45 protein-coding genes (1 of these 45 only partly in view) are annotated in these 48,533 nt (G+C 67.4%); 29 read left to right on the forward strand and 16 right to left on the reverse strand.

The features are described 5' to 3' along the window. Positions 1-174: the 3' portion of a DUF924 family protein gene (locus tag LWW96_RS15225; protein WP_291488431.1), read on the forward strand. The gene continues 366 nt to the left of window position 1, outside the view; 174 of the gene's 540 nt are visible here — the last part of the coding sequence; its start codon lies beyond the left edge, outside the window; it ends in the stop codon at positions 172-174. A gap of 28 nt (positions 175-202) precedes the next feature. Here LWW96_RS15225 and LWW96_RS15230 read toward each other — a convergent pair whose 3' ends face one another. After that, positions 203-1,141: a succinylglutamate desuccinylase/aspartoacylase family protein gene (locus LWW96_RS15230; protein WP_291488433.1), complete on the reverse strand. Its 939-nt coding sequence runs from the start codon at positions 1,139-1,141 to the stop codon at positions 203-205. 104 nt (positions 1,142-1,245) lie between these two features. Here LWW96_RS15230 and LWW96_RS15235 point away from each other — a divergent pair, with 104 nt between their 5' ends. Continuing rightward, positions 1,246-2,892, forward strand: coding sequence for a hypothetical protein (locus LWW96_RS15235; protein WP_291488434.1), 1,647 nt, complete (start codon positions 1,246-1,248; stop codon positions 2,890-2,892). Positions 2,893-3,009: 117 nt separating this feature from the next. On the opposite strand, the gene LWW96_RS15240 is transcribed toward LWW96_RS15235, so the two are convergent. The 3 genes from LWW96_RS15240 to soxR form a co-directional block, all read right to left on the reverse strand. Continuing rightward, positions 3,010-4,107, reverse strand: a complete 1,098-nt coding sequence (locus LWW96_RS15240) for a helix-turn-helix transcriptional regulator (RefSeq protein WP_291488435.1) — start codon at positions 4,105-4,107, stop codon at positions 3,010-3,012. A gap of 144 nt (positions 4,108-4,251) precedes the next feature. Continuing rightward, complete coding sequence (locus tag LWW96_RS15245) at positions 4,252-6,876, reverse strand: FG-GAP-like repeat-containing protein (RefSeq protein WP_291488436.1); 2,625 nt, start codon at positions 6,874-6,876, stop codon at positions 4,252-4,254. 259 nt (positions 6,877-7,135) lie between these two features. After that, positions 7,136-7,645, reverse strand: a complete 510-nt coding sequence (soxR, locus tag LWW96_RS15250; RefSeq protein ID WP_291488437.1) for a redox-sensitive transcriptional activator SoxR — start codon at positions 7,643-7,645, stop codon at positions 7,136-7,138. Positions 7,646-7,781: 136 nt separating this feature from the next. On the opposite strand from soxR, the gene LWW96_RS15255 reads away from it, so the two are divergent. Further along, positions 7,782-8,240, forward strand: coding sequence for a RidA family protein (locus tag LWW96_RS15255; protein ID WP_291488438.1), 459 nt, complete (start codon positions 7,782-7,784; stop codon positions 8,238-8,240). 172 nt (positions 8,241-8,412) lie between these two features. Next, positions 8,413-9,594, forward strand: a complete 1,182-nt coding sequence (locus LWW96_RS15260; RefSeq protein WP_291488504.1) for an MFS transporter — start codon at positions 8,413-8,415, stop codon at positions 9,592-9,594. Between the two features lie 314 nt (positions 9,595-9,908). On the opposite strand, the gene LWW96_RS15265 is transcribed toward LWW96_RS15260, so the two are convergent. Together LWW96_RS15265 and ylqF are read right to left on the reverse strand one after the other, a co-directional pair. Next, entirely contained in the window at positions 9,909-12,206 is a 2,298-nt protein-coding gene (locus LWW96_RS15265; RefSeq protein ID WP_291488439.1) for an EAL domain-containing protein, read from the reverse strand. A gap of 102 nt (positions 12,207-12,308) precedes the next feature. Beyond that, a complete protein-coding gene (gene ylqF / locus LWW96_RS15270) occupies positions 12,309-13,274 on the reverse strand; it encodes a ribosome biogenesis GTPase YlqF (RefSeq protein WP_291488440.1) in 966 nt (321 codons plus the stop codon). Between the two features lie 71 nt (positions 13,275-13,345). Here ylqF and LWW96_RS15275 point away from each other — a divergent pair, with 71 nt between their 5' ends. Both LWW96_RS15275 and LWW96_RS15280 read left to right on the forward strand, forming a co-directional pair. After that, positions 13,346-13,600, forward strand: coding sequence for a hypothetical protein (locus LWW96_RS15275; RefSeq protein ID WP_291488441.1), 255 nt, complete (start codon positions 13,346-13,348; stop codon positions 13,598-13,600). Further along, positions 13,597-13,842, forward strand: coding sequence for an oxidoreductase-like domain-containing protein (locus tag LWW96_RS15280; protein ID WP_291488442.1), 246 nt, complete (start codon positions 13,597-13,599; stop codon positions 13,840-13,842). The genes LWW96_RS15275 and LWW96_RS15280 overlap by 4 nt, the downstream gene beginning before the upstream one ends. Positions 13,843-14,039: 197 nt before the next feature. Here LWW96_RS15280 and gshA read toward each other — a convergent pair whose 3' ends face one another. The 3 genes from gshA to LWW96_RS15295 all read right to left on the reverse strand — a co-directional run bounded on the left by gshA (position 14,040) and on the right by LWW96_RS15295 (position 17,652). Beyond that, complete coding sequence (gshA, locus tag LWW96_RS15285) at positions 14,040-15,566, reverse strand: glutamate--cysteine ligase (RefSeq protein ID WP_291488443.1); 1,527 nt, start codon at positions 15,564-15,566, stop codon at positions 14,040-14,042. 72 nt (positions 15,567-15,638) lie between these two features. Continuing rightward, on the reverse strand, positions 15,639-16,547 hold the full coding sequence (locus tag LWW96_RS15290) for an SDR family oxidoreductase (RefSeq protein WP_291488444.1): 909 nt from the start codon (positions 16,545-16,547) through the stop codon (positions 15,639-15,641). Between the two features lie 172 nt (positions 16,548-16,719). Then, positions 16,720-17,652 (reverse strand): aminotransferase class IV, encoded by a 933-nt coding sequence (locus tag LWW96_RS15295; protein ID WP_291488445.1) that lies wholly within the window; start codon positions 17,650-17,652, stop codon positions 16,720-16,722. A 162-nt stretch (positions 17,653-17,814) separates the two neighbouring features. Here LWW96_RS15295 and LWW96_RS15300 point away from each other — a divergent pair, with 162 nt between their 5' ends. The 11 genes from LWW96_RS15300 (at position 17,815) to tolA (ending at position 25,962) form a co-directional block, all read left to right on the forward strand. Next, on the forward strand, positions 17,815-18,096 hold the full coding sequence (locus tag LWW96_RS15300) for a DUF427 domain-containing protein (RefSeq protein WP_291488446.1): 282 nt from the start codon (positions 17,815-17,817) through the stop codon (positions 18,094-18,096). 531 nt (positions 18,097-18,627) lie between these two features. After that, positions 18,628-19,299, forward strand: a complete 672-nt coding sequence (locus LWW96_RS15305) for a DUF938 domain-containing protein (RefSeq protein WP_291488447.1) — start codon at positions 18,628-18,630, stop codon at positions 19,297-19,299. After that, the gene (locus LWW96_RS15310; protein ID WP_291488449.1) at positions 19,296-19,601 is read left to right on the forward strand and encodes a 2Fe-2S iron-sulfur cluster-binding protein; all 306 of its coding nucleotides are present in this window, start codon (positions 19,296-19,298) and stop codon (positions 19,599-19,601) included. The genes LWW96_RS15305 and LWW96_RS15310 overlap by 4 nt, the downstream gene beginning before the upstream one ends. A 302-nt stretch (positions 19,602-19,903) precedes the next feature. After that, entirely contained in the window at positions 19,904-21,025 is a 1,122-nt protein-coding gene (ribBA, locus tag LWW96_RS15315) for a bifunctional 3,4-dihydroxy-2-butanone-4-phosphate synthase/GTP cyclohydrolase II (protein WP_291488451.1), read from the forward strand. Between the two features lie 19 nt (positions 21,026-21,044). Next, positions 21,045-21,509, forward strand: a complete 465-nt coding sequence (gene ribH, locus LWW96_RS15320; RefSeq protein WP_291488453.1) for a 6,7-dimethyl-8-ribityllumazine synthase — start codon at positions 21,045-21,047, stop codon at positions 21,507-21,509. Continuing rightward, positions 21,506-22,075 (forward strand): transcription antitermination factor NusB, encoded by a 570-nt coding sequence (gene nusB / locus LWW96_RS15325; RefSeq protein WP_291488454.1) that lies wholly within the window; start codon positions 21,506-21,508, stop codon positions 22,073-22,075. Before ribH ends, nusB begins: the two co-directional genes overlap by 4 nt. Before the next feature lie 90 nt (positions 22,076-22,165). Continuing rightward, complete coding sequence (locus LWW96_RS15330) at positions 22,166-23,350, forward strand: pyridoxal phosphate-dependent aminotransferase (RefSeq protein WP_291488456.1); 1,185 nt, start codon at positions 22,166-22,168, stop codon at positions 23,348-23,350. A gap of 6 nt (positions 23,351-23,356) precedes the next feature. Further along, entirely contained in the window at positions 23,357-23,776 is a 420-nt protein-coding gene (gene ybgC / locus LWW96_RS15335; protein WP_291488458.1) for a tol-pal system-associated acyl-CoA thioesterase, read from the forward strand. Continuing rightward, the gene (gene tolQ / locus LWW96_RS15340) at positions 23,773-24,480 is read left to right on the forward strand and encodes a protein TolQ (protein WP_291488460.1); all 708 of its coding nucleotides are present in this window, start codon (positions 23,773-23,775) and stop codon (positions 24,478-24,480) included. The genes ybgC and tolQ overlap by 4 nt, the downstream gene beginning before the upstream one ends. Positions 24,481-24,494: 14 nt before the next feature. Next, entirely contained in the window at positions 24,495-24,923 is a 429-nt protein-coding gene (locus LWW96_RS15345; RefSeq protein ID WP_291488461.1) for an ExbD/TolR family protein, read from the forward strand. Between the two features lie 28 nt (positions 24,924-24,951). Next, positions 24,952-25,962 carry a cell envelope integrity protein TolA gene (gene tolA, locus LWW96_RS15350; RefSeq protein ID WP_291488462.1) on the forward strand — a complete coding sequence of 337 codons (1,011 nt, stop codon included), beginning with the start codon at positions 24,952-24,954 and terminating at the stop codon, positions 25,960-25,962. A gap of 148 nt (positions 25,963-26,110) precedes the next feature. Here the strand turns inward: tolA and LWW96_RS15355 are convergent, their stop codons facing one another. Beyond that, the gene (locus tag LWW96_RS15355; protein ID WP_291488463.1) at positions 26,111-27,451 is read right to left on the reverse strand and encodes an MFS transporter; all 1,341 of its coding nucleotides are present in this window, start codon (positions 27,449-27,451) and stop codon (positions 26,111-26,113) included. Between the two features lie 302 nt (positions 27,452-27,753). Here LWW96_RS15355 and cyoA point away from each other — a divergent pair, with 302 nt between their 5' ends. The 7 genes from cyoA to LWW96_RS15390 all read left to right on the forward strand — a co-directional run bounded on the left by cyoA (position 27,754) and on the right by LWW96_RS15390 (position 34,661). Beyond that, positions 27,754-28,815: a ubiquinol oxidase subunit II gene (gene cyoA / locus LWW96_RS15360; RefSeq protein WP_291488465.1), complete on the forward strand. Its 1,062-nt coding sequence runs from the start codon at positions 27,754-27,756 to the stop codon at positions 28,813-28,815. 64 nt (positions 28,816-28,879) lie between these two features. Continuing rightward, positions 28,880-30,883 carry a cytochrome o ubiquinol oxidase subunit I gene (cyoB, locus tag LWW96_RS15365; RefSeq protein ID WP_291488467.1) on the forward strand — a complete coding sequence of 668 codons (2,004 nt, stop codon included), beginning with the start codon at positions 28,880-28,882 and terminating at the stop codon, positions 30,881-30,883. Then, a complete protein-coding gene (cyoC, locus tag LWW96_RS15370) occupies positions 30,876-31,511 on the forward strand; it encodes a cytochrome o ubiquinol oxidase subunit III (protein ID WP_291488469.1) in 636 nt (211 codons plus the stop codon). Before cyoB ends, cyoC begins: the two co-directional genes overlap by 8 nt. Beyond that, entirely contained in the window at positions 31,512-31,943 is a 432-nt protein-coding gene (gene cyoD / locus LWW96_RS15375) for a cytochrome o ubiquinol oxidase subunit IV (protein ID WP_291488471.1), read from the forward strand. Between the two features lie 71 nt (positions 31,944-32,014). Beyond that, positions 32,015-32,755 carry an SURF1 family protein gene (locus tag LWW96_RS15380; RefSeq protein ID WP_291488472.1) on the forward strand — a complete coding sequence of 247 codons (741 nt, stop codon included), beginning with the start codon at positions 32,015-32,017 and terminating at the stop codon, positions 32,753-32,755. Beyond that, positions 32,752-34,083 (forward strand): ATP-binding protein, encoded by a 1,332-nt coding sequence (locus LWW96_RS15385; RefSeq protein ID WP_291488474.1) that lies wholly within the window; start codon positions 32,752-32,754, stop codon positions 34,081-34,083. The genes LWW96_RS15380 and LWW96_RS15385 overlap by 4 nt, the downstream gene beginning before the upstream one ends. A gap of 20 nt (positions 34,084-34,103) precedes the next feature. Then, positions 34,104-34,661 carry a response regulator transcription factor gene (locus tag LWW96_RS15390; RefSeq protein ID WP_291488476.1) on the forward strand — a complete coding sequence of 186 codons (558 nt, stop codon included), beginning with the start codon at positions 34,104-34,106 and terminating at the stop codon, positions 34,659-34,661. A 42-nt stretch (positions 34,662-34,703) separates the two neighbouring features. Here the strand turns inward: LWW96_RS15390 and sbmA are convergent, their stop codons facing one another. The 6 genes from sbmA to LWW96_RS15420 form a co-directional block, all read right to left on the reverse strand. Beyond that, positions 34,704-35,693, reverse strand: a complete 990-nt coding sequence (gene sbmA, locus LWW96_RS15395) for a peptide antibiotic transporter SbmA (protein WP_291488478.1) — start codon at positions 35,691-35,693, stop codon at positions 34,704-34,706. A 92-nt stretch (positions 35,694-35,785) separates the two neighbouring features. Continuing rightward, entirely contained in the window at positions 35,786-38,305 is a 2,520-nt protein-coding gene (locus LWW96_RS15400) for an ankyrin repeat domain-containing protein (protein ID WP_291488480.1), read from the reverse strand. A gap of 186 nt (positions 38,306-38,491) precedes the next feature. Next, positions 38,492-41,086: a bifunctional aconitate hydratase 2/2-methylisocitrate dehydratase gene (acnB, locus tag LWW96_RS15405; RefSeq protein WP_291488482.1), complete on the reverse strand. Its 2,595-nt coding sequence runs from the start codon at positions 41,084-41,086 to the stop codon at positions 38,492-38,494. A gap of 142 nt (positions 41,087-41,228) precedes the next feature. Further along, a complete protein-coding gene (locus LWW96_RS15410; protein WP_291488484.1) occupies positions 41,229-41,855 on the reverse strand; it encodes a hypothetical protein in 627 nt (208 codons plus the stop codon). A gap of 32 nt (positions 41,856-41,887) precedes the next feature. Beyond that, a complete protein-coding gene (locus tag LWW96_RS15415; protein ID WP_291488486.1) occupies positions 41,888-42,967 on the reverse strand; it encodes an aldolase/citrate lyase family protein in 1,080 nt (359 codons plus the stop codon). Positions 42,968-42,980: 13 nt separating this feature from the next. Further along, positions 42,981-43,967 (reverse strand): malate dehydrogenase, encoded by a 987-nt coding sequence (locus tag LWW96_RS15420; protein WP_291488488.1) that lies wholly within the window; start codon positions 43,965-43,967, stop codon positions 42,981-42,983. 209 nt (positions 43,968-44,176) lie between these two features. Between LWW96_RS15420 and LWW96_RS15425 the strand changes: the two genes are divergently transcribed. From LWW96_RS15425 to LWW96_RS15445, 5 genes are all read left to right on the forward strand, one after another. Next, positions 44,177-44,965 (forward strand): GntR family transcriptional regulator, encoded by a 789-nt coding sequence (locus tag LWW96_RS15425; protein ID WP_291488490.1) that lies wholly within the window; start codon positions 44,177-44,179, stop codon positions 44,963-44,965. A gap of 134 nt (positions 44,966-45,099) precedes the next feature. Then, positions 45,100-45,534 carry a succinate dehydrogenase, cytochrome b556 subunit gene (gene sdhC, locus LWW96_RS15430; RefSeq protein WP_291488492.1) on the forward strand — a complete coding sequence of 145 codons (435 nt, stop codon included), beginning with the start codon at positions 45,100-45,102 and terminating at the stop codon, positions 45,532-45,534. 66 nt (positions 45,535-45,600) lie between these two features. Further along, positions 45,601-45,966 (forward strand): succinate dehydrogenase, hydrophobic membrane anchor protein, encoded by a 366-nt coding sequence (sdhD, locus tag LWW96_RS15435; protein ID WP_291488494.1) that lies wholly within the window; start codon positions 45,601-45,603, stop codon positions 45,964-45,966. Between the two features lie 29 nt (positions 45,967-45,995). Continuing rightward, positions 45,996-47,804, forward strand: a complete 1,809-nt coding sequence (gene sdhA, locus LWW96_RS15440) for a succinate dehydrogenase flavoprotein subunit (RefSeq protein WP_291488496.1) — start codon at positions 45,996-45,998, stop codon at positions 47,802-47,804. Positions 47,805-47,829: 25 nt separating this feature from the next. Further along, a partial coding sequence (locus LWW96_RS15445) for a succinate dehydrogenase iron-sulfur subunit (protein WP_291488498.1) occupies positions 47,830-48,533 on the forward strand: 704 nt, incomplete at its 3' end.

Raw genomic sequence — 48,533 nt, forward strand, 5'->3', positions numbered from 1 at the left:
GTAGCCATGGCCCTGTTTAACCAACCGGGGCTGGAGAACAACCTGGCCTTCGAGGTGCGGCACCGCGACATCCTGGTGCGCTTCGGACGCTACCCGCACCGCAACGCGGTGCTCGGCCGCAACTCCACCGACGAGGAGCGGGCCTTTCTGGCGCAGCCTGGCTCGTCGTTCTGACGGCAGGCCCCGGAACGCGGCCGCGGCCTCAGTCCAGCGGCCGCGTCAGGTACACCGCTTCGCGGCCCACGATGGGCTCGCGCGTGGGCATGAGAATGGTGCAGCGGTCGCACAGGGCGCGGATCTCGTGCGGGCCATCGGTGGCAATGAGTTCGCCCTGCGCAAACACCTCGAAGCCCCGCACGGGCCGGGTGAAGCGGAAATCCGCCGTGCGTACCATGCACGTCTCCAGCAGTTCGTAGCGGCGCTGCGCGGCAGGCGCGGGGCGGTCTGCCGCCGGCTCCACCAGCCCGAAATGGGCCAGAAAATCCAGCGCCACCGCCGTGGCCATGTCCGCCGCCGACTGGCGGAAGTGCTGGCCGCACTCCACCACCAGGGCCACGCCCTGGCCGTCCGCCAAGCCATGGCGCCCGTGCTGGATGAGCGGCGTGCCCGAGCCCAGCCCGCTGGGCATCAGCAGGTGCACCGGCGGGCGGCCCAGGGCCATGGCCGCCTGCATGTTGCGCGGATAGGCGGGGTACACCCAGAACGGCTCCACGTCCTGGCTGGTGGAATGGATGTCGAGGATGTGGTCTGCCGCAGCCACCACCGGCCGCAGCGCGCGGGCCCGCGCCAGTTCGGGGCTGTGCGCGCTGCCGTCCAGCTCGGCAGCCGACCAGATACGGTTGAGGTTGTGCACCAGCTGCCGGCTTTCGAAAGGACGGGCGGGGTCAAACGACTCGTAGGCCGCCACGTTGGCGAAGCTGATGGTCAGCGTGCCCACCCGGGGCCGCACGCCGCTGTCCAGCAGGTGCGTGGCCGCCACCATGCCGCAGATTTCGTTGCCATGGGTCAGCGCATTGATGAGCACATGCGGGCCCGGCTTGCCGGACTCGAAACGGTGCACGTAGTCGATGCCGACATTGCCCTGCCGGTACGCCGACAGGTCGCGGGGAAGAACTTCAAAGGCGGGGGGATTCTGCGTCATGGCCAAGGCATTGATAAGCAAGCACAGCATTGTCCGCGCAAAGCGAAAACAGCGCAGGCCCGCGGTACCATGCCCGCCGGCCCTGCCCACCGCGCCCCTCCACCATGCCCACCGCCCGACTCTGCCCGCTGGCCGAAGTAGCCCACCGATGGCCTGCCGACAGCGGCGTCCCCCAGCACCTGGCGCCCAGCCCGGCTGCGCTGGCGCAGGCATGGGCGCTGTGCATCACCGGCGATATGCAACTGCCGGGCCTGGACCTGGACGCCCCCCTGGCAAGCGGCAGCCCGCTGCGGGCACTGCTGCAGGGCGGCGCCGCCGATGCGCCCGCGCCGGAGTCGCCGTTTCTGATCCTGGTAGATGGACATCTGCAGATCGACGGCGCACTCACCTGCGCCCGCACCGACGGCGCCACGCACCTCGTCGTGCGGGGCGGCGCGCGCCTGCACAACGCCGTGATCGGCGGCCAGCTGCTGTACGTGCAGGGCACCCTGGAGGTGACCGACCTGCTGTGGGCCGACGGCCACCGCGGCGCACTCTGCGCGCGCGGCGGGCTCACGGCCCGTGTGGCCCTGTTCACCGGCCACTGCGCCGTGGACATCGCCGGGCCGCAGCAGGTGGAGTTCCTCCTGGACGAAGTGCGCGGCGTGCCCCACCGGGCCGAGTTCAGCAGCGAAATCGCGGGCATCGTGTTCCCGCCCACGTTCCATGACGGCATCGGCGATGGCGAGCACGGCATCCGCCCCCTGCTCGACCGCGCCCGCGTCGTGGCCGCCGTGCGCGCAGGCCAGCCCGCCACGCGCACCAGCGCCGAGATCCACGCCGCCCAGCCGCTGGACGCCGATCTGTTTGCCGACGAAGCCATCAGCGTGCGCAACATCCTGGCGGCCGTGCGCGCGCCGGTGATCGGCCCCAAGGAACACACGGCCGCAGGCTGGTTTCAGCAGACCGACTTTTTGCTGTGCCAGCGGCATGTGGACGCCGATGGCGACGCCCGCGACGACAACGTGTTCATCACCGTCTGGAAGACCTGGGACTTCTACCTGTCGGTATCGCATGAGCCCGAGCGCCCCGGCCTGCTGGCCCGCCTGGCCGCCGCCGCCCGCGGCCGCAAGATGCCCACCACTGCGCAGCTGGCGCTGCTGTACCGCGCATACCACGGCGGCAAGCCCGGCGCCTGGCAACCCCTGGCGCCCGACACGGCGCCTGAAGCCTGGCGGGCCTGCACGCACGCCTGGCGCGGCGTGCTGGACTACCTGCGCAAGGCCGTGGGCCAGCACCGCGCCCGCTACCCGCTGTACCAGCGCCTGCTGGCCGAACTGACAGCCCAGCGCATCGAGGACTTCACCACCCTGCCCGTCTTCACCGAGCGCTACAACGACTGGTGGGACGGCGACAAGAGCGGCTGGTGGGAGGACGACGTGTGGGTGGGCGCGCGCCAGCCCTGCATGCACGCGGGCGAACCCTGGGGCCGCGCCTTCAAGCTCAGCTGGCACAACGGCACCGAAGCCCCCGGCGACGCGCAGGACAACGCCCACAGCGCCTACCAGATCACCCTGGAAGCCGCACTGCACGGCCCTGCCCTGGTGCAGTACACCTACGCGCAGCGCCAGAGCGATCCCCGCACGCCCCTGCCGCGCAGCGCCGCCGACCACATCGCACGGCTGCTGCGCTTTGCTGCGGCGGTGGAGGCGCGGGTGCGTGCCCGGCATGCGCATGAGCAGCCCCCCCAAGACACGACACCGCGCATCTAGGCATCCGCTGCTGGCGCAAGCCCGTGCCCACGCCGCACGGCCTGGGCTGCGCTCCCAACCGGCCCTGCTTTGCCCGCAGCCACGACCTGCACAACACCTGGCGTTGACAGCCCCCGTTCAACGCCCACCCAACAACAGCGCTTGCAGCTCGTGCCGGTTGTTGACCACGAGACGCGCGTAGATCTGCCGACGATGGTAGGTGGCCGTGTTGATACTGATACGCATGCGTGCCGCGATCTCGTCTTCCGGCAGGCCGCGCGCCAACCAATAAGCCATTTCGTGCTGGCGTTGCGGCAACCCCAACGTGCGCAATCTGTTCAGAAGATACGCCACACGCTGCACACGCCGGGTGATGGTCACGCCCACCGCCCGCCCTTCCCCCACAGCTGCTGCCAGCTGCGTGGCGCTGAGCGAGAACCAGCCGCTGGCGTTGTGCAACTCCAATTGCGGTGGCGCAGCGTCCGCTGTGGCCAGGCTTTTCTGTGCAAAGCGCAAACGGCCCAGCAGCTCCTGCAGCGCATGCGGCAGTTCGCTGCGGCGGTACCACCGCGGCCCAAAAGCCAGCGCCATGAGCGCATCAGCCTCCGGCGAAGTCCACAACAAGCGGCCTTGGGGGGTCGCCACCAGCATGGCACTCTCGTGCACGAGGCTGTCGCGCGCATCCAGCTCGCCCGGCTGCAGAGTGCGGGCCAGCCAGGGTTCCAAGAGGTTGAACATCGCCACATCCGATGCTCCAAACCGCGGCGCACGCGGCCCCCGGTACAACTTGAGAACGCCCACGCCCGCGCCTTGTGCGGTGCGCAGCATCAGGCTCATGCAGTCGAGCAGTTCGGCAGGCCGCAACGTGAAGTTGTAGAAATCGCTGCGCACCAGCTCACCCACAGACACCTTGAGAAGCTGCTCCATCACTTGCGCCCCATGGTCCTGAAGCACAGCACCTTCAAAGTCATGCACGCTGCGCCGGATCACCTGATGTTCGCTGGCGATCACATCCGGCTCAAAGTACAGGTACATCAAGTCACGTGCCAGCGATGGCTCCACGAACGCGTCCAACGCGCCGTCGCGCCCCGGATGGAAATAGCCGCCGGTATCAAACTCAATCAGCTGGTGCAGCTCGTGCAGCACGGGCTCGATCAGCTCTGGCCCGCGAAAATCGAGCAACGCCATTTTTTGCAGGCGCGCCAGAGCCTGCTGCTGGATGCGGGTGAGGGACATTGCTGGGTGCCGCAGGGGGGTGTCCCCGCAAACGGCGCTCTCCTCCAAGGTGGATGCATCGCCCCGCCAACGCAGACGGTGCCGCGCGGCAAGGACTGGGCATGGCTTCGTCCCGCGCAGACCGTGGGCGCAGGAGGCTGGCCGCTATCGCAGTGTACGGCGCCTGGCAAAGGCCAGCATCGCCAACGCCAAGCCCATCAGTGCGAGCGGGCTGTTCACGGGCACCGCAACCGAGGTGCCGGGGCCGGGCCCGCCGCCCGGAGGGATGCCCGCAGCGGTGTTGGTCAAGTCAAACTTCTGGAGGATCGCTTGTTCGAGCACGGTGTCATACACGATGGCGGTGACCTGGTACGACCCCACCGTCCCGTCGGCGGTGGCCGTGACTTCCGCAAAGCCATTGGCGTCGGCCAGCGCGCTCTCTGCAGACAATACCGCGCCACCTGACGCGATGAAATAGACACGCACCTGCGGCGTGGCACTGTTGTCCCAAGCCGTCACGCGCACGCGAAGCTTCTGCGCAAACGTCGTATTGACGGGCGTGCTTTGCGGGGTGCCGCTCACCGAGGCCATGAACTTCGGCAGGTCCGGCACATTTCTCAGCAAACGGCTCTGGGGGCTGACGACCGCGCTGCCTTGCACGCTGGCCTTGATCGAGTAGGCGCCCACAAACCCGTTGGCTGTGGCACTGACCTGTGCGTTGCCTGCGGCGTCGGTCACGGCGGTGAGCGTGGAGAGGCTCGCCGTAGCGCCCGATGCGGGATCGGAGGTCACCGCGAAAGCCACCGTGGCGCCTTGCACCGGATTGCCGGAGGAGTCTTGCACGTGCGCAATCACAGGCCCCGAAAACGGCCGGGTGACGTAAGCCCACTGGGGCGTAGACGCGTCAAACCCGATGGAGGCAGCAGCCCCTGCAGACGCGGCATTCGACAGTTTGATCGAGGCACCGGTGGCGCCGGGCGCCGTGACAGAAACGCTGTAGACGCCTGCCTGGCCCGCTGCCGTCGCGGTGACCGCGGCAAAACCATTGGCATCGGTCACGGCCGTGGAGGAAGACAGCACCACACGCGAGGGCACGCTCGGCCCGCCGAACGTGACCAGGACGCCAGCCTTGGGATTGTTGGACGCGTCGGTCAACCGCACTTGCAGCGGGGTACCAAACGCCGTGTTGACCAGCGTCGTTTGGTTGTTGCCGGCCGTCACCGCCAAGCTGTCCGTGGTGGTGTTGCACAAACTGAAGATAGGCACATTGCCCAAGCTGCCGACGACGCCCTTCATCTCATAGCAGCCCATCACCCCATTGGCAACCGGGGTGTAGCTGAAGACGCCTTGCCCATTGGTCGTGCCCGAGCCCGAGGACGCAACCGGCAGCCCAGGCCCGGGATCGACGGGCGTAATGCCCACGGCCAAGCCGGGCACGCCCACCCCGTTGCCGTCGACCACCTTGATCGACAGGGGTTGCGGAAAGCTCGTATTGAACACCGTACTCTGCGGTGTGCCGGTCGCACTCACCGACGCAGGAGAGAGCGCAAGGGTTTTGAAAACGGCGATGGTCCCCGCGCCGGGGCCTGACGTCACAAGATCGGCACGGCCGTCGCCATTCAGGTCCATGGCCGCCAGCATGCGGGTTACGGAATAGCCGATGTGTTCATTCAACACAAAGCTGTGATTGGCCTGCTGCAGCCCCACAAAACCGTCGGAGATCACGTCCAACCGGCCGTCACCGTTCACGTCGGTGATGATGACCCGCCCCATTTCGCGGCCCCCATTCATGGGAACCCCCGTGGCGAATAGCTTGGTGGCAGGAAAAAATGAACCGCTGCCAATACCCCTGGCCATCCATACCCCTTGGCCATAATAATTTTGCAAAAGCAGGTCAAGCTTTCCGTCTCCATCCACATCGGCGATTTCAATATCACTAATGCTGCCGACGCTGTTGCCCACACTCACCAGAGGCGCTTGCGGGGCAAATGCTCCATTGCTAACCCCTTTCAGCCAGGAAACCGTTCCGCCCACAGCGCCGTCCGCAAAAATCAGGTCTGCATTGCCGTCCCCATCGACATCTGCCAATTGCGCTTGGCGCGTACCTGAATTACCGGCCACACCACTATAGGACACCTCGTACTGCCCCACCAATATGAAGGTCCCAAACCCGATATTTTGCAAAACTTCAAAATAATGGGTACCCCCAAAATTCCCTGTATCGTAGACACCCACCACGATGTCCAGTTTTCCGTCATGGTTGAGGTCGGCCAGCATGGGGCCTGAAGCTCCATAATCTGTTGCATCCGCAAGCCCCGGCCGCTGCAGCGGGAAAGCACTGAAGTCGCCGTTGTTGTTGCCTGACCCCTTCAGGACCGACACGCCGAAGTCATCGGTGATGACCAAGTCCATCTTGCCGTCGCCATCCAAATCGCCGACGGAAATGCCGTTGGGCTTTTGCAAGCCGAACACCAGATTATTGAAGTCATGCTTCAGCACCAGGCCGCCAGCGGGAGTTCCCATGTAGATGAGCAGATGGTCGTTGTCGGTATTGAGAACCGCCAGATCGGGGTATCCATCATTATTGAAATCAGCACTTGCAGCCGCTGTCGAAACACTGCCAGGGCTTCCGACATTGTTGGCCTGCAAAGCCGGCGGCCCGAAAATGTTGGCAGCCTGCGCTGGCAGTGCCAGTGCGCAAAGCGCAATAACTGCAAACGCACCGGCAGCCATGCGTCTTGCGCTTTGAATTAATTTGCTTGGTAGCTGCTGCAGCTTGGAATTTCCCATGGCTCTTGAATCCTCCGTATGACCAAGAGCAGTCTAGGAAGTTAATTCCCGCCGCACACCACCCCCGGGGGTGGGGCGCACGTCCCATTGCTGTGATTGCCGGCCACCGGCCCCCAGAGCAGCCCGCGTGTCACGGATCACCCGGCAGGCCGAGCCGGGTTGCCCGGTCATCCCGGTAGCGCACCGGCTGTTGAAACACAGCACGGGGCCGGTCCTGCAGCACGGGGGGTGCCTTGCGCAGCGCCAACGGCGGCCCGCGTCAAAAATGCGGCCCCGGCCCCTCTTGGGCCAGCGTGTCCTGCGCGTTGCGTAGCGGGCAGACCTTGAGCGACAGGCAGCCGCAGCCGATGCAGCCGTCGAGCTGATCCCGCAGCGCCGTCAGCGTGCGGATGCGCTCGTCCAGGTCGTCGCGCCAGCGGGCGGACAGGCGGCGCCAGTCGGCCACCGTGGGGGTGCGGCCGGCGGGTAGCGCCTGCAGGGCGTCGGCAATGGCGGCCAGGGGCAGGCCCATGCGCTGGGCGATCTTGATTACGGCCACGCGGCGCAGTACCGAGCGGGGGTAGCGGCGCTGGTTGCCCGCGTTGCGCGCACTGGCGATGAGCCCGCGCGATTCATAGAAGTGCAGGGCTGAGACGGCCAGGCCGCTGCGGCTGGCGACCTCGCCCACCGACAGCTCCGACTGTTCGGGCTGCGTGCGCGCTACCACACGGGCCGCGGGATGGGCGAGCCCGGCGGGATTCCCTTTCACGGCTGCACGGGATTTCTTCATGGGGTTTGACCTCAATAGCACTTGAGGTTTGATACTAACCGCGAAATCTTCCCACCCGCCCTGGCCGTCGCGGCAACGACGGTGGCAGTGGCTTCAATTTCTTCCCCCGACTTCTGAACTTCTGAACTTCTGCACCATGCACCTTGATTCCGCACCCCCTCGCCAGCCAGCCTCTGCCGACGCCACGCTGCATTTCATCAACCCCCCTGGCCTGTACGACCCGCGGGCTAATGGCTACACCCATGTGGTCGTAGCCCCCGCCGCGGCGCGCACCATTTTTGTGGCGGGCCAGGGGGGCGAGAACGCGGCGGGCGAGCTGTCTGCCGACTTTGGCGAGCAGTTGGAGCAGGCGTTTTCCAACCTGCACACCGCGCTGGCAGCGGCGGGCGCCAGTGTGCGCGACGTGGCTAAGCTCACCGTGCTGGTGGTGGACCACACCGGGCAGCGGCTGGCGCAGCTGAGCCACGCGGTGCGCAGCCAGTGGGCGGATGGCCGGGCGCCGGCATGCACGCTGGTTCCGGTGCCCCGGCTCGCGCTCGATGGCATGCTGGTGGAGGTCGAGGCCACGGCGGTCACCACGGCAGCGCAGGCATGAGGTGTGCATGCAGCAAGAGCCCACCAGCACCCCCTTCATCCCACGAACCACTCCAGCATCCAGCGGCATGAGCACTCCAGGCACTCCTTCCTCCTCCCGAACCCTCCCGTCCACAGGGCCGGGCAGCGCCCCCGCAGAGGCCCCCGGCCTCGGCACGCCGGTGCTGCTGCTCATGGCCGCGGCCTGCGGGTTGTGTGCGGGCAGCAATTACTTCAACCAGCCGCTGCTGCATTCCATCGCCACGCAGTTGCAGGTGCGCGATGCGTCGGCCGCGCTCATCGTCACGCTGGCGCAGGTGGCCTACGCGGCGGGCCTGCTCTTGCTGGTGCCGCTGGGTGATTTGCTGGAGCGGCGGCGTCTCATCACCACGCTGATGCTGCTGGCGGCCCTGGGGCTGTTTACCAGCGGGTTTGCGGGCAGCTACGCCATGCTGGCGCTGGGCACGGCGCTCACGGGGCTGTTCTCGGTGGCGGCGCAGGTGCTGGTGCCGCTGGCGGCCACGCTGGCAGCGCCGGGACGCAGCGGGCGCGCGGTGGGGCTGGTGATGAGCGGACTGCTCGTGGGCATTCTGGCGGCGCGCAGCGTGGCGGGCCTGCTGTCGGAACTGGGCGGCTGGACGCTGGTGTACCGCGTGGCCGGCGTGGCCATGGTGGCCGTGGCGCTGGCGCTGTGGTGGGTGATGCCCCGCTCGCAAAACGCGGCGCGGGCGCAGGGGTATGCACAGGTCCTGCGCTCGCTGGGCACGCTGGCCCTGCGCCACCCGCGCCTGCGCAGCCGGGCGCTGCTGGGCGGGCTGTCGTTTGCCTCGGTCAGCGTGCTGTTTTCCACCATGGCGTTGTTGCTGGCGGGGCCGGCCCACCGGCTGGGCGACGCAGGCATCGGCCTGGTGGGGCTGGCGGGGGTGGCGGGCGCGCTCATGGCCAATGTGGCCGGGCGCATGGCGGACCGGGGCCAGGCCCAGGTGGCCACGGCCGCCTCGGTGGGCCTGCTGCTGCTGGGCTGGGGCGCCCTGTGGCTGGGCGCCAGCAGCCTGGTGTGGTTCCTGGTGGGGATGCTGGTGGCCGACCTGGCGCTGCAGGGCGTGCACATCAGCAACCAGAACGTGATTTACCGGCTGGACCCCACGGCCCGGGCGCGCCTCAACGCGGTGTACATGACCAGCTACTTCACGGGCGCGGCCACGGGGTCGGCGCTGGGCTCGGTGGCCTGGCTCTGGGGCGGCTGGGGCGCCACCTGCGCCCTGGGCGGCGGCATCGCCGTGCTCAATGCGCTGGCCCTGGCCTACGACCAGCGGCTGGCCGTGCGCACGCCAGCCGGGACCCTGCCCCGCACTGCGGAGAGCGCCGGGGCCTAGGAGGCTGCGCGGCAGAAGGAGCATCGGCTGCAACGCGCGATAAACCGGTCTCGCGCGGTACTACCTCCTGCGCCCAGGGGGCCACCCTGGGCTTGTCGGTAGCACCACGCGATCCTCGGTTTTCGCGCGTCTCGCTTCGATGCCTTCTGCCGCGCAGACTCCTAGCCATCGCCCGGGGCACGCGGGGGCGCGGCGCCTCGCGCGCACCCGCGCAGGGCCTCAGTTGCTACAGAAAAAATAGCTGTCAGCGCTTACCCCATAAGGGCTAGCAGCCATTTTTTATTAATAACCCCCGCTTTGGAGCGTTCACGCCGTCACAGCCTTGGGGCAACATCCCCCCGCTGCGCCGCACGGGCCAGCCAGTCGGCCTGGGGCTCGGGGCGGCTGAACAGGTAGCCCTGGTGCAGGATGCCCGGCGCGCGCTGGCTCAGGAACTGCGCCTGCTCGGGCGTTTCCACGCCCTCGGCCACCACGCGCAGCCCGAAATGCCGGGCCACCGACAGGATGCCTTCCACCAGCACGCCATCGTCGGCGTCGGTGGGCGCGTCGCGCACGAACGAGCGGTCGATCTTGATTTCCTGAATGGGCAGGCGCTTGAGGTAGGCCAGCGAGGAGTAGCCCGTGCCGAAGTCGTCCAGCGAGATGTCCACGCCCAGGGCGGCCAGCTCGCGCATCTTGCCCACGGCATCGTCAAAGTCGTCGATCACCAGGCCCTCGGTCACCTCCAGCGTGAGCAGCCGGGAGTCCGCGCCCGAGGACAGCAGCAACGCGCGCAGGTGCGGCACAAAGCCGGCCTGCCGGAACTGCCGGGCGCTGAGGTTGACGGACAGGCGCAGCCGCCGTTCGCGGAACACGGGCTGGGCCAGCAGCGCGCAGGCCTGGGCCAGCACCCAGTTGCCCAGGTGCACGATGAGATCCGACTCCTCGGCCACGTGAATGAACACGCCGGGCGCCACCAGGCCGTCGCGCGGGTGCTGCCAGCGCACCAGGGCCTCGGCACCGGTCACCCGCCCCTGCACGTCCACCTGCGATTGCAGGTACAGGCGCAATTCGCCGGCGCTGATGGCCTGGCGCAGCTCGCGCTCCACCCGAAAGCGCTGCTCGGCGGCCTCGCCCATGCCCTGCTCGAAAAACGCGGCCCGCCCGCCACCGGCCTGCTTGGCCCGGTGCAGCGCGGTGCCGGCGCGGCGCAGCGCGTCGTGCGCGCCGTCGTCGGCACTTTGCGGGTACAGCGTGATGCCCACGCTGGCGCCCAGCTGGGCCTCTTCCGCGTCGTTGTCCTGCAGGTGCAGGGGGCGCAGCAGCACCGCTTGCAGCCGGTCGGCAAAGGCCAGCGCCCGGCGGCCCGCCCGCACCGCGTCGGCGCCCAGGCCGTGCAGCACCACCGCGAACTCATCGCCCGCCACACGCACCAGCAGGCCCTGGGGCGGGAGGATCTCCGACAGGCGCAGGGCCACTGCGCACAGCAGCCGGTCGCCCATCTCGCTGCCGCGCGCGTCGTTGAAGGTGGTGAAACGGTCCAGGTCCAGCAGCAGCAGCGCGTGCTGGGTGGTGGGCGTGCGGCCCGGCCGGCACTGCAGCGCGGACAGCCGCTCCATCAGAGCGAAGCGGTTGGGCAGGCTGGTGAGGCTGTCGAAATGCGCCAGGCGGTGGATCTCCTGCGCGGCGCGCTTGCGCTCGGTGATGTCCTGCTTGAGCTCCACGTGGTGGCTGATGTGCCCGTCGGGCTGCCGGATGGGGGCCACCACCACGGCCTCGACGATCTCGCTGCCGTCCTTGCGACGGTTGACCTGCTCACCCGCCCAGTTCTCGCCGCGCGCCAGCGTGTCGCGCAGGCCCTGCTGCTGGGCCACGGTGAGCCCGTTGCCGGAAAAACGCTCCGTGGGCTGGCCCAGCACCTCCTCGCGCGCGAAGCCCGTGCGCGCGACAAAGGCGGCGTTGACGTATTCGATGCGGCCCTGCAGGTCGGTGACGACAATGCTCTCGGGGCTTTGCTCCACCGCGCGCTGCAGCTTGCGCAGCTCGGCGTCGGTGGCCACCAGGCTGCTGGCGGTGCGCTGGGCCTCGCGCACCCGGCCCACGTAGCTGCGCCGCGACAGCAGCGTGGCCGCCGCCGTCACGGCCAGGATGCCGCTCAGGTACACCAGGTAGGCGGCGCGGTTGCCGTACCGGGCGGGCGGCAGCCAGCCCTGCACGTCGGCCCAGACGAAAAAAACGAACAGCACGCCCGTGACGCCGGTGAGCACCAGGGTGTGCCGCGCACCCAGCACCCATCCGGCAAAGACGATGAGCACGGGGAAATTCAGCAGGTTCGGCCCGCGCAGCCCGCCGTTGTTGGCAGCCACCAGCGCGGCCACGCACCACACGCCCCAGATCAGCACCAGCGCCGCCATGTCCCAGCGCTGGCGCCGGCCCAGCAGCACGCCGGCGCCGCCCAGCGCGGCAGCGGCCAGGTTGAGCAGCACGGGAACCCACGCCAGCGTCTGGTCCAGCAGCACCAGCAGGGCGGCAATCACGCTGCCCATGCCCAGCACCGCCCACGAACCCGCCAGCACCAGCTGCGCAGTGGTGGCATCGACTCGCTCAAAAGACCGGGGGGCGGCGGCGGGCATTGATGTGCATCAAGGGAAAACAGCCAGTCGGGCATGGTAACCCGAACCCTCCGGGCGGCGCCACACTGCGGCAGCGGCAATCGGCGGTGGCTGCGCCGGTGCCTATTCGCCGGGCTCGGGCGCTTCGCGCCGGCCCGATCCTTTGCCCTTGGCCTTGGCGCGTGCGTCCTTCTTGGCCTGGCGCTGGGCGTCCTGGGCCAGCCCGGCCGCGCGCCAGGCTTCGAACTCCTGCGGCGTTTCCAGCGTGACGCGGCCCAGGATGGCGGTGCGGAAGTCGGTGAGCACGATCTCGGCCGCCTTCTGCAGGTTCACCCGCCCGCCGCCCATCATGGCGCCGCGCTTGCGGCCGATGGCTTCGAGCAGTTCGTCGTCCTGCAGCGCAGCGATGGCGTCCGCCGACAGGCCCAGCTTGTAGCGCGCCTCCAGCAGCGGCGCGTAGTGCGTCTGCAGGCGGCGCAGCAGTTCCAGCGCCACCAGCTCTTCGTCGTAGGCATTGCGGCCCACGGCACCGCTGGCGGCCAGGTTGTAGCCGCTCTCGGGCACGATGATGCGCGGCCACAGCATGCCCGGGGTGTCCCACAGGTAGAAGTCGTCGGCCAGGGTGATGCGCTGCTCGATCTTGGTGATGCCGGCCTCGTCGCCGGTCTTGGCCTGGCGCTTGTTGGACAGCGTGTTGATGAGCGTGGACTTGCCCACGTTGGGCACGCCGCAGATCAGCACCCGCATGGGCTTGGCCATGCCGCCGCGGCCGGGCGCCAGCAGGTGGCAGGCGTCGATGAGCTTGCGCGCAGGCGCCGGGTCGGACGCATCCAGCGGCACGGCGCGGGTTTCGCTCTGGGCGTTGTACCAGTCCACCCACAGCGGGGTGCGCGCGGGGTCGGCCACGTCCTGCTTGTTGAGCACCTTGAGCGTGGGCTTGTGGCCCGTGAGCTCGGCCAGCAGCGGGTTGCTGGTGGAGCCGGGCAGGCGCGCGTCCAGCACCTCGATCACCACGTCGATGTCCTTGATGCGCTCGGCAATCGCCTTCTTGGTCAGGTGCATGTGACCGGGGAACCACTGGATGGCCATGCGGGGGCTTTCGTTCTGTCGCTGAAAAGGGGCAAGGATAATCGCGGTCCCTGTTGCCCACGCCCGCTGCCATGCCCCTGCCTCCGCCAACCCGCCGCAAAGCCGATCAGGAAATGCTGTTCAAAGGCGTGACCGTCGCCCTGATCGGGCTGGTGATCCTGCTCGCGCCCTACATCGCGCGGTCGGACAGCGTGCGCGAGATGATGGGCCAGGCCGCCGTGGTGGGCTGGTTTGCGCTGGTGCTGGGGATTGCTTTTGTCGTGCAATGGGCCGTGCGGCGGGCGCGGGCGGGCCGCAATCCCGGCAGCGGCAACCGCAAGCCATGAGCGCAGCGGTCACCCTGCCCCACGCCTTTGCGCCCCCGCCGCGCGCCGTGGACGGCGCCTCGGCCCAAGCCATGTTCCGCGTGCTGCAGGAGCAGGCCTGGCTGGCGGGCATCGCCCTGCGCAACCCGCCGCCCGAGCCCACCACCTGCTGCGGCCGGGGCTGCAATGGCTGCGTGTGGGAGGGTTTTCTGGAAGCGGCCGAATACTGGCGGCAAGAGGCGCTGCTGCAGCTGCAGGACTGAGTTGCAAGCCCAATCGACCTCTAGCGCTTGATGGATAAGCGCTGGCAGCTATCAAATTCAGAGTGCCAAACCACTCTGCCTGGTAGCAGCCGCGGCCTCCAACTGGTGCGATCCAAGACCCGTGCCACCGTGGAACGGGCTTTGCCAGGCCACCGGTGGCGTCCCCCTTGGGGAAAGCGGCGCAGCCGCTCAGGGGGTCATCCCAGTTCCGAGACGGCCATGTACTGCTCGCGCCAGGCCTCGAACGGCAGCGTGTCGGCGGCCTCGATGGCTTTTTGCGCGGTGATGGACTCCTCGGCCAGGGCCACAAAGCGGGCCTGCTGCGCAGGCGACCACGGCAAGGCCAGCAACGCGTTTTGGGCCTGCACCGAGCATTCGCGCGCAAAGGCCTCAAAGCTGTGGCCGTGCTGCTGGGTGATGGACTGCAGCACCCGGGCCGAGGGCGTATCGCCCGGCGCGGCCATCAGCGCCCGCGCTGCACGCAGCGCAGCGCTGTAGTCGCCGCAGCCATGCTGTGCGTCCAGCGCCTGGGCCAGCGGGGCACATTCATCCAGCACCTGCGTGCCCCAGTCGGCGAGCCGCACGCGCTCCCCGCCGCGCTGCAGCAGCAGCCCGGGCTCGCGCCCGCGCTCGGCCGTGAGGTGCTGGTTCTGCTTGAGCGCGGCAATCTCGGCCGGTGTGTCGGGCGGGCTGTCGGACAACAGGCAGTGCAGCAGGAACACGTCCAGCAGCCGCATGGTCTGCGCCGTGATGCCCACGGGCACGAACGGGTCCAGGTCCATCAGGCGCACCTCCACGTATTCGACGCCGCGCTCGCGCAGTGCGTGCAAGGGGCGCTCGCCCGTGCGCACGGTGCGCTTAGGGCGGATGGTGCCGTAGAACTCGTTCTCGATCTGCAGCAGGCTGGTGCCCAGCTGGTTGTAGTCGCCGCCGGGATTGCGCACGCCCAGCGCCTCATACGCCGGATACGGCTTGGTGAGGGCTTCATGCAGTGAATTGGCATAGCCCGTGAGGCCGTTGTAGCTCACGGCCAGCGTGGCCTGGGCGTCGCTCTGATAGCCCAAGCGGCCCATGCGCAGCGAGGTGGCGTGGGGCATGTACAGCGCGCTGCCGCCTTCCATGCGCTGCAGGCCGTGCTCGCGCCCTTCCACAAAGCACGGACACAGCGCAGGCGAGGCACCAAACAGGTACAGCAGCACAAACGCATGCCGGCGGAAGTTGCGGATGAGGGCAAAGTACTGCTCGCTCGTCACGCCGGGCAGGGACCAGTTGTAGTGGATGCCCGAGATGGTCTGCATGCGCCGGCCGTAGCGGTGGCCCAGGCCCATGCGGTACACGCTCTTGGCGCGGCCGATGTTGGAGCCGCCGTAGCGCGCCAGCGGAATGGTTTCGTCGGTGGGCAGGCCGCAGGGCATGCTGGAGGCCCACAGCAGCTCGCCGCCGCTGTCCTTGAGCACATGGTGCACGAACTGGTGCACTTCGGTCAGCTCATCCAGGCAGGCTTGCACGCCCCGGTGCGCGCCCGTGATCAGCTCCAGCTGCGACTCGCTGTAGTCGGTGGTAATCAGCGGGTGCGTGAGGGCCGAGCCCAGTGCCAGCGGGTGGGGCGTGAGGGCCAGGCCGTCCGTGGGCAGCACGCGCAGCCCTTCTTTCTCGATGCCGCGGCGAATCCCCCCCAGGGCATCCGCCGGGTAGGCGGCCAGTCTCTCGTGCAGTGTGCTCATATGGTGATACCGAATCCGTCTTTTGTCGGCCCGGAACTTAGCACGGAGCTGGCCTGCCCGTGTGGAGCTGGCTTAAACCCTGGCCGCCAGGGCCTTTCCGACTTCGTTGGTGCCCTGGGCCGCGCCACTTTGTGGTACTTGCTCGCCCACACGCTCGGTCACCTCGGCCAGGCGGGCGGCCAGTTGCTCGGGCACGTCGGCGCCGATGCCCAGATGAATGCCCTGCGTCAGCGTGATGTGGGCCGCCTCGAACGTGCCCGCGCCCGCGCACAGGATGGTGCGCGTGGGCGCGCTTTCGTGCGCCAGCACCAGCATGGCGGGCACCACGGCCTCGGGCTTGAGGGCATCGAGCACCTCCTGCGGCATCAGGCCTTCGGTCATGCGCGTGGCGGCCGTGGGGGCCAGGGCGTTCACATGGATGTTGTACTTGGCGCCCTCGATCGCCAGGGTCTGCATCAGCCCCACCTGCGCGAGCTTGGCCGCGCCGTAGTTGGCCTGGCCGAAGTTGCCGTACAGGCCGGTGGACGAGGTGGTCATCACGATGCGGCCGTACTGCTGCGCCACCATGTGCGGCCACACGGCCTTGCAGCAGTGGGCGGCGCCCATCAGGTGCACCTGCACGACCAGGTTGAAGTCGGCCATGTCCATCTTGGCGAACGACTTGTCGCGCAGGATGCCGGCGTTGTTGACCAGGATGTCCACGCGGCCCCAGGCGTCGATGGCCTGCTGCACCATGGCCTCCACGGCCGCGAAGTCGGTGACGGACGCGCCATTGGCCAGCGCCTCGCCGCCCGCCGCACGGATCTCGTCGACCACCGCCTGCGCGGCCGTCACCGTGCCGCCGCTGCCGTCCACCGCGCCGCCCAGGTCGTTGACCAGCACCTTGGCGCCGCGCTTGGCCAGCGCCAGCGCATGCTGGCGGCCCAGGCCGCCGCCCGCGCCGGTCACGATGGCCACGCGGCCCTTGAAATCAATGCTCATGCAGGTTCTCCAGTGTGTTTGCCAAAAAGGATGGGATGGCGCACGCGCGCCGCGCGCCGCGCGGGGCACTGTAAGCCACGAGGCGCGGGGGCCGGGTTGCGTTGGCGACTCCGAAACGGCAGGGCCCCGAAGTGCGTGGCTCAGCCGTGGCCCGATTGAGAACGGGTGCAGTTCAGGCGACGGAGCCCCCGTCGCTCGTCTCGTAATTCACCGGCCGGCTCAGGCGCGGGTCGCGGTGCCAGTCCCAGTACGTCTGCACCAGCTGGCGCACCACGGGGCCCACGGCGCCATCGCCCACAGGCTGGCCGTCCACCCGCGTGACGGGCAAGACGCCGCCGCCGGACGTGGAAAGGAACACCTCGCGCGCCGCGCGCAGCTCCGCCGCGGGCAGGTCCCGCACCTGCAGCGGCAGGCCCAGGGCCTGCGCCATCTCCAGGACCGTGCGGCGCGTGATGCCTTCCAGCACCCCGTGGGCGGGCGTGACGACCGTGCCCTGCGCGTTCACGCAAAAGACGTTGAACCCCGGCCCTTCCACCACATGGCCCGCGCCATCGGTCAGCACCACCGTGTCGCCACCGGCGTCCAGCGCGCCCAGCAGGCCCATGGTCAGGTCGTTCCAGTGGTAGTTCTTGGCGCGCGGGTCCACGCTCTGCGCCGGGATGCGCTGCACGTCGCTCACCACGAGGTGCAGGCCCTGCGCGCGCTGCGCTTCGTTGGCGATCCACACATACGGCACGGCAAACGCGTAGAACTGGTTCGCCGCCTGGCGCGGGTCGCGCGAGCCCCACGGCGGCTGGCCGCGGGTCACGATCATCTCCACGTAGGCATTGCGCAGGCCCGACAAGCGCACGCACTGCTCCAGGATGCCCGCGATCTGCGCCGCGGGGCGCCCGGCGTCCAGCCGGAAGCGCGCGCAGCTGGCCAGGAATCGCTCCAGGTGCGCATCCAGGCGGAAGAACGCGCCCTCCCACACCGTCACGACGTCATAGGTCGCGTCCGACCGCAGGAACCCCCAGTCGGTGAGGGGGATGGCCGCCTCGCCGATGGGGACATACCGGCCGCGCACGTAGGCGGCTCCTTGGGAATAATCGGGCTCGGTGCTCATCCCGCCCATTCTTCGCGGCTGGCGCGCCAAACGCAACCCTGTGCGGCCACCAGTGCGGCCACCGGCGCATCCACCAGTGCGCCTCCAGTGTGCCTTTGTGGCCCAGGGCACAGCCCGCGCGCACCCCGCAAGGCCTTCACCCCATTTTTTCAAGGAGTCCACATGAAAGCCACCTGGAACGGCGTTGTCCTCGCCGAAAGCAACGACACGGTCATGGTCGAGGGCAACCACTATTTCCCCGAAAGCGCCCTGAACCGCGCGTTCTTCACCTTCAGCAACCACAAGAGTACGTGCCCATGGAAAGGCCAGGCCAGCTACCTCTCGCTGCTGGTCAACGGCGAGATGAACGCCGACGCCGCCTGGTTCTACGCCGATCCCAAGCCCGAGGCCGAGCAGATTCGCGGCCGTGTGGCGTTCTGGAAAGGCGTGAAGGTGACGGAATGAACCCCGGCGGGTGCAGCGCCTGCGGGTTATCCCTGCAGTCGCTGGACAATCGTGTGGATAAGTTTTGACAAGTCCTGTATGGCCGCGCCAAGTCATTGATTTGTAATGCAATCCACCAGATTGCTTCATTTTTAAGCAGTCGCCCATCGTCCGCCCCCCGGTTATCCCTGCGCGCACTGGACAACGCTGTGGACAACCTTGAACAAGCCTTGGATCACGCATCCAAGTTATTGATTTTCAAGGACTATCGTTGCATTGCCCAAAAAGGAGGCAACCGACGCATCCCCGGCCGGAACACACTCGCCACCCCAGTTATCCCGCCCCGCGCTGGACAATTTTGTGGATAACTCTGGACAAGCCCTGTATGGCCGGCGTAAGTGCTTGATTTGCAAGGGCTGCGTCAGGCCTGCTGAAAAAGAAGGCAGCCGGCACAGGCCCGCATGCCGCGGTACAGTCAGGGCCGCCGCCCTGCGGATGCTGCAAAATTCATAGCTTCCAGCGCTTTCCCAGCAAGGGCTGGAGGCCAAAAACATGCAAAAAACAGACCCCGATCTTCCCCACAGCCCCGCAGCCGAGCGCAACCAGGGCCCCATCCTGGCCCAGCTGCAGGCCCTGCTCGGCACTGCCGGCCGCGCGCTGGAGGTGGCCAGCGGCACCGGCCAGCATGCGGCCCACTTTGCCGCGGCCCTGCCGGGCTGGCAATGGCAGCCCACCGACCGGCAGGCCACCCACTTCGGCGCCATTACCGGCTGGGCCGCCCACCGTGGCGCGGCCAACGTGCTGCCCCCGCGGCGCCTGGACGTGCTGCACAGCCCCTGGCCCGACGCGGGGCCAGCGTTCGGGGCCGAATTCGACCTGGTCTACTGCGCCAACATGCTGCACATTGCGCCCTGGGCGTGCTGCGCCGCGCTGATGCAGGGCGCCGCGCGCCACCTGGCCCCGGGCGGACGGCTCGTGACCTACGGGCCCTACCTGGAAGACGGCGTGCCGACGGCGCCCAGCAATGCCGCTTTTGACGCCAGCCTGCGCGCGCAGGACAGCGCCTGGGGCCTGCGCCGCCTCGAAGACGTGGCGGCCACGGCCGCTGCCGCCGGCCTGGCCCTGCTGCAGCGCCACGCCCTGCCGGCCCACAATCTGCTGCTGGTGTGGGGCCGCGCCGCCTCCGCCACCCGAGCAACCCCACCGATCGCCCCTTCCGCATGACCGCACCCGCCACCCCGCCCACCGCTCCGTTCTTCATCGCCAAGGTCGAGCCCGACGGCCTGCAGTGCGACGCCTGGCCCGAACAGCCGCTGCTGCTGTCCCTGGAGCAAGGCGGCATTGACTGGCCCAGCTCCTGCCGCAACGGCACCTGCCGCACCTGCATCGGCCACCTGGTCGAGGGCACGGTGCGCTATGCCATCGAGTGGCCCGGCCTCTCGGCCGAGGAAAAGGCCGAGGGCTGTGTGCTGCCCTGCGTGGCCTACCCGGCGTCTGACGTGGTGATCCAGGGCTCGGCCATCTGAGCTGAGCATGAGAGACGGCTCAGGAGCCCTGGCTCCTTCTGCCGCCCCCATTCCTTGAGGCCGCGCAAGCCGGGCAGCGCCCGCGCTACCGAGCGACCGCGCAAAGGCATCGCCGTGAACTAAAATCACGCCTTTCCTGTGCAGGTGCGGCCACTTGGCCGCTGCACCTGCGACGTGCGGCAGCGCCGCATCGCATGTTCTTTGGGTGGTTCTGGGGGCGCCGAGCCTCCGCCAGAAGAACCTGCGCTGCAGCGCCCCGCCAACCCGCCGCCCGCGGCGGCCCCAACGAAAGCGCCCCTCTCATGAATTCCCCCCTCACCCCGGTGCCCATCTCGCCGGTGCAAGACATCGTGGCCGAGATGCGCGCCGGGCGCATCGTCATCCTGGTGGATGAAGAAGACCGCGAGAACGAAGGCGACCTGGTGCTGGCGGCGGACCACGTCACGCCCGAGGCCATCAATTTCATGGCCCGCTTCGGCCGCGGGCTGATCTGCCTGACGCTCTCGCGCGAGCGCTGCGAGCGCCTGCAACTGCCGCCCATGGTGGCGCGCAACGGCACCAAGATGGGCACCGCCTTCACCGTGTCGATCGAAGCAGCCGAAGGGGTGACCACCGGCATCTCGGCCGCCGACCGCGCACGCACCGTGCAGGCCGCCGTGGCCCCCAACGCCCAGGCCAGCGACCTGGTGCAGCCCGGCCACATCTTCCCCCTGCAGGCCGTGGAAGGCGGCGTGCTCATGCGCGCCGGCCACACCGAGGCCGGCTGCGACCTGGCCGCCATGGCCGGCTGCAGCCCCGCCGCCGTGATCTGCGAGATCATGAAAGACGACGGCACCATGGCCCGCCTGCCGGACCTGCAGCTGTTCGCCGCCGAGCACGGCCTGAAGATCGGCACCATCGCCGACCTCATCGAATACCGCAGCCGCAACGAATCCCTGGTCGAGAAGGTGGGCCAGCGCGAGCTGAAGACCGCCTTTGGCACCTTCACCGCCCACGCTTTCCGCGACAAGCCCAGCCAGGCCGTGCACCTGGCCCTGGTCAAGGGCGCGTGGGACGCCGGCGACTCGGTGCCCGTGCGCGTGCATGAGCCGCTGTCGGTGCTGGATGCGCTGGAAGTCAACCGCTCCATGCACTCCTGGAGCCTGGACACCAGCCTGCAGTACCTGGCCGCGCAGGGCAAGGGCGTGGCCGTGCTGCTCAACTGCGGCGAAAGCGCCGCGCAGCTGCTGGCCCAGTTTGAAGGCACCGCCCGCTCGGCCCAGGCGCCGGAGCGCGGCCGCATGGACCTGCGCACCTACGGCGTGGGCGCGCAAATTCTGCGCGAGTGCGGCGTGCACAAGATGGCGCTGATGGGCCAGCCACGCCGCATGCCCAGCATGGCAGGCTACGGCCTCGAAATCACCGGCTTCATCCCCAAAGAATAAAGACAGGAACAGGATCACCATGTTTGGCGCAGAAAAAGGAACAGCGGACCGGCTCGACGGCAAGAAGCTGCACATCGGCATCGTGCAGGCCCGCTTCAACGAGAGCATCACCAACTCCCTGGCCAGCGCCTGCCGCGCCGAGCTGCTGGCGCTGGGCGTGCAGGAAAAGAACATCAAGCACGTGCTGGTGCCCGGCGCGCTGGAAGTGCCCGTGGCCCTGCAGGCCCTGGCCGAGGCGGACGAGTACGACGCGCTGATTGCGCTGGGCTGCATCATCCGCGGCGAGACCTACCACTTCGAGCTGGTGGCCAACGAGTCGGGGGCGGGCGTCACGCGCATATCGCTGGACTATCAGGTGCCCATCGCCAACGCCATCATCACCACCGAGAACATGGAGCAGGCCATTGCCCGCCAGACCGAAAAGGGTGTGGATGCGGCCCGCGTGGCGGTGGAGATGGCCCACCTGCTGGACGATCTGTCATGAGCGAAAACACCCCCTCTTCCCCCGGCGCGCCCCAGCGCCCGCCGCGCCAGCCCCGCACGGGCGTGACGTCCACCGGCGCGCGCAAGGCAGCGTCCAAGTCCAACCGCAGCCGCGCCCGCGAGTTCGCGCTGCAGGCGCTGTACCAGCACCTGGTGGGCGGCAACGCGCCCGAGTCCATCGACGCCTTCACGCGCGACCTGGCGGGCTTTCACAAGGCCGACTCGGTGCACTACGACGCGCTGCTGCACGGCTGCATCGCCAACGCGGCCGACATGGATGCGCTGATCACCCCGCTGCTGGACCGCAAGATGGCCGAGATCTCGCCCATTGAGCACGCCACCATGTGGATCGGCGTGTACGAGTTCCAGCACTGCCTGGACGTGCCGTGGCGCGTGGTGCTCAACGAGTGCATTGAGCTCGCCAAGGAGTTTGGCGGCACCGACGGCCACAAGTACGTGAACGGCGTGCTCAACGGCCTGGCGCCCAAGCTGCGCGCGGCCGAGGTGGGCGCCGACAAGGCCTCTGGCGCGGCGCCAGCGGCCGGCACGTCCACCGAAGGCGCCTGACCGCGCCGCCAGCCCGGGCACGCGCCTTGCGTGCCGCCCGGCGCTCCATCTTCGAACCACGCCCGACCTGCACGGGCAGGACTTTTTCCGATGAAGTTTTCCACGCGCGCCGAGCGCATCGAACCGTTCTACGTGATGGAAGTGGCCAAGGCCGCGCAGGCCCTGGCCCGCGAGGTGGCCGGCACGCGCGAGCCCATGATCTTCCTGAACATCGGTGAGCCGGACTTCACCGCGCCGCCCCTGGTGCAGGAAGCCGCGGCGCGCGCCGTGCGCGATGGCGCCACGCAGTACACCAACGCCCTGGGGCTGGACGCGCTGCGCGAGCGCATCAGCGGCTGGTACCAAAGCCGCTTCGGCGTCAACGTGCCCGCCCGCCGCATCGTGGTGACGGCGGGCGCATCGGCCGCGCTGCAGCTCGCGTGCCTGGCGCTCATCGAGGCGGGCGACGAGATCCTGATGCCCGACCCCAGCTACCCCTGCAACCGCCACTTCGTGAGCGCCGCAGAAGGCCGGGCCGTGCTGCTGCCCACCACCGCGGCCGAGCGCTACCAGCTGAGCGCCGACAAGGTGCGCGCGGCCTGGAACGCACAAACGCGGGGCGTGCTCCTGGCATCGCCCTCGAATCCGACCGGCACCTCCATTGCGCCCGGCGAGCTGCGCCGCATTCACAACGTGGTGCGCGCCCAGGGCGGCATCACGATGATCGACGAGATCTACCTGGGCCTGTCGTACGAAGAAGAGTTCGGCCACACGGCCCTCGCCATCGACGAGAACATCATCAGCATCAACAGCTTCAGCAAGTACTTCAACATGACGGGCTGGCGCCTGGGCTGGATGGTGGTGCCCGAGGCCATGGTGCCGGTGGTGGAGCGCCTGGCGCAGAACCTGTTCATCTGCGCCAGCACGGTGTCGCAGCACGCGGCGCTGGCCTGCTTCGAGGCCGAGAGCATCGCCGAATACGAGCGCCGCCGCGCCGAGTTCAAGGCCCGGCGCGACTTCTTCATCCCCGCGCTGCAGTCGCTGGGCCTCGGTGTGCCGGTGATGCCCGATGGCGCGTTCTACGCCTGGGCCGACTGCACACAGGCCGCGCAGCGGCTGGGCGTGCAGGGCAGCTGGGACACCGCGTTTGCGCTGATGCGCCGCGCGCACATCGCCGTGACGCCGGGGCGCGACTTCGGCACGGCCGAGACGCAGCGCTTCATCCGCCTGTCCACGGCGAACTCGATGGCGCAGCTGCAAGAGTCGGTCGCACGGCTGCGCACGCTGCTGGGGTGAAGCGGCATGGGGTTCGAGTTTCCCATCCGCGTCTACTGGGAGGACACCGATGCCGGGGGCATCGTGTTCTATGCCAACTACCTCAAGTTTTTCGAGCGCGCCCGCACGGAGTGGCTGCGCTCGCTGGGTGTGGGCCAGCAGCGGCTCAGGGAACAAACGGGCGGGATGTTTGTCGTAACCGACGCACAGCTGCGCTACCACCGGCCCGCGCGCCTGGATGACGAACTCATTGTTACCGCCGCTTTGCAGAGCAGTGGCCGCGCATCGTTGACAATACTGCAGCAGGCGCTCCTGAAACCAGAGCAGATGACCGTACAGACACCGACGCTGTTGACCGAAGGCACCATCCGCATCGGGTGGGTTGACGCCACCACCCTGCGCCCCGCCCGCATTCCGGGCTCCCTGCTGGAACAACTCACACCATGAACTCCCAAAACATGTCCATCATCTCCCTGGTGCTGCACGCCAGCTGGGTGGTGCAACTCGTGATGCTGCTGCTGCTGTGCGTGTCCGTGGCGAGCTGGGCCGCCATCTTCCGCAAGCTGTTCGCACTCAAGCGGGTGAAGGCCCTCAACGAGGATTTCGAGCGGGAGTTCTGGTCCGGCACCAGCCTGAACGACCTGTACGCCAGCGCCGCCCAGAATGCCAAGCACGCGGGCCCCATGGAACGCATCTTCGCCAGCGGCATGCGCGAATACCAGAAGCTGCGCGAACGCCGCATCACCGACCCCGGCACCCTGCTCGACGGCGCCCGCCGTGCCATGCGCGCGAGCTTCCAGCGCGAAATGGATGTGGTCGAGTCCAGCCTCTCGTTCCTGGCCTCGGTGGGCTCCGTGTCGCCCTATGTGGGGCTGTTTGGCACCGTCTGGGGGATCATGCATGCCTTCACCGGCTTTGCAGGCATGGAGCAGGTGACGCTCGCCACCGTGGCGCCCGGCATTGCCGAGGCCCTGGTGGCCACCGCCATCGGCTTGTTCTCCGCCATTCCCGCCGTGATCGCCTACAACCGCTTCGCCCGGGACATCGACCGCGTGGCCACCCACCAGGAGACCTTCATCGAAGAGTTCTCCAACATCCTGCAGCGCAACCTGGGCGCGCAGCCTGCGGCCCACACGGCGTCGGGCCACTGAACGGAGACCTGCCCATGCCCGCCCTAGCCTCCCGCGGCCGAGGCCGCCGCACCATCAATGAAATCAACATGGTGCCTTTCATCGACGTGATGCTGGTGCTGCTCATCATCTTCATGGTGACGGCGCCCATGCTCACGCCCGGCGTGGTCGATGTGCCCAGCGTGGGCAAGGGCAAGAACATGCCCAAGGTGGTGGCCCAGGTCATCGTGAACAAGGATGGCTCGCTGCAGTTCAAGACCCCCGATGCCACCCGCAGCCTGAACCAGCGCGAGATCGGCGAAGCGGCCAGCCGCTGGCAAAAAGCCCAGGACGAGAACGCCACCAGCGCCGTCGTCATCACGGCCGACAAGGGCGTGCAGTACGAAAGCGTGGTCAAGGCCATGGACGCGCTGCAGAAGGCTGGCGTGCAGCGCGTAGGCCTGTCCGTCAAGCAGGGCGGATAAGCCGCCTGCGCCACTGTTGCCCCGCCCCATGCACGACCACCACCACGACCGCGATCAGTTTGCCCCCCCCGAGCCGCCGGCGCGGCTGCGCGCCGTCGCCCTGGCGGTGCTGGTGCATGCCGTGCTGATCGGCGCGCTGACCTGGGGCGTGAACTGGAAAAACACCGCGGACCAACCCGCGGTCGAGGCGGAATTGTGGGCCGCCGTGCCCACCCAGGCGGCGCCGCGCGCCGTGGAGCCGCCGCCTCCGCCCCCGCCGCCGCCCGTTCAACAAGTCACGCCGCCGCCCCCCCCGCCACCGCCGCCCGTGCGGACGGCGGAGCCGGACAACACGCGCGAGGCCGACATTGCCATCGAGCGTGAAAAGAAACGCCTGGAGCAAGAAAAGAAGGCGCGCGAACAACAGCAAGAGCGCGAAAAGCGCGAGCGCGAACGCAAGGAAGAAGAGCGCCGCGAACGCCTGGAGCAGGAGAAGAAAGAGCGCCTGCAAAAAGAGAAGGAAAAGGAAAAGGAAAAGGAAAAAGAGAAAGAGAAGGAGAAAAAGGAACTGCGCGAGAAGCAGCTGGCCGAGCAAAAGAAGGCCGAGCAGGAAAAGCAGAAGAAGCTGGCCGAGGACAAGCGCAAGGCCGACGAGGCCGCCAAGCGCAAGGCAGATGCCGAGGCCAAGCAGCTGGCCGAGCTGCGCGAAGCCAACCTGCGCCGCATCCAGGGGCTGGCAGGCGCCACGGGCGGGGAAACCGCGACGGGTAAGGACAAGGAAACGCGCAGTCCTTCGGGCGGCTACGGCGGCAAGGTGGCCGCCAAGGTCAAACCCAACATCGTGTACCCCGACGCCATTTCGGGCAACCCGCGCGCCGAAGTGGAGGTACGCCTGGCGCCCGACGGCACCATCGTGGGCAAGCGCCTGGTGCAGTCCAGCGGCAACCGGGCCTGGGACGACGCCGTGCTGCGCGCCCTGGACAAGACCGAGACCCTGCCCCGCGATGTGGATGGCCGCGTGCCCCCTTCGCTGACCATTGGCTTCCGGCCCCAGGACTGAGGCGGCGGCGCCCCCCACGGCAAAACGCCCGGCAGAACCGGGCGTTTTTTTATTCATTTTGGCCTCTAGCGCTTTACCAGCAAGCGCTGGCAGCTATTATTTTCATAGCATTTTTACTGCCGCGCTTGCGTGAAGCTTGCCCGCGTTCTTATCGGTCGCGGCGCTCCATGCGCCGGTTCAGGTTGAGCGCACCCAGCGTGCAGGCCACCCCGGACAGCAGGTACACCGTCACGGCCAGCAGGCCGAACTGGGCCGACAGGTACAAGGCCACCAGCGGTGCAAACGCGGCGCCGATGATCCAGGCCAGGTCCGCCGACAGCGCCGCGCCGGTGTAGCGGTACTGGGGCGAGAAGTTGGCGGTGACCGTGCCGGACGCCTGGCCGTAGGACAGCCCCAGCAGCACAAAGCCCAGCAGCAGGAACATGGTGCTGCCCACCTCGCCCGTGCTCAGCAGCACCGGCGCCATGAAGCTGAACACCCCGATCAGCACCGCCATGCCCCCCAGCAGCTTGCGCCGGCCCAGGTGGTCCGACAGCCAGCCGGACACCATGATCGCCCCGGCGGCCAGGAAGGCGCCGACGATCTGCACCGCCAGGATCTGCGTGACGGGCTGCTCCGAATACAGCGTGATCCACGACAGCGGAAACACGGTGACCAGATGGAACAGCGCAAAGCTGGCCAGCGCTGCAAAAGCCCCCAGCAGCACGTTGCTGCCCTCGTCGCGCACCACGCGGCTCACGGGCACGGGCTGCAGTTCGCGCTCCTGCAACAGCTCGGCATAGGACTGCCCCACCACCAGGCGCAGCCGGGCAAACAGCGCGACCACGTTCACGGCAAAGGCCACGAAGAACGGATAGCGCCAGCCCCAGGCCAGGAACTCCTGCACGCTCAGGCTGCTGTACAGATAGGCAAACAGGCTGGCGGCCAGCACAAAGCCCAGCGGGGCGCCCAGCTGCCCGATCATGGCGTACCAGCCGCGGCGGTTCTTGGGCGCGGACATGGCCAGCAGCGATGGCAGGCCGTCCCACGAACCGCCCAGCGCCAGCCCCTGGCCGATGCGCAGGACCAGCAGGGCGACCACCGCCGCCATCCCCGCGTCCTTGTAGCTTGGCAAGAACGCCATCCCCACGGTGCACACGCCCAGCAGGAACAAGGCAATCGTCAGCTTGGTGCCGCGGCCCCAGCGGCGCTGGATGGCCATGGAAATGGCCGTGCCCACCGGCCGCACGACAAACGCCACCGCCAGCAGGGCAAAAGCCATCAGGGTCCCGTCCAGGCGCGACAGGAAAGGAAACAGGAACGAAGGAAAGACCAGAACGCAGGCAATCCCGAAGACGAAAAAGTCAAAGTATTCCGACGAGCGCCCGATGATCACGCCCACGGCGATCTCGCTGGGGGTCACGTCTTCGTGCGTATCAGCCCGGGACAGGGAGGCGGGGCTTTCTTCAAAGCCGGCCGCAGGGTAGCTGGCGAAGGCAGGGCTGCTCATGAACCGATCTCCTGGTCGTTGTGTGAAAAAGACAACACCGTTCTACACCCAAGCGCAATCCGCCACAAGTGCGGTTTCACTATGTCAGTTGCAGGACAACGCCGCAGGACAAGGCTCGAACGGCCCCTGGCGAGCGCCCGGACTTTGACCTTGGACAAAATGTCCCATGGACAAAAAAGCTAGCGCTATTACATTCGCGGTCACTTCGTTATCCGCGTTTACCCCAGGGGTCGCCCGCGGCTGCCGTGACCGGCCGCCGTGCGGAACCGGCCCTCGACAAGCGCTCCGATTGCGCAACATCCATGTCCAAATTCACTCTTTCTCGCGCGCCTGCCTGGCTGGCCGCTGCGGCCGCCGCCGGCGGCTTGGCCGGCTGCAGCAAAGCTGTCGTCCTGAACCCCGCAGGCGACATCGCCTCGCAACAAGGCCACATGGTCATCCAGGCCACGTTGCTGATGCTCATCATCATCGTGCCGGTCATTGCCCTGACCCTGTGGTTCGCCTGGAAATACCGCCAGAACAACGGCGCCACGACCGAGGCCGACTATGACCCCGACTGGCACCATTCCACCACGCTGGAGCTGGTGATCTGGACCGTGCCGCTAATGATCGTCATCGCCCTGGGCGCGCTGACCTGGATCGGCACGCACAAGCTGGACCCCTACCGCCCCCTGGACCGCATCTCGTCCACCAAGCCGCTGGATGCGCAATCCACCCCGCTGGTGGTGCAGGTGGTGGCCATGGACTGGAAATGGCTGTTCTTCTACCCCGAACAAGGCATCGCCACGGTCAACGAACTGGCCGCGCCGGTGGACCGCCCCATCCTGTTCCAGTTGACGGCCACGTCCACGATGAACGCGTTCTATGTGCCGGACCTGGCGGGCATGATCTACGCGATGCCCGGCATGCAGACCGAGCTGAACGCCGTGATCAACCAGCCCGGTGTGTTCCAGGGCATGGCGTCGCACTACAGCGGCAAAGGCTTTTCGGGCATGACCTTCAAGTTCCACGGCCTGGCCCAGCAAGACTTTGACCAGTGGGTGGCCGCCGCCCGCGCACAAGGCAAGGCCCTGGACCGCAAGACCTACCTGCAGCTGGCCCAGCCCAGCGAGCGCGACCCCGTGCAGCGCTTCGCCAGCGTGGAGGAAGGGCTGTACGACAAGGTGCTCAACCGCTGCGCCGAGGACGGCAAGATGTGCATGCACCACATGATGGCCATCGACGAGAACGGCGGTGATGCCTACGTGCGCGCCATGGGCCTGAACCTGCCGCAGGACGTGTGCACCTCGAAGAACGCGGCCCAGGTGGTGGCGAGCCTGGAGGCCCGCCACGCGTCGGCGCGCGGCGCCCACTCCGTCCAATGATCCGCCCCTGACCTGCCCGCCTGGCGCCCGCACCCGTGCGCCGGCAGACTGAAAAAGACTTCCTATGTCCTCCGCACCTGAAACCGCATCCCATTGGGCCTTGGGCCGCATTACCTGGGACTCCATACCGATGGCGCACGAGCCCATCGTGTTGTGGACTTTTGTCGCCACCTTGCTGGGCGGCCTGGCCGTGATGGCCGCGATCACCAAGTTCCGTCTGTGGGGCCCGCTGTGGCGCGACTGGATCTGCAGCATCGACCACAAGAAGATCGGGATCATGTACATGATCCTGGGCCTGGTGATGCTGCTGCGCGGCTTTGCCGACGCCGTGATGATGCGCCTGCAGCAGGCCATGGCCTTTGGCGACCACCTGGGCTACCTGCCGCCGCACCACTACGACCAGATCTTCACCGCGCACGGCGTGATCATGATCTTCTTCGTGGCCATGCCGCTGGTCACCGGGCTCATGAACTACCTCGTGCCGCTGCAGATCGGCGCACGCGACGTGTCGTTTCCGTTCCTGAACAACTTCAGCTTCTGGATGACCACGGCGGGCGCGATCCTGGTGATGGTGTCGCTGTTTCTGGGCGAGTTCTCCACCTCCGGCTGGCTGGCGCTGTCCAACCTGGGCGCGCAGGATCCGGGCGTGGGTCTGGACTACTACATCTGGGCACTGCAGATCGCGGGGGTGGGCACCACGCTGTCGGGCATCAACCTGATCGTCACCATCATCAAGATGCGCGCCCCCGGCATGAACCTGATGCGCATGCCCGTCTTCACCTGGACGGCCCTGTGCACCAACGCGCTGATCGTGGCGTCGTTCCCCGTGCTGACCGCGGCCCTGGTGCTGATGTCGCTGGACCGCTATGTCGGCACCAACTTCTTCACGAACGACCTGGGCGGCAACGCCATGCTGTACGTGAACCTGATCTGGATCTGGGGCCACCCGGAGGTGTACATCCTGATCCTGCCCTGCTTCGGCATCTTCTCGGAAGTGGTGGCCACGTTCTGCAAGAAGCGCCTGTTCGGCTACACCTCCATGGTGTACGCCACGGTGGTGATCACCATCCTGTCGTACCTGGTGTGGCTGCACCACTTCTTCACCATGGGCTCGGGCGCCAGCGTGAACACCTTCTTCGGCATCACCACGATGATCATCTCGATCCCCACGGGCGCGAAGATCTTCAACTGGCTGTTCACCATGTACAAGGGCCGCATCCGCTTCGAGTTGCCCATGATGTGGACCGTGGCCTTCATGGTGACGTTCGCCATCGGCGGCATGACCGGCGTGCTGCTGGCCGTGCCCCCGGCCGACTTCGTGCTGCACAACAGCCTGTTCCTGATCGCTCACTTCCACAACGTGATCATCGGCGGCGTGCTGTTCGGCCTGTTCGCCGGCATCAACTACTGGTTCCCCAAGGCCTTCGGCTACAAGCTGGACCGCACCTGGGGCGTGCGCTCGTTCTGGCTGTGGGTCGTCGGGTTCTGGGTGGCGTTCGCGCCGCTGTATGTGCTGGGCCTCATGGGCGTGACGCGCCGGGTGAGCCACTTTGAAGACCCTTCGCTGCAGATCTGGTTCATCATCGCCGCCATTGGCGCCGCGCTGATTGCCGCCGGCATCGCCTGCTTCCTGATCCAGCTGGTGGTGAGCTACCTGAAGCGCGACCAGTTGCGCGACGTGACGGGCGACCCCTGGGACGCCCGCACGCTGGAGTGGTCCACCTCGTCGCCCCCGCCGGACTACAACTTCGCGTTCACGCCCGTGGTGCATGAGATCGACGCGTGGTGGGACATGAAGAAGCACGGCTACCAGCGCCCGCTGGGCGGCTTTGCCTCCATCCACATGCCGGCCAACACCGGTTCTGGCGCGGTGATCTCGGCCCTGTCGCTGGTCCTCGGCTTTGCCCTGATCTGGCACATGTGGCTGCTTGCCGGCGCGTCCTTCGCCGTGCTGCTGCTGGCCGCCATCGTTCACACGTTCAACTACCAGCGTGACTTCTACATCCCCGCGTCCGAAGTGGCCGCCTCCGAAGAAGCCCGCACTCTCCAACTGGCCCGCCATGTCTGAACACAGCCTTCACGCCAGCGCCGCCGCCGGCGCCCTGCCCGGCCGCGCATACCACCTCGCGCACGAGCCCCATCCTGAAAACGGCACCGCCCTGGGTTTCTGGCTCTACCTGATGAGCGACTGCCTCATCTTCGCAGCCCTGTTCGCCACCTATGGCGTGCTGGGCCGCAGCTACGCGGCCGGCCCCACCGGCGCACAGCTGTTCGACCTGCCCCTGGTGGCCCTCAACACGGCATTCCTGCTGCTGTCGTCCATCACCTTCGGCTTCGCCATGCTGCGCAAGCAGCTGGGCGACGTGCGCGGCACGCTGCTGTGGCTGGCCGTCACCGGTGCATTCGGCCTGTGCTTCCTGGGCTTGGAGCTGTACGAGTTCAGCCACCTGATCCACGAAGGCGCGGGCCCGCAGCGCAGCGCCTTCCTGTCGGCGTTCTTCACGCTGGTGGGCACCCACGGGCTGCACGTCACCTTCGGCCTGGTCTGGCTTGTGGTGCTCATGCTCCAGATCGGCCGGCACGGCCTCATCCATGAGAACCAGCGCCGCCTGATGTGCCTGTCGATGTTCTGGCACTTTCTGGACGTGGTCTGGATCGGCGTCTTCACCTTTGTGTACCTGATGGGAGTGCTGTAAATGAGCGCACACGACACACACGCACACCACACCGGCCACGGTGACCATGGCGACCACCACAACGCTGCCGTGGGGCCACACAGCAGCCTGCGCGACTACACCATCGGTTTCGTGCTCTCGGTCATCCTCACCGCCATTCCCTTCTGGCTGGTCATGGCCAAGGTGATTGCCGACCGCAACACCGCCGTGCTGGTGCTGGGCGCCTTCGCGGTGGTGCAGATCCTGGTGCACATGGTCTACTTCCTGCACATGAACGGTAAGGTCGAAAGCGGCTGGACGCTGCTGTCCACTGTCTTCACCGTGGTGTTCGTGGCCATCGGGATCAGCGGCACGCTGTGGGTGATGTTCCACATGAACGCCAACATGATGCCCGAGCACCCCGCCGCCGCGCAGCCGGCGGCGCATGAGGCCGCGGGGCACGCCACGCCTTGACCGCCGGCGCGCCCCCCCGCGCTCCTGGCACACCGCCCGCCCGGCGGCTGCGCCAGGCGGTGCTCGCCGTTGTGGGCACCGCGTTGTTCCTGGTGTTTGTGGCGCTGGGCACCTGGCAAGTCGAACGGCGCACCTGGAAGCTGGCGCTCATCGAGCGTGTCGAGCAACGCGTGCACGGCGCCCCGGTTCCCCTGCCCCCCTCCGCTGAATGGCAGCAGATCACCGCCCCGCAGCATGAATACCTGCCCGTGACCCTGCACGGCCGGTGGCTGCCGGGCAAGACGGTGCTCACGCAGGCGGTCACGGAGCTGGGCGCTGGCTTCTGGGTCCTTTCGGCCCTGGAGCAGAACGATGGCACCCAGGTGCTGGTCAACCGCGGTTTTGTGCCCGCTGCGCAACGGGCGCAATGGCAGGACGGGCCGCCTCCTGCGTCGCCAGAGGCCGGCGCCACCGTGCGCGGGCTGTTACGCATGACGGAGCCGGGCGGCGGCTTCCTGCGCGCCAACGATCCCGCGGCGCAGCGTTGGCATTCGCGCGATGTGGCAGCCATCGGCCGTGCGCTGGGGCTGCCCCGGCCCGCCCCCTTCTTTGTGGATGCAGACCTGCCCGGCCCCGGGCGTGAAGCGGCCACTGCGGGGGCCAGCGCCTCCTGGCCGCGGGCCGGCATGACGGTGGTGCAATTCCACAACAGCCATCTGGTCTATGCGCTCACGTGGTACGGGCTGGCGCTCATGGTTGCCGCAGGCGGCTGGTATGTGGCACGCTATGAGCGCCGCCAAGGCGGCAAGCCTCCGCACAGCCCGCTTTCATGACCCCTCCTCCCCGCGCAGATTCCCCGCCCGCCCAGCAGCAACGAAGCCCGCGCGCCGCGGATGCGACGGCCGGGCTCAAAAACCTCCAGCAGCTGATCCAGCTGCGCTGGATTGCCGTGGTGGGCCAGGTGTTCACCATCGAGGCGGCGCACTACAGCCTGCAGCTCACCCTGCCGCTGCGCGAGATGCTGATGGTGGTGGGCTGCCTGGCGCTGTACAACGTGGTGAGCATGCTGCGCCTGCGCACCGGCGTGGCAGTGCGCAATGTCGAGCTATTCCTGGCCTTGCTGATCGACGTGGCCGTGCTCACCGTGCAGCTGTACCTCAGTGGCGGCACCACCAATCCGTTCGTTTTCCTCTACCTGCTGCAGATCACGCTCGGGGCTGTGCTGCTGCGGGGGGGCTACATCTGGTCCATCGTCGTCATCACGCTGCTGTGCTTTGGCGTGCTGGCCACGCACCACCTGCCCCTGGAGCTGCCGCAGGACCTGCACCAGGGCCTGTCCAGCCTGTATGTCATGGGCCTGCTGGTGTGCTTCGCGCTCAACGCCACGCTGGTGGTGGTGTTCATCACGCGCATCAGCCTGAACCTGCGCGAACGCGATGCACGGCTGGCCGCCGCACGCCGGCGGCGCGTGGAAGAAGAGCACATCGTGCGCATGGGCCTGCTGGCCTCGGGGGCGGCGCACGAACTGGGCACGCCGCTGTCCACCCTGGCGGTGATCCTGGGCGACTGGCAGCATGACAAGGGCTTGGCAGCCTCGCCGGCGCTGCAGGAAGACATTGCGGAGATGCAGGTCCAGGTGCAGCGCTGCAAAGGCATCGTCAGCGGCATCCTGATGTCGGCCGGAGAAGCCCGCGGCGAGGAATCGGTGCAGACCACCGTGCGCACCTTTCTCGACGCCCTGGCGCAGGAATGGCGCGGCACCCGCTCCCTGGCGGAATTCGCATACGACAACCAGTTTGGCACCGACCTGCCCATGGTGTCGGACACCACGCTCAAGCAAATGGTTTTCAACGTGTTGGACAATGCGCGCGATGCCTCGCCAGGGTGGGTCCGCCTGGCCGTCACGCGCGATGCCGACATGCTGGACATCACCGTGACGGACGCCGGTCCCGGCTTTGCGCCTGAAATGCTCGCCCAGCTGGGCACGCCCTACCAGTCCACCAAGAAGCAGCCCGGCCGCGGGCTGGGCCTGTACCTCGTGCTCAACGTGGCGCGCACCCTGGGGGGCAGCGTGGCAGCCCGCAACCGCCCCGAGGGCGGTGCACAGGTTTCCATCCGGCTGCCCCTGGCGGCCATTGCCCTGCCGGGCACCAGAGGCTGAGAAGAGTCCGTTCGCACACCATGGATACCGACATCGACGAAGACGAAGACGAACGCCTGCTGCTCATCGTGGAGGACGATGAGGCGTTTGCGCGCACGCTCACCCGCTCGTTCGAGCGGCGCGGCTACCGGGTGGTGCGGGCCGCCAGTCTGCCCGAGGTCGATGCCGTGCTCGCCGCGCACGCGCCGGGCTATGCGGTCGTGGACTTGAAGCTCAAGGGCGAAGCCTCGGGCCTGGCCTGCGTGCAGCGGCTGCATGCCGCCGACGACGACATGCTCATCGTGGTGCTCACGGGGTTTGCCAGCATTGCCACGGCCGTGGAAGCCGTGAAGCTGGGGGCCTGCCACTACCTGGCCAAGCCGTCCAACACCGACGACATCGAGGCGGCCTTCGGCCTTCGCGCCGGCAACACCGAGGTGGAGCTGACCAACCGCTCCAGCTCCATCAAGACCCTGGAGTGGGAGCGCATCAACGAGGTGCTGGCCGAGACGGGCTTCAACTTGTCCGAGGCCGCGCGCCGCCTGGGCATGCACCGGCGCACACTCATGCGCAAGCTCGACAAGAAGCAGGTGCGGTAACACCGCGGCGGGGGCCACTCCCGGCCGCGCCAGCGGCGCGCGTCAGGCGCCCGCCGGCACCTCGTGGGCCATCTGGCGCTCGAAGGCGCGAAGCCGCTTGTAGATGGAGATCTGCTCCACCACGGTGCTCCAGTTGAGCACCAGGAACTGGAACGACTCGAGCACCTTGTCAAAGGCGCGGGCGATCTGCTGCATCACCCCCAGCGTGATCGCGCCGGCAATCAGCGTGGGGCCGAGGGCCACCAGCGGCACCAGCACGCTCACCTGCAGGTACGACCACTTCACCACGTCGAAGTACAGGTAGTGGAAGAACAGCCGAAAGTAATTGCGCCGCACGCTGGCAAACAGTTCGGCCGCCGTGGGCGGCGTGGCGCGGGACGGGTCGTCCTCCCCCAGCACCAGTTCCTTGCGGTAGGCGGCCTCCACGCGCTGGTTGTGGAACTCCAGCCCCGGCAGCTTCACGCCCACCCCCGCCAGCAGCAGCGTGCCGCCCAGGGACCACACCAGCGCCACCCAGACCAGGGCATGCGGCACGGCCCCCAGCAAGGGCAGCCCGGTCACCTTCTCCGAGAGCGTCCACAGCACGGGCAGAAAGGCCGCCAGCGTCATCAGGCTGCGCATGAAGCTCAAGCCCAGGTCCTCCATGGTGCGCGCGAACCGCATGGTGTCCTCCTGCACGCGCTGGGCCGCGCCCTCGATATGGCGCAGCCGCGGCCAGGCGGCCATGTAGTGCTCGTTCATGGCCTGCCGCCAGCGAAAGATGTAGTGTTTGCTGAAGAAGTCCACCAGCACCGCGGTGGTCACATACACCATGGCAATGCGCGCAAAGGTAGAAAGCTGGCCCCAGAACTGCGCCGCCGTGATGGCGCCCGGCTTGCCCAGCGCTTCCTGGATGAGGTCGTAAAAGCTACCGAACCAGTCGTTGATCTGCACGTCCAGCTCCACACGGTAGCCGGTGGCCAGGAGGATGACCGCAGAGCCCGCAAGGGACCAGGCCCACCAGCGGCGGGCAAAGAAGAAAGACTTGAACATCGGACACCGGGTTGTTGTTGTGCTTTTGGCAGGTTCTGATTCGGGACTGCCTTGATGGTTCCGGCACGCGCCGGCACTGCGGCGGGCCCGCCTCAGTGCCGCTCCATGAGCCACCGCTCCGTGTCCGCCTGGTGGCCCCATCGCGCCCAATCCACGGCGCTCTTGCCCCGGCGGTCAAGCCGCCCGAGGTCCACGCCCTGCGCATGCAGCCATTGCAGGGCCTGCAGTTGCCCTTTGGCGGCGGCCAGCATGGCCGGGGTTTCGCCCAGGCTCGCGGGAGCGGGCTCTTCCAGGGACAGCCCCTGTTCCGCCAGCCACTGCAGGCAGGCCACACAACCGCTTTGGGCGGCCATGTGCACGGGGCCCCAGTCCCAGCGGTTGCGGGCTTGCAGGCTGGCGCCGGCCTGCGCCAGCCGCTGCGCAGCCGCAAGGTGGCCGCCATAGAAAGCTCGCAGCAAGGCTGTGTCGCCCCGCTCGCTGTCCTTGCGGGTCTGGCGCAGGTCGGGCTGCGCGCCGGCGCGCAGCAGCCGTTCGACATGCGCCAGCTGGCCGCGGTGGGCGGCCAGCATCAGTACGGAAGATCCGCTGTCGGCCAGCAGGTTGGGGTTGGCGCCATCGCGCAGCGCGGCCTCCAGCGCCGCGGCATCGCCCGCGTCCTGCGCATCCATGAGGCGCCTGTCCGCGGCTGACCAGCGGCTGCTTTCCAGCGTGCCGCCGGGCGCGGTGGCATCCGCGCCGGCGCGCACATCCCGTTGCGGAGCCCACCACAGGGCGGCCAGCAGCGTTGCCACCACCAGCCAGCCCCAGCCGGGGCGGGACTGGTCGCGGCCCGCGCGCAGCCCCCCGGCCGCAAACTGGCCGCGCCGGTCGCGCCAGGCCTGCGCAATCGCATGCCCCACGGCGACGGCGGCGTCCGCCCCCGCCAGCCCTGGCGTGAGCCGAATCCGCGCGCCGTACGGGCCGCGCGCGTACACGGCGTGGTAGGGGCGCTCCTGCGCACCGCTGCCGGTGGAGTACAGCTGCTTGTGCACGAGTGCCTGGCTTGCATCGCCCGGCACGGACCGCACCGAGGTCCACAGCCAGGACGTTCGCTGCACCACGATGCCGCTGTCCTGCACGCGCAGGGTCCAGTGCCGCGTGGCCGCGTGCAAGGCGAAGGCCGGCAGCAGGGTTGCCGCCAGCAGCCCACCCAGCGACCGCGGCGGGAGCAGGCCGTGCGCGCCCAGCCGGTCGTTGACCACCCATTCCAGCACCAGCAGGCACAGGGCGATACCCGAGGCCCACTGCCAGGCACGCTGGGAAAAGGCCAGTTGCCACCCCTGCGGCCCTTCGGACGCCGCCACGCCGGGGGGCAACGGCGCCGAGGCGTCCGGCCCGGAGTCTTGCGGCACGGAAATGCTTTCTTCACGCGCCCACGCAGCCCGGCGGTCAAACCGGTCTTCCGCGGCTGCCAGGGCAGCAGAGGGCGCGGCCTGCACGGGCAGATCGTAGAAAAGCTCCACGGCGCCATCCTCCCGGAGCAACTCCACCCGCCAATCCACGCGCTCTCCCGACCGCTTCGCACCGTGGGACGGGGCGTCCGCCGGAACCGTAAAGCGCGCAACCAGCCGGGTGCCGCCGTCCGGGTTGGGTTGCTGCGTGGTGCGCGCGTCCACCGCTTCCACCCGGCGCTCCGGAGATCCCGAACTGGACTCATCCACCCGGTACTGCGCCAGGCGCAGGTGCAACGACTGGGCTGTCGCGCCGGCCCTTTCCGGAAGCAGCACCGTGGCCTCCACGGGGCTTCCTCCCAGCGGCCGCTGCGGCAGCGCGGTGAATGCCGAGCCCCGGTAGCGCCACGCCTTGCGCGCCTGGCCGATGGCAAAGCCAAGCAGCAACAGGCCAATGGCCACGAATACGGCAATGAATGCCTTGGCCCAGCCGGGTGCGCTGCGGTCCGCCCAGAACACTGCCGCCATGGGAAACGCAATGCCACACCAGAACAGCGCGAAGACCCAGATTCCGGCCGTGCTGCCCTGCAGCGAGCTGCGCACCGTGGGCCCGGCAGCGCGGCCCGCAGGCCCTAATGGAGGTTCCGCGCCCTCCGGGCGCTGGCGCTGCAGCAACAGCCGCCCGAACAACCACGCGGCTCCCACCCCCACGCCGGTGAAGACAAAGGCAAAGGGTAGACGGAACGCCAGCAAGGACCAGCGAATGGCCGGGTCGAGCAGCGCATCGGCCGGATCGGCCGGATTCACCCACACCGTCACGGACTGCCCCTGGTCGCGTGCCTGCTGCAGCCGGCGGTGCCATTGCTGGTGCCAGTCGCCAATGTTGTCGGCGCCCGCTGGCCACTCCAGGCCGACCCGGCGCCCTTCCAGGGTCCGGCCGCCAAACTCGTAGCGATAGTGGGCCCGCACGTCATAGGTCGAGCCGCCCTTGCTGCCGCTGTGCTGGAGCAACTCGGTGTCCAGCACCTGCCCTGGCACGGGCTGCCAGCTGCGCACTTGCCATGCCGCCAGCAGCGTGTGCCCCAGCGGCCGCAGCCCCGCAAAGTAGCCGCCCAAGCCAAACGCGATGGCGAACACCGCACTGAACAGCAGCGCCCCCGCACGACCCGCCCAGAAAGCCATCGGTCCCTCCTCTCTGTTGTTTTTGTTCTTAGAGCCTGCTTACGATCTCGCAGGGGATCGCAAGCAGGTTCTTTGAGCCCAGCATACGGGCCTCCGGGTGACAAATGTATGACAGTTGTCCGTGCGCCGGACATAAAAAAAGGCGGCCCCGAAGGGCCGCCTTGGCGATGGCGCGCTGCGTGGCGCTTAGCAGGCCGCAGTTGCCTTGGCTGCTTCCGCATACTCTTCGATCTGGTCGAAGTTCATGTAGCGGTACACGCTGGCCTTGTCGGCGTCGATGACGCCCATTTCCTTGAGGTACTCCTCCTTCGTGGGCAGGCGGCCCAGGCGCGATGCGATGGCCGACAGTTCGGCCGAGCCCAGGAACACGTTGGTGTTCTTGCCCAGGCGGTTCGGGAAGTTGCGGGTGGACGTGGAGATCACCGTCGCGCCCTCGCGCACCTGCGCCTGGTTGCCCATGCACAGCGAGCAGCCCGGCATTTCAGTGCGGGCACCGGCCGTGCCGAAGGCGGCGTAGTGGCCTTCCTTGATCAGCTCGTTCTGGTCCATCTTGGTGGGCGGCGCGACCCACAGCTTGACGGGGATGTCGCGCTGGCCGCCCAGCAGCTTGGCTGCGGCGCGGAAGTGGCCAATGTTGGTCATGCACGAGCCAATGAAGGCTTCGTCGATCTTGGTGCCGGCCACTTCGGACAGGAACTTGGCGTCGTCCGGGTCGTTCGGGCAGCAGACGATGGGTTCCTTGATGTCGGCCAGATCGATGTCGATCACGGCGGCGTACTCGGCGTCCTTGTCGGCTTCGAGCAGGTCCGGCTTGGCCAGCCAGGCCTCGACCTTCTCGATGCGGCGCTGCAGGGTCTTCGCGTCCTGGTAGCCGTCGGCGATCATGTTCTTCATCAGAACGATGTTCGACTTCAGGTACTCCTTGACCGGCTCGGGGTTGAGCTTGATCGTGCAGCCGGCAGCAGAGCGCTCGGCCGAGGCATCGGACAGTTCGAACGCCTGTTCCACCTTCAGGTCGGGCAGGCCTTCGATCTCCAGGATCTTGCCGGAGAAGATGTTCTTCTTGCCGGCCTTGGCCACCGTCAGCAGGCCCGCCTTGATGGCGTACAGCGGAATGGCGTGCACCAGGTCGCGCAGGGTCACGCCGGGCTGCAGTTCGCCCTTGAAGCGCACCAGCACGGATTCAGGCATGTCCAGGGGCATCACGCCCGTGGCGGCGCCAAACGCCACCAGGCCCGAACCTGCCGGGAACGAGATACCGATGGGGAAACGGGTGTGCGAGTCACCCCCCGTGCCCACGGTGTCGGGCAGCAGCAGGCGATTGAGCCAGCTGTGGATCACGCCGTCGCCGGGACGCAGGGCCACGCCGCCGCGGTTGCTGATGAAGGCGGGCAGTTCGCGGTGCGTCTTCACGTCCACCGGCTTCGGATAAGCGGCGGTGTGGCAGAACGATTGCATCACCAGGTCGGCCGAGAAGCCCAGGCAGGCCAGGTCCTTCAGCTCGTCGCGGGTCATGGGGCCCGTGGTGTCTTGCGAACCCACGGTGGTCATCTTGGGTTCGCAGTACGTGCCCGGGCGGATGCCCTGGCCTTCCGGCATGCCGCAGGCACGGCCCACCATCTTCTGCGCCAGCGTGAAGCCCTTGCCGGAATCCTTGGGCGCCACGGGCAGGCGGAACACGGTGGAAGCGGGCAGACCCAGGAACTCACGCGCCTTGGCCGTGAGCGAACGGCCGATGATCAGGTTGATACGGCCGCCGGCACGCACTTCGTCCAGCAACACATCGCTCTTGAGCGCGAACGAGGCCACTTCGGCGCCGTTCTTGACCAGCTTGCCGTCGTAGGGCAGCACGTCGATGACGTCGCCCATTTCGAGCTTGGACACATCGACTTCGATGGGCAGCGAACCCGAGTCTTCTTGCGTGTTGAAGAAGATGGGGGCGATCTTGCCGCCCAGCGTGACGCCGCCGAAGCGCTTGTTCGGAACGAAGGGGATGTCCTGGCCCGTGGCCCAGATCACCGAGTTGGTGGCGGACTTGCGGCTGGAGCCGGTGCCCACCACGTCGCCCACGTAGGCGACGAGGTTGCCCTTCTTCTTGAGGTCCTCGATGAACTGCATCGGGCCGCGCTTGCCGTCTTCCTCGGGCTTGAAGGCCGCGTCAGGGCGCGTGTTCTTCAGCATGGCCAGGTAGTGCAGCGGGATGTCGGGGCGGCTCCAGGCGTCGGGCGCGGGCGACAGGTCGTCGGTGTTGGTTTCGCCCGGCACCTTGAAGACGGTGACCGTGATCTTCTTAGCCACTTCGGGGCGCGAGGTGAACCACTCGGCGTCGGCCCAGCTCTTCATCACTTCCTGGGCCTTGGCGTTGCCGGCCTTGGCCTTGGAGGCCACGTCGTTGAAGAAGTCGAACATCAGCAGCGTCTTCTTCAGCGCCTCGGCGGCCACGCCCGCCACTTCGGCGTCGTCCAGCAGCTCGATCAGGGGGTGCACGTTGTAGCCGCCCACCATGGTGCCCAGCAGCTCGGTGGCCTTGGCCTTGCTGACCAGGCCGACCTGGATGTCGCCGTGGGCGACGGCGGCCAGGAAGCTCGCCTTGACCTTGGCGGCATCGTCCACGCCTGGGGGCACACGGTGCGTGAGCAGGTCCAGCAGGAAGGCGTCTTCGCCAGCCGGGGGGTTCTTGATCAGCTCGATCAGCTCGGCGACCTGCTTGGCATCCAGCGGCAGCGGGGGGATGCCCAGGGCGGCACGCTCGGCCACATGGTCACGGTAGGCTTTCAACATTTTTTTCTCCGGTTGCGTTCTAAAGTGGGGCGGCGTGCGGTGCCGTGCCGGTTGCCGCGGCCCGGCAGCGCACTGCGCGTGTTGTGGTGAGGGTGGATCGCAGACTTCAGCGAAGCGGGCCACGGCAAGCCCGGCTTCCGCCTTACTTGGAAACAGGCTCCAGCACGCTCACGGGCGGGTTCTTCTTGATGGCCTCGGCCACCACCACCTGCTGCGGGCTCATGCATTCGTCCGCCAGGCGCTGGCCCAGCTTCTGGTTCATCAGCATGGACTTGTTGGCGATCTGCAGCCAGACCGCGCCACCCTTCTGGTCTTCCAGCCGCACCGTGCCGGTGGTGGTGGCCACGGGCGCCATGAAGTACTTGAAGCCCTTGCCCTCCACATGGAAGTGGCCCGGCACGGCGGGGTCGGCCGTGACGGTGACGAACGCGCCCAGTTCGCAGGGGATGCGGCCGACATGCACGCGCTCGGCAATGGCCAGCTCCTCGGGCGAGAGCGCCGCCTCGGCGGCGATGATGCCGGAAGCCACCTGGTTGGTGGCGCTCTTGAGCTGCGTGCGGCTGCTGGTGCCTTCGTGCTTGGCCTTGGCCACGGTCGTCTTCTTGGACGAAGCCGCCTTGTCGGAGGACTTGGCCGTCTTGGCTTCGGACTTGGTAGCGTGTTTGGCAGCCGGCTTGGCGGCGGCCTTGGCCTCGGGCTTGGCCGGCGTTTGCGCCAGAACAAGGGCCGGTGCCAGCAGCATGAGGGCGGAGGCGATGAAAGATTTCATGGGAGGTCCTGCGGGAAAAAGGTCAGGATAGTTCACTGCGGAACGGGAGCCGACGCGCCAAACCAATGGCGCACAGCCTGGGGAAGTGCACGCCCCGTGCGGTGGGCGCGCTCGAGCACCTGCCAGTAAAAACGGTAACTCGCACGGTCATGCAGCACACCGTCAAAACTGACAGGAGCCCAATCAGCATCAGCGGCGGCAGCTATTATTTTCGCAGCATCTTCAATATCGTCCTGGGGCGGCGCGAACGCCTGCAGGATGGGGCGGATCTGCGCGGGATGGATGCTCCACATGCGCGTGTACCCCAGTTCACGGGACGCGCGGCTGGCCGCGCCTTGCAGGGCGGCCGTATCGGCGAACTCGGTCACCACGCAATGCGAGGGCACCTTGCCATGGGCATGGCAGGCCGCTGCAATCTCCAGCTTGGCACGCACCACCAGCGGGTGCGTGAACTGCCCGTCCGACGCCATGCCGGACGCCGGGATGGCGCCGCCGTGGGCGGACACAAAATCCATGAGCCCGAAGCTCAGGCTCTGCACGCGCGGATGCGCGGCGATCTCGAAAGCGCGGTGCACCGCAGCGGGCGATTCGATCAGCACATGCAGGGGCAACTGCCCGGCACCGGCCTGCTGCAGCGCCCGTTCGGCGGTCAGCACATCATCGACCGACTCCACCTTGGGCACCATGAGGTGGCACAGCCGGTGGCCGGCCGTACCGCCAATGGTGGCCACATCGCTCGCGAATGCGGGATGGTCCACCGCGTGGACCCGGGCCGCCACGCGGGCTCCGGTGGCAGCGCCCAGCGCCAGGCTGGCGACGAGCCGGGCGTGATCGGCCTCGCGCCCGACCGGCGCGCCGTCTTCACAGTCCAGCGTGACGTCAAAGACGCAAGTGCCGAATTCCTGCGCCATTTCTGCCTGCAACTGCAGGCTCTTGCGCATGCGGGCTTCCACACCGCTGTAGTGGTCGCAAACCGGCAGGAAGCCGGTTTGCGCCTGGGCGCCGAGCAGCACATCGCGGGGATGGCGCGGCGCGGGGAAGGATGCAGCGCCCAGCTTCCCTGCGGAAGCTTCGGCGACCCGGAGGTCCGAGGCCAGTGGCGTCGGCTGCATGGTAGGCCCTGATTTACAGCAGGTGCTTGACGCCGTCTTGCTCGCCTTGCAGCTCGGCCAGCGTCTTGTTGATGCACTCTTGGCTGAATGCATCGATTTCCAGGCCTTCGACGATCTTGTATTCGCCGTTTTCGGTGGTCACGGGGAAACCGAACACGATGCCTGCGGGGATGCCGTATTCACCGTTGGAGGGCACGCCCATGGTGACCCACTCGCCCTTGGAGCCCAGGGCCCAGTCGCGCATGTGGTCGATGGCAGCGTTGGCAGCGGAAGCTGCCGACGACAGGCCGCGGGCCGCGATGATGGCCGCACCACGCTTGCCCACGGTGGGCAGGAACACGTCCTTGTTCCAGGTCTGGTCGTTGATGGTGTCCTTCACGGACTTGCCGTCCACCGTGGCAAAGCGGTAGTCAGCGTACATCGTGGGCGAGTGGTTGCCCCACACGGTGAGCTTGCGGATATCGCCCACCTTGAAGCCTGCCTTGGCGGCCAGCTGCGATGCAGCGCGGTTGTGGTCCAGGCGCAGCATGGCGGTGAAGTTCTTGGCCGGCAGGTCGGGGGCCGACTTCATGGCGATGTAGGCGTTGGTGTTGGCAGGGTTGCCCACCACCAGCACCTTCACGTTGCGCGAGGCAACGGCGTTCAGGGCCTTGCCCTGGGCCGTGAAGATCTGGGCGTTGGCGGCCAGCAGGTCGGCACGCTCCATGCCGGGGCCACGGGGGCGGGCGCCGACCAGCAGGGCGTAGTCGGTGTCCTTGAAGGCTTGCATGGGGTCGCTGTGGGCCTCGATGCCCGCCAGCAGGGGGAAGGCGCAGTCTTCGAGTTCCATGATCACGCCCTTGAGCGCGTTCTGTGCCTTTTCGTCGGGGATTTCCAGCAGTTGCAGGATGACCGGCTGGTCTTTGCCCAGCATCTCGCCCGAGGCGATACGGAACAGCAGGGCGTAACCGATTTGACCAGCGGCGCCGGTGACGGCGACGCGAACAGGCTTCTTGCTCATGGTGAAAACTCCAGGAAGTGAGGAAAACAGGGGTGTGCAACGCAAGCACCAGCGCCTGTTACCAGAAGCCCGTGCCCCGCAAAAACAGCCTTGGAGTGTACCGCCGATTGCAAGCCTCGGTCAATTTGTCTTATGTCTTATATAAGATATGATTGCGCACCCGAGCAAGCCCCTCCCGCCGTGCGCAGCCCTCCCATCTCCTGATTGCCATGCCCTCGCTCTCGCCCATCCCCGATCATCCCGCACCGTCTGCGGCCAGCGCGGGCCCCGGCACGCCGGCATTCAGCCCGCTGTACCAGCAGATCAAGGGGCTGATCCTGCAGAGCCTGCAGCAGGGCGAGTGGAAACCGGGCGAATCGATTCCGAGCGAGATGGAGCTGGCCGCGCGGTTTCGGGTGAGCCAGGGCACCGTGCGCAAGGCGATCGACGAGCTCGCAGCCGAAAACCTGGTGGTGCGCCGCCAGGGCAAGGGGACCTTTGTGGCCACCCACGCCGAACAGCATGTGCAGTACCGCTTCCTCAAGCTCATGCCCGACACGGGCGACGCCCGCGTGGAAGGCCCCGCGCAGCGGCGCGTGCTGGACTGCCGGCGGGTGCGCGCCAGTGCCGACGTGGCGCGCGCATTGGCGTTGCGCAGCGGCGACCCGGTGATGCAAGCGCGGCGGGTGCTCTCCTTTGCCGGCATTCCCACCATCCTGGAGGACATCTGGCTGCCCGGCCAGGCCTTCAAGGGGCTGACAGCGGAGCAGATGGCCAATTACCAAGGCCCTACTTACGCCATGTTCGAACTGGATTTTGGCGTGCGCATGGTGCGTGCCGAAGAGAAAATACGTGCCGTGCTGCCCGATGCAGAGCAGGCCGCATTGCTGCAGGTGCCGGTGACCACGCCACTGCTGAGCGTGGAGCGCATTGCCTACACCTACAACGACGTTCCGATGGAGTTACGGCGCGGCCTGTACCTCACCGACACCCACCATTACCGTAACGAACTGAGCTGACACCATGCTGGCAACCCAGCGCAAACGTGGAGCATTCGCTTTGCAGCAAAGTGCCGCGTGTTGCGTTGCAATAGAATTTTGCGTTCTTTGTCTTCGCGAAATTACAAAGCAGTTACATCCACGAAAGCACACACATGACCGAACTCGCCAAAAAGCGGCCTGAATTCCGCAACATTCATGCCTTCAAGGACCTGCCGACCTACCGTCTTCCTGCTGCGGGGTGGGTGTCGATCCTGCACCGCGCCAGCGGGCTGATCATGTTCCTGCTGCTGCCGTTCATCATCTGGATGTTCGACACGTCGGTGTCGTCCGAGATCTCGTTTGGCCGCTTCAAGGCGGCGTTCAACGTGGGCCTGGGCTTCGTGCCCGGCTGGTTCCTCAAGCTCGTGGCGCTGGCACTCATCTGGGCCTATCTGCACCATGCCATCGCCGGCCTGCGCCATCTGTGGATGGACGTGAGCCACAGCGCGGTGACCAAGGAATTCGGCAAGACCTCTGCCCTGTTCGTGCTGGTGGTGAGCATCACCCTGGCACTGGTTCTGGGCGCCAAGCTGTTCGGCCTGTACTGAACCCCATCCACAACACCCCAGCGCGTGCGCCGCGGCGCCACGCTGCCGAATGAGAGGAAAACATCCATGTCCGTCAATTACGGTTCCAAGCGCGTCGTCGTCGGCGCCCACTACGGCCTGCGCGACTGGCTCAGCCAGCGCGTCACGGCGGGCCTGATGGCCCTGTTCACCCTGGTCATCCTGGCGCAGGTCATCTTCACCAAGGGCCCGGTCGGCTACGACCTGTGGTCCGGCATTTTTTCTGCCCAGTGGATGAAGGTGCTGACCTTCTCCGTCATCGTGGCCCTGGCGTGGCACGTGTGGGTGGGCATGCGCGACATCTTCATGGACTACATCAAGCCCGTGGGCGTGCGCCTGCTGCTGCAGGTATTCACCATCGTCTGGCTGGTCGGCTGTGCCGGCTGGGGCATCCAGGTTCTGTGGCGTCTCTGATTGATCCCCGCGACTGAAGGCATAAAACAATGAGCTACACCAACGCTAACATCACCAAGCGCAAGTTCGACGTTGTCATCGTCGGCGCAGGCGGCTCCGGCATGCGGGCTGCCCTGGAACTCTCCCGCGCTGGCCTGAACGTGGCCTCGCTGTCCAAGGTATTCCCCACCCGCTCGCACACCGTGGCCGCGCAGGGCGGCGTGAGCGCCTCGCTGGGCAACATGTCCGAGGACAACTGGCACTACCACTTCTACGACACCATCAAGGGCTCTGACTGGCTGGGCGACCAGGACGCCATCGAGTTCATGTGCCGCGAAGCACCGAAGGTGGTGTATGAGCTGGAACACTTCGGCATGCCGTTCGACCGCAATCCCGACGGCACGATCTACCAGCGCCCCTTCGGCGGCCACACCGCCAACTACGGCGAAAAGCCCGTGCAACGCGCCTGCGCAGCGGCTGACCGCACCGGCCACGCCATGCTGCACACGCTGTACCAGCAGAACGTGAAGGCCAAGACCAACTTCTTCGTGGAGTGGATGGCCCTGGACCTGATCCGCGACGCCGACGGCGACGTGGTGGGCGTGACGGCGCTGGAAATGGAAACCGGCGACCTGTACATCCTGGAAGCCAAGACCGTGCTGCTGGCCACGGGCGGCGCCGGCCGCATCTTCGCGGCGTCCACCAACGCCTTCATCAACACCGGTGACGGCCTGGGCATGGCCGCACGCGCCGGCATCGCGCTGCAGGACATGGAGTTCTGGCAGTTCCACCCCACCGGCGTGGCCGGCGCGGGCGTGCTGCTGACCGAAGGCTGCCGCGGCGAAGGCGCCATCCTGCTCAACAGCAATGGCGAACGCTTCATGGAACGCTACGCGCCCACCCTGAAGGACCTGGCACCCCGCGACTTCGTGTCCCGCTCGATGGACCAGGAAATCAAGGAAGGCCGAGGCTGCGGCCCCAACAAGGACTACGTGCTGCTCAAGCTCGACCACCTGGGCGCGGAAACCATCCACAAGCGCCTGCCTTCGGTGTACGAGATCGGTGTCAACTTCGCCAACGTGGACATCACCAAGGAACCGATTCCCGTGGTGCCCACCATCCACTACCAGATGGGCGGCGTGCCCACCAACATCAACGGCCAAGTGGTGCGCCAAGCCAATGGCATCCACAACGAAGTGGTCAATGGCCTGTACGCGGTGGGTGAATGCGCCTGCGTGTCGGTGCACGGCGCCAACCGCCTGGGCACCAACTCGCTGCTGGACCTGCTGGTGTTCGGCAAGGCCGCCGGCCGCCACATCGTCGAGTTCAACAACAAGAACAAGGAGCACAAGCCCCTGCCCAAGGACGCGGCCGACCGCACGCTGGAGCGCCTGAACCAGCTCGACAAGTCGACCGATGGCCTGTATGCACAGCACGTGGCGGGCAACATCCGCGCGGCCATGCAGCAGCACGCCGGCGTGTTCCGCACCCAGGCCGGCATGGACGAGGGCGTGAAGAAGATCGCCGACATCCGTGCCAGCGTGGCGGGCGTGACGCTCAAGGACAAGTCCAAGGTGTTCAACACGGCCCGCATCGAAGCGCTGGAAGTGGACAACCTGATCGAAGTGGCCCAGGCCACGATGGTGTCCGCCGCTGCGCGCAAGGAATGCCGCGGCGCCCACACGGTGTACGACTACGAGCACCCCGCCGACCACGCTGAGTTCCCGCTGGGCCGCAACGACAAGGAGTGGATGAAGCACACCCTGTGGTACAGCGAAGGCAACCGCCTGGATTACAAGCCGGTCAACCTCAAGCCCCTGACGGTGGACAGCGTGCCCCCCAAGGTCCGCACGTTCTAACCAGTAGCCCCACGAGAGACGAAACATGCAAAAGCGCACATTCCAAATCTACCGCTACGACCCGGACAAGGACGCCAAGCCCTACATGCAGACCGTGGAGATCCAGCTCGACGGCCATGAGCGCATGCTGCTGGACGCGCTGGTCAAGCTCAAGGAGCAAGACCCCTCGCTGTCCTTCCGCCGCTCCTGCCGCGAAGGGGTTTGTGGCTCCGACGCCATGAACATCAATGGCAAGAACGGTCTGGCCTGCCTGACCAACATGAATACCCTGCCGGGCACCATCGTGCTCAAGCCGCTGCCCGGCCTGCCGGTGATCCGCGACCTGATCGTGGACATGACGCAGTTCTTCAAGCAGTACAACTCCATCAAGCCGTACCTCATCAACGAGAGCCTGGCCCCGGAGCGCGAGCGCCTGCAGTCGCCCGAAGAGCGCGAAGAACTCAACGGCCTGTACGAGTGCATCCTGTGCGCCAGCTGCTCCACCAGCTGCCCCAGCTTCTGGTGGAACCCCGACAAGTTCGTGGGCCCCGCCGGCCTGCTGCAGGCCTACCGCTTCATTGCCGACAGCCGCGATGCAGCCACCGCCGAGCGCCTGGACAACCTGGAAGACCCGTACCGCCTGTTCCGCTGCCACACCATCATGAACTGCGTGGACGTGTGCCCCAAGGGCCTGAACCCCACGATGGCGATTGGCAAGATCAAGGAACTGATGGTGCGCCGCGCCATCTG

Origin of the sequence: Acidovorax sp. (genome assembly GCF_021287135.1) — a bacterium.
GTDB lineage: Bacteria > Pseudomonadota > Gammaproteobacteria > Burkholderiales > Burkholderiaceae_C > Acidovorax.

Excerpts from the sequence above, each read along its gene's own strand:
- LWW96_RS15310 (WP_291488449.1), top strand. The coding sequence starts at position 19,296 with ATGACCGCACCCGCCACCCCGCCCACCGCTCCGTTCTTCATCGCCAAG.
- LWW96_RS15345 (WP_291488461.1), top strand. The coding sequence starts at position 24,495 with ATGCCCGCCCTAGCCTCCCGCGGCCGAGGCCGCCGCACCATCAATGAA.
- LWW96_RS15330 (WP_291488456.1), top strand. The coding sequence starts at position 22,166 with ATGAAGTTTTCCACGCGCGCCGAGCGCATCGAACCGTTCTACGTGATG.
- LWW96_RS15290 (WP_291488444.1), bottom strand. The coding sequence starts at position 16,547 with ATGAGCATTGATTTCAAGGGCCGCGTGGCCATCGTGACCGGCGCGGGC.
- LWW96_RS15265 (WP_291488439.1), bottom strand. The coding sequence starts at position 12,206 with ATGCCCGCCGCCGCCCCCCGGTCTTTTGAGCGAGTCGATGCCACCACT.
- ribH (WP_291488453.1), top strand. The coding sequence starts at position 21,045 with ATGTTTGGCGCAGAAAAAGGAACAGCGGACCGGCTCGACGGCAAGAAG.
- nusB (WP_291488454.1), top strand. The coding sequence starts at position 21,506 with ATGAGCGAAAACACCCCCTCTTCCCCCGGCGCGCCCCAGCGCCCGCCG.
- ylqF (WP_291488440.1), bottom strand. The coding sequence starts at position 13,274 with ATGGCCATCCAGTGGTTCCCCGGTCACATGCACCTGACCAAGAAGGCG.
- sdhA (WP_291488496.1), top strand. The coding sequence starts at position 45,996 with ATGAGCTACACCAACGCTAACATCACCAAGCGCAAGTTCGACGTTGTC.
- sbmA (WP_291488478.1), bottom strand. The coding sequence starts at position 35,693 with ATGTTCAAGTCTTTCTTCTTTGCCCGCCGCTGGTGGGCCTGGTCCCTT.
- cyoD (WP_291488471.1), top strand. The coding sequence starts at position 31,512 with ATGAGCGCACACGACACACACGCACACCACACCGGCCACGGTGACCAT.
- LWW96_RS15415 (WP_291488486.1), bottom strand. The coding sequence starts at position 42,967 with ATGCAGCCGACGCCACTGGCCTCGGACCTCCGGGTCGCCGAAGCTTCC.
- LWW96_RS15235 (WP_291488434.1), top strand. The coding sequence starts at position 1,246 with ATGCCCACCGCCCGACTCTGCCCGCTGGCCGAAGTAGCCCACCGATGG.
- tolA (WP_291488462.1), top strand. The coding sequence starts at position 24,952 with ATGCACGACCACCACCACGACCGCGATCAGTTTGCCCCCCCCGAGCCG.
- cyoC (WP_291488469.1), top strand. The coding sequence starts at position 30,876 with ATGTCTGAACACAGCCTTCACGCCAGCGCCGCCGCCGGCGCCCTGCCC.
- gshA (WP_291488443.1), bottom strand. The coding sequence starts at position 15,566 with ATGAGCACACTGCACGAGAGACTGGCCGCCTACCCGGCGGATGCCCTG.
- LWW96_RS15275 (WP_291488441.1), top strand. The coding sequence starts at position 13,346 with ATGCCCCTGCCTCCGCCAACCCGCCGCAAAGCCGATCAGGAAATGCTG.
- sdhC (WP_291488492.1), top strand. The coding sequence starts at position 45,100 with ATGACCGAACTCGCCAAAAAGCGGCCTGAATTCCGCAACATTCATGCC.
- LWW96_RS15255 (WP_291488438.1), top strand. The coding sequence starts at position 7,782 with ATGCACCTTGATTCCGCACCCCCTCGCCAGCCAGCCTCTGCCGACGCC.
- acnB (WP_291488482.1), bottom strand. The coding sequence starts at position 41,086 with ATGTTGAAAGCCTACCGTGACCATGTGGCCGAGCGTGCCGCCCTGGGC.
- LWW96_RS15230 (WP_291488433.1), bottom strand. The coding sequence starts at position 1,141 with ATGACGCAGAATCCCCCCGCCTTTGAAGTTCTTCCCCGCGACCTGTCG.
- LWW96_RS15300 (WP_291488446.1), top strand. The coding sequence starts at position 17,815 with ATGAAAGCCACCTGGAACGGCGTTGTCCTCGCCGAAAGCAACGACACG.
- cyoA (WP_291488465.1), top strand. The coding sequence starts at position 27,754 with ATGTCCAAATTCACTCTTTCTCGCGCGCCTGCCTGGCTGGCCGCTGCG.
- LWW96_RS15295 (WP_291488445.1), bottom strand. The coding sequence starts at position 17,652 with ATGAGCACCGAGCCCGATTATTCCCAAGGAGCCGCCTACGTGCGCGGC.
- LWW96_RS15425 (WP_291488490.1), top strand. The coding sequence starts at position 44,177 with ATGCCCTCGCTCTCGCCCATCCCCGATCATCCCGCACCGTCTGCGGCC.
- tolQ (WP_291488460.1), top strand. The coding sequence starts at position 23,773 with ATGAACTCCCAAAACATGTCCATCATCTCCCTGGTGCTGCACGCCAGC.
- ribBA (WP_291488451.1), top strand. The coding sequence starts at position 19,904 with ATGAATTCCCCCCTCACCCCGGTGCCCATCTCGCCGGTGCAAGACATC.
- LWW96_RS15280 (WP_291488442.1), top strand. The coding sequence starts at position 13,597 with ATGAGCGCAGCGGTCACCCTGCCCCACGCCTTTGCGCCCCCGCCGCGC.
- soxR (WP_291488437.1), bottom strand. The coding sequence starts at position 7,645 with ATGAAGAAATCCCGTGCAGCCGTGAAAGGGAATCCCGCCGGGCTCGCC.
- LWW96_RS15355 (WP_291488463.1), bottom strand. The coding sequence starts at position 27,451 with ATGAGCAGCCCTGCCTTCGCCAGCTACCCTGCGGCCGGCTTTGAAGAA.
- LWW96_RS15240 (WP_291488435.1), bottom strand. The coding sequence starts at position 4,107 with ATGTCCCTCACCCGCATCCAGCAGCAGGCTCTGGCGCGCCTGCAAAAA.
- LWW96_RS15245 (WP_291488436.1), bottom strand. The coding sequence starts at position 6,876 with ATGGGAAATTCCAAGCTGCAGCAGCTACCAAGCAAATTAATTCAAAGC.
- LWW96_RS15420 (WP_291488488.1), bottom strand. The coding sequence starts at position 43,967 with ATGAGCAAGAAGCCTGTTCGCGTCGCCGTCACCGGCGCCGCTGGTCAA.
- sdhD (WP_291488494.1), top strand. The coding sequence starts at position 45,601 with ATGTCCGTCAATTACGGTTCCAAGCGCGTCGTCGTCGGCGCCCACTAC.
- cyoB (WP_291488467.1), top strand. The coding sequence starts at position 28,880 with ATGTCCTCCGCACCTGAAACCGCATCCCATTGGGCCTTGGGCCGCATT.
- LWW96_RS15390 (WP_291488476.1), top strand. The coding sequence starts at position 34,104 with ATGGATACCGACATCGACGAAGACGAAGACGAACGCCTGCTGCTCATC.
- LWW96_RS15260 (WP_291488504.1), top strand. The coding sequence starts at position 8,413 with ATGGCCGCGGCCTGCGGGTTGTGTGCGGGCAGCAATTACTTCAACCAG.
- LWW96_RS15400 (WP_291488480.1), bottom strand. The coding sequence starts at position 38,305 with ATGGCTTTCTGGGCGGGTCGTGCGGGGGCGCTGCTGTTCAGTGCGGTG.
- LWW96_RS15410 (WP_291488484.1), bottom strand. The coding sequence starts at position 41,855 with ATGAAATCTTTCATCGCCTCCGCCCTCATGCTGCTGGCACCGGCCCTT.
- LWW96_RS15305 (WP_291488447.1), top strand. The coding sequence starts at position 18,628 with ATGCAAAAAACAGACCCCGATCTTCCCCACAGCCCCGCAGCCGAGCGC.
- ybgC (WP_291488458.1), top strand. The coding sequence starts at position 23,357 with ATGGGGTTCGAGTTTCCCATCCGCGTCTACTGGGAGGACACCGATGCC.
- LWW96_RS15385 (WP_291488474.1), top strand. The coding sequence starts at position 32,752 with ATGACCCCTCCTCCCCGCGCAGATTCCCCGCCCGCCCAGCAGCAACGA.